General features: G+C 34.8%; 49 protein-coding genes and 3 pseudogenes. 37 read left to right on the forward strand and 15 right to left on the reverse strand.

The features are described 5' to 3' along the window. The 8 genes and pseudogenes from BM121_RS20965 to BM121_RS22510 form a co-directional block, all read left to right on the forward strand. A partial coding sequence (locus tag BM121_RS20965) for a GNAT family N-acetyltransferase (RefSeq protein ID WP_217649333.1) occupies positions 1-563 on the forward strand: 563 nt, incomplete at its 5' end. Between the two features lie 129 nt (positions 564-692). Continuing rightward, positions 693-1,154, forward strand: a complete 462-nt coding sequence (locus tag BM121_RS20970) for a GNAT family N-acetyltransferase (RefSeq protein WP_091486555.1) — start codon at positions 693-695, stop codon at positions 1,152-1,154. A 369-nt stretch (positions 1,155-1,523) separates the two neighbouring features. Next, a complete protein-coding gene (locus BM121_RS20975) occupies positions 1,524-1,847 on the forward strand; it encodes a hypothetical protein (protein WP_245780874.1) in 324 nt (107 codons plus the stop codon). Positions 1,848-2,043: 196 nt separating this feature from the next. Next, positions 2,044-2,532, forward strand: a pseudogene (locus tag BM121_RS20980) (NUDIX hydrolase). 89 nt (positions 2,533-2,621) lie between these two features. Then, complete coding sequence (locus BM121_RS20985) at positions 2,622-3,017, forward strand: NUDIX hydrolase (protein WP_091486557.1); 396 nt, start codon at positions 2,622-2,624, stop codon at positions 3,015-3,017. A gap of 275 nt (positions 3,018-3,292) precedes the next feature. Next, positions 3,293-4,081, forward strand: coding sequence for a class I SAM-dependent methyltransferase (locus tag BM121_RS20990; protein WP_217649334.1), 789 nt, complete (start codon positions 3,293-3,295; stop codon positions 4,079-4,081). 281 nt (positions 4,082-4,362) lie between these two features. Continuing rightward, the gene (locus tag BM121_RS20995; protein ID WP_245780876.1) at positions 4,363-4,887 is read left to right on the forward strand and encodes an HAD family hydrolase; all 525 of its coding nucleotides are present in this window, start codon (positions 4,363-4,365) and stop codon (positions 4,885-4,887) included. 299 nt (positions 4,888-5,186) lie between these two features. Continuing rightward, positions 5,187-5,524, forward strand: a pseudogene (locus BM121_RS22510) (nuclear transport factor 2 family protein). A 351-nt stretch (positions 5,525-5,875) separates the two neighbouring features. On the opposite strand, the gene BM121_RS21005 reads toward BM121_RS22510, so the two are convergent. After that, entirely contained in the window at positions 5,876-6,388 is a 513-nt protein-coding gene (locus BM121_RS21005) for a DinB family protein (protein WP_091486560.1), read from the reverse strand. A gap of 406 nt (positions 6,389-6,794) precedes the next feature. Here BM121_RS21005 and BM121_RS21010 point away from each other — a divergent pair, with 406 nt between their 5' ends. The 5 genes and pseudogenes from BM121_RS21010 to BM121_RS21030 all read left to right on the forward strand — a co-directional run. Beyond that, on the forward strand, positions 6,795-7,349 hold the full coding sequence (locus BM121_RS21010) for a recombinase family protein (RefSeq protein WP_091486562.1): 555 nt from the start codon (positions 6,795-6,797) through the stop codon (positions 7,347-7,349). A gap of 340 nt (positions 7,350-7,689) precedes the next feature. Then, the gene (locus BM121_RS21015) at positions 7,690-8,862 is read left to right on the forward strand and encodes a hypothetical protein (protein ID WP_091486564.1); all 1,173 of its coding nucleotides are present in this window, start codon (positions 7,690-7,692) and stop codon (positions 8,860-8,862) included. Next, positions 8,859-9,287 carry a hypothetical protein gene (locus BM121_RS21020; RefSeq protein ID WP_091486567.1) on the forward strand — a complete coding sequence of 143 codons (429 nt, stop codon included), beginning with the start codon at positions 8,859-8,861 and terminating at the stop codon, positions 9,285-9,287. The genes BM121_RS21015 and BM121_RS21020 overlap by 4 nt, the downstream gene beginning before the upstream one ends. Next, entirely contained in the window at positions 9,280-11,031 is a 1,752-nt protein-coding gene (locus tag BM121_RS21025; RefSeq protein WP_091486570.1) for a V-type ATP synthase subunit I domain-containing protein, read from the forward strand. Before BM121_RS21020 ends, BM121_RS21025 begins: the two co-directional genes overlap by 8 nt. 228 nt (positions 11,032-11,259) lie before the next feature. Further along, positions 11,260-11,403 (forward strand): annotated as a pseudogene (locus tag BM121_RS21030) (HesB/IscA family protein); the annotation flags it as partial. Positions 11,404-11,613: 210 nt separating this feature from the next. Here the strand turns inward: BM121_RS21030 and BM121_RS21035 are convergent. Together BM121_RS21035 and BM121_RS21040 are read right to left on the reverse strand one after the other, a co-directional pair. Continuing rightward, positions 11,614-12,276, reverse strand: coding sequence for a hypothetical protein (locus tag BM121_RS21035; protein WP_091486572.1), 663 nt, complete (start codon positions 12,274-12,276; stop codon positions 11,614-11,616). A gap of 410 nt (positions 12,277-12,686) precedes the next feature. Beyond that, the gene (locus tag BM121_RS21040; protein WP_091486575.1) at positions 12,687-13,940 is read right to left on the reverse strand and encodes a sensor histidine kinase; all 1,254 of its coding nucleotides are present in this window, start codon (positions 13,938-13,940) and stop codon (positions 12,687-12,689) included. Between the two features lie 543 nt (positions 13,941-14,483). Between BM121_RS21040 and BM121_RS21045 the strand changes: the two genes are divergently transcribed. Beyond that, positions 14,484-16,451, forward strand: a complete 1,968-nt coding sequence (locus tag BM121_RS21045) for an ABC1 kinase family protein (protein ID WP_091486577.1) — start codon at positions 14,484-14,486, stop codon at positions 16,449-16,451. A gap of 202 nt (positions 16,452-16,653) precedes the next feature. Here the strand turns inward: BM121_RS21045 and BM121_RS21050 are convergent, their stop codons facing one another. Then, positions 16,654-17,637 (reverse strand): NAD(P)/FAD-dependent oxidoreductase, encoded by a 984-nt coding sequence (locus BM121_RS21050; RefSeq protein ID WP_091486580.1) that lies wholly within the window; start codon positions 17,635-17,637, stop codon positions 16,654-16,656. A 284-nt stretch (positions 17,638-17,921) separates the two neighbouring features. On the opposite strand from BM121_RS21050, the gene BM121_RS21055 reads away from it, so the two are divergent. From BM121_RS21055 to BM121_RS21065, 3 genes are all read left to right on the forward strand, one after another. Continuing rightward, on the forward strand, positions 17,922-19,142 hold the full coding sequence (locus tag BM121_RS21055) for an NAD(P)/FAD-dependent oxidoreductase (RefSeq protein WP_175495520.1): 1,221 nt from the start codon (positions 17,922-17,924) through the stop codon (positions 19,140-19,142). A gap of 355 nt (positions 19,143-19,497) precedes the next feature. Continuing rightward, positions 19,498-19,809 carry a YuiB family protein gene (locus BM121_RS21060; protein WP_091486584.1) on the forward strand — a complete coding sequence of 104 codons (312 nt, stop codon included), beginning with the start codon at positions 19,498-19,500 and terminating at the stop codon, positions 19,807-19,809. Between the two features lie 66 nt (positions 19,810-19,875). After that, positions 19,876-20,559 (forward strand): 3D domain-containing protein, encoded by a 684-nt coding sequence (locus tag BM121_RS21065; RefSeq protein WP_091486587.1) that lies wholly within the window; start codon positions 19,876-19,878, stop codon positions 20,557-20,559. 146 nt (positions 20,560-20,705) lie between these two features. On the opposite strand, the gene BM121_RS21070 is transcribed toward BM121_RS21065, so the two are convergent. Then, on the reverse strand, positions 20,706-21,179 hold the full coding sequence (locus BM121_RS21070; RefSeq protein ID WP_091486589.1) for a divergent PAP2 family protein: 474 nt from the start codon (positions 21,177-21,179) through the stop codon (positions 20,706-20,708). Positions 21,180-21,395: 216 nt separating this feature from the next. Continuing rightward, positions 21,396-22,103: a purine-nucleoside phosphorylase gene (deoD, locus tag BM121_RS21075; protein ID WP_091486592.1), complete on the reverse strand. Its 708-nt coding sequence runs from the start codon at positions 22,101-22,103 to the stop codon at positions 21,396-21,398. Positions 22,104-22,342: 239 nt separating this feature from the next. Between deoD and BM121_RS21080 the strand changes: the two genes are divergently transcribed. From BM121_RS21080 to BM121_RS21085, 3 genes are all read left to right on the forward strand, one after another. Next, a complete protein-coding gene (locus tag BM121_RS21080) occupies positions 22,343-22,606 on the forward strand; it encodes a phosphocarrier protein HPr (RefSeq protein WP_058306856.1) in 264 nt (87 codons plus the stop codon). Between the two features lie 91 nt (positions 22,607-22,697). Beyond that, complete coding sequence (locus BM121_RS22225) at positions 22,698-22,865, forward strand: hypothetical protein (protein ID WP_175495521.1); 168 nt, start codon at positions 22,698-22,700, stop codon at positions 22,863-22,865. A gap of 59 nt (positions 22,866-22,924) precedes the next feature. Beyond that, on the forward strand, positions 22,925-23,503 hold the full coding sequence (locus BM121_RS21085) for a superoxide dismutase family protein (RefSeq protein WP_091486594.1): 579 nt from the start codon (positions 22,925-22,927) through the stop codon (positions 23,501-23,503). A 64-nt stretch (positions 23,504-23,567) separates the two neighbouring features. On the opposite strand, the gene BM121_RS21090 is transcribed toward BM121_RS21085, so the two are convergent. Then, positions 23,568-24,734, reverse strand: coding sequence for a MalY/PatB family protein (locus BM121_RS21090; RefSeq protein WP_091486597.1), 1,167 nt, complete (start codon positions 24,732-24,734; stop codon positions 23,568-23,570). Between the two features lie 82 nt (positions 24,735-24,816). Then, complete coding sequence (locus BM121_RS21095) at positions 24,817-25,641, reverse strand: alpha/beta fold hydrolase (RefSeq protein ID WP_091486599.1); 825 nt, start codon at positions 25,639-25,641, stop codon at positions 24,817-24,819. 585 nt (positions 25,642-26,226) lie between these two features. Between BM121_RS21095 and yugI the strand changes: the two genes are divergently transcribed. The 3 genes from yugI (at position 26,227) to BM121_RS21110 (ending at position 28,968) form a co-directional block, all read left to right on the forward strand. Continuing rightward, a complete protein-coding gene (gene yugI / locus BM121_RS21100) occupies positions 26,227-26,577 on the forward strand; it encodes a S1 domain-containing post-transcriptional regulator GSP13 (RefSeq protein ID WP_091486602.1) in 351 nt (116 codons plus the stop codon). Positions 26,578-26,915: 338 nt separating this feature from the next. After that, on the forward strand, positions 26,916-28,262 hold the full coding sequence (locus BM121_RS21105; RefSeq protein ID WP_091486604.1) for a glucose-6-phosphate isomerase: 1,347 nt from the start codon (positions 26,916-26,918) through the stop codon (positions 28,260-28,262). A gap of 283 nt (positions 28,263-28,545) precedes the next feature. Then, positions 28,546-28,968, forward strand: coding sequence for a YugN family protein (locus tag BM121_RS21110; RefSeq protein WP_245780875.1), 423 nt, complete (start codon positions 28,546-28,548; stop codon positions 28,966-28,968). A gap of 68 nt (positions 28,969-29,036) precedes the next feature. Here BM121_RS21110 and BM121_RS21115 read toward each other — a convergent pair whose 3' ends face one another. Then, positions 29,037-30,056 carry a potassium channel family protein gene (locus BM121_RS21115; protein WP_091486610.1) on the reverse strand — a complete coding sequence of 340 codons (1,020 nt, stop codon included), beginning with the start codon at positions 30,054-30,056 and terminating at the stop codon, positions 29,037-29,039. Positions 30,057-30,131: 75 nt separating this feature from the next. On the opposite strand from BM121_RS21115, the gene BM121_RS21120 reads away from it, so the two are divergent. Together BM121_RS21120 and BM121_RS21125 are read left to right on the forward strand one after the other, a co-directional pair. Further along, the gene (locus tag BM121_RS21120; RefSeq protein WP_091486613.1) at positions 30,132-31,190 is read left to right on the forward strand and encodes a M20/M25/M40 family metallo-hydrolase; all 1,059 of its coding nucleotides are present in this window, start codon (positions 30,132-30,134) and stop codon (positions 31,188-31,190) included. Between the two features lie 67 nt (positions 31,191-31,257). Next, on the forward strand, positions 31,258-31,836 hold the full coding sequence (locus BM121_RS21125) for an ECF transporter S component (RefSeq protein WP_091486615.1): 579 nt from the start codon (positions 31,258-31,260) through the stop codon (positions 31,834-31,836). Positions 31,837-31,874: 38 nt separating this feature from the next. Here BM121_RS21125 and BM121_RS21130 read toward each other — a convergent pair whose 3' ends face one another. Both BM121_RS21130 and BM121_RS21135 read right to left on the reverse strand, forming a co-directional pair. Beyond that, positions 31,875-32,249, reverse strand: coding sequence for a PaaI family thioesterase (locus BM121_RS21130; RefSeq protein WP_091486618.1), 375 nt, complete (start codon positions 32,247-32,249; stop codon positions 31,875-31,877). Between the two features lie 15 nt (positions 32,250-32,264). Further along, on the reverse strand, positions 32,265-33,197 hold the full coding sequence (locus tag BM121_RS21135; protein ID WP_091486620.1) for a 1,4-dihydroxy-2-naphthoate polyprenyltransferase: 933 nt from the start codon (positions 33,195-33,197) through the stop codon (positions 32,265-32,267). 229 nt (positions 33,198-33,426) lie between these two features. Between BM121_RS21135 and BM121_RS21140 the strand changes: the two genes are divergently transcribed. The 5 genes from BM121_RS21140 (at position 33,427) to BM121_RS21160 (ending at position 40,196) form a co-directional block, all read left to right on the forward strand. Continuing rightward, a complete protein-coding gene (locus BM121_RS21140; RefSeq protein ID WP_091486623.1) occupies positions 33,427-34,812 on the forward strand; it encodes an isochorismate synthase in 1,386 nt (461 codons plus the stop codon). A gap of 2 nt (positions 34,813-34,814) precedes the next feature. Next, the gene (gene menD, locus BM121_RS21145; protein WP_091486625.1) at positions 34,815-36,557 is read left to right on the forward strand and encodes a 2-succinyl-5-enolpyruvyl-6-hydroxy-3-cyclohexene-1-carboxylic-acid synthase; all 1,743 of its coding nucleotides are present in this window, start codon (positions 34,815-34,817) and stop codon (positions 36,555-36,557) included. Further along, positions 36,547-37,323 carry a 2-succinyl-6-hydroxy-2,4-cyclohexadiene-1-carboxylate synthase gene (gene menH / locus BM121_RS21150; RefSeq protein ID WP_091486627.1) on the forward strand — a complete coding sequence of 259 codons (777 nt, stop codon included), beginning with the start codon at positions 36,547-36,549 and terminating at the stop codon, positions 37,321-37,323. The genes menD and menH overlap by 11 nt, the downstream gene beginning before the upstream one ends. A gap of 14 nt (positions 37,324-37,337) precedes the next feature. Continuing rightward, a complete protein-coding gene (gene menB, locus BM121_RS21155; protein ID WP_091486629.1) occupies positions 37,338-38,156 on the forward strand; it encodes a 1,4-dihydroxy-2-naphthoyl-CoA synthase in 819 nt (272 codons plus the stop codon). 597 nt (positions 38,157-38,753) lie between these two features. Continuing rightward, entirely contained in the window at positions 38,754-40,196 is a 1,443-nt protein-coding gene (locus tag BM121_RS21160; protein ID WP_139220300.1) for an o-succinylbenzoate--CoA ligase, read from the forward strand. Positions 40,197-40,261: 65 nt separating this feature from the next. Here the strand turns inward: BM121_RS21160 and BM121_RS21165 are convergent, their stop codons facing one another. Then, positions 40,262-41,512, reverse strand: a complete 1,251-nt coding sequence (locus tag BM121_RS21165; RefSeq protein WP_091486635.1) for a DNA polymerase IV — start codon at positions 41,510-41,512, stop codon at positions 40,262-40,264. A gap of 240 nt (positions 41,513-41,752) precedes the next feature. Here BM121_RS21165 and BM121_RS21170 point away from each other — a divergent pair, with 240 nt between their 5' ends. The 7 genes from BM121_RS21170 (at position 41,753) to asnB (ending at position 48,574) form a co-directional block, all read left to right on the forward strand. After that, positions 41,753-42,325 (forward strand): YdhK family protein, encoded by a 573-nt coding sequence (locus tag BM121_RS21170; RefSeq protein WP_091486637.1) that lies wholly within the window; start codon positions 41,753-41,755, stop codon positions 42,323-42,325. Positions 42,326-42,591: 266 nt separating this feature from the next. Then, positions 42,592-43,434, forward strand: coding sequence for an ABC transporter ATP-binding protein (locus BM121_RS21175; RefSeq protein ID WP_091486640.1), 843 nt, complete (start codon positions 42,592-42,594; stop codon positions 43,432-43,434). A 94-nt stretch (positions 43,435-43,528) separates the two neighbouring features. Then, entirely contained in the window at positions 43,529-43,852 is a 324-nt protein-coding gene (locus BM121_RS21180; protein WP_091486643.1) for a hydrolase, read from the forward strand. A gap of 99 nt (positions 43,853-43,951) precedes the next feature. Further along, on the forward strand, positions 43,952-44,509 hold the full coding sequence (locus BM121_RS21185) for a hypothetical protein (protein ID WP_091486645.1): 558 nt from the start codon (positions 43,952-43,954) through the stop codon (positions 44,507-44,509). Positions 44,510-44,531: 22 nt separating this feature from the next. Next, a complete protein-coding gene (ytkD, locus tag BM121_RS21190; protein WP_091486648.1) occupies positions 44,532-45,014 on the forward strand; it encodes an RNA deprotection pyrophosphohydrolase in 483 nt (160 codons plus the stop codon). Between the two features lie 327 nt (positions 45,015-45,341). Then, positions 45,342-46,544 (forward strand): methionine adenosyltransferase, encoded by a 1,203-nt coding sequence (gene metK / locus BM121_RS21195; protein WP_091486650.1) that lies wholly within the window; start codon positions 45,342-45,344, stop codon positions 46,542-46,544. 131 nt (positions 46,545-46,675) lie between these two features. Then, positions 46,676-48,574 (forward strand): asparagine synthase (glutamine-hydrolyzing), encoded by a 1,899-nt coding sequence (asnB, locus tag BM121_RS21200; protein WP_091486653.1) that lies wholly within the window; start codon positions 46,676-46,678, stop codon positions 48,572-48,574. Positions 48,575-48,596: 22 nt separating this feature from the next. Here asnB and BM121_RS21205 read toward each other — a convergent pair whose 3' ends face one another. From BM121_RS21205 to BM121_RS21215, 3 genes are all read right to left on the reverse strand, one after another. After that, positions 48,597-49,103 carry a gamma carbonic anhydrase gene (locus tag BM121_RS21205; protein ID WP_091486656.1) on the reverse strand — a complete coding sequence of 169 codons (507 nt, stop codon included), beginning with the start codon at positions 49,101-49,103 and terminating at the stop codon, positions 48,597-48,599. A 292-nt stretch (positions 49,104-49,395) separates the two neighbouring features. Beyond that, entirely contained in the window at positions 49,396-50,295 is a 900-nt protein-coding gene (locus tag BM121_RS21210) for a nucleoside hydrolase (RefSeq protein ID WP_091486658.1), read from the reverse strand. 403 nt (positions 50,296-50,698) lie between these two features. Beyond that, the gene (locus BM121_RS21215; protein WP_091486661.1) at positions 50,699-51,202 is read right to left on the reverse strand and encodes a CotY/CotZ family spore coat protein; all 504 of its coding nucleotides are present in this window, start codon (positions 51,200-51,202) and stop codon (positions 50,699-50,701) included. Positions 51,203-51,690 lie beyond the last annotated feature (488 nt).

Consider the following 51,690-nt stretch of genomic DNA (forward strand, 5'->3'; position numbering starts at 1 on the left):
AACGATTCAAACAGATTTATTTAAATGAAGGACATCTAGTGGATGCAATTTTTAGAAACAATGACTATTCAACAAGTGCAATATTTGATGGATTGGATGTTTCACGTATCCTTGAAATAGTGTCACATCCGAGAGATATGATTGTTTCTTTAAAGGATTATTCATTCCCAAATATACCGACATCCAATATGACTTTTAGAAAAGCAGAGCAAATTGATGCTACATCGTTAAAAAAATTTGTAGAAAAGGAATTTGGAAATGGATGGTTAGACTCTATTGAAAACGGATTTTCAAAAGAAAATATTCCTCTTTTTATTGCTTTAGATGATGAGGAAATTATTGGTTTTGCTTGCTTTGATGTTGTGCGAAATAAAAAAGGGTTATTTGGTCCGATGGGAACAACTTATTCAAAACGGGTACAAGGTATAGGGTATACTTTGCTTCATTTGTGTTTAAGTGAAATGAATGAAATAGGTTATGAATATGCTGTTATTGGAGAAGCAGGACCAATTGAATTTTATGAAAAAGCTTGCAATGCGGTGGTAATTCCAAAACCTTTGTAAAATCATACAATATTTGTGAAATGGTACACTTAAATTAACGGGTGCGATTCTTCAATAAGGATAATGCTTATTGTGTTAACTGGTGGTTTAACAGTAGAAGAAATAAATGGTTAAGGAGAGGAAATAAGAGTGAATTTAAGACTTGCCGAAACAAAAGACATTAAGCAATTAATAAGAATGAGATGGGATTTTACTATTGAATATGATGAAAGTAAGAGGATTCAATCATTTGCTGATTTTGAAAAGGAATGTCAATCTTTTTTAGAGAATGCAATTGAAAGTGATCAATGGTTTATTTGGATTGCTGAGGAAAATGGAAAAGTTGTATCACACATATACATAGAATTAATACAAAAAGTACCACGACCTGGTAAAGTAACATATCCATTTGCTTATATGACTAATGTATATACAGTTCCAGAATACCGAAATATGGGCGTCGGAAGTAAAATACTTAAAACAATAAATAAATGGATTAAAGAAAACCATTATGAATTTGTTATTGTATGGCCGAGTGATGAGTCTATTAATTATTATAAGAAAAATGGTTACGTACATTGTACAGAACCTATGGAATATTTCCCTTCTTGAACCAGATCAGCTAATAGATGCTCAGTGCTTATTGCGCTAACGGGTAGCGATTGTTTAATAAAGCAGTCGCTTTCTTGTACTAACGAAGCAGTATAGTTGAAGAAGGAATTTTAATATAAATATAGAACTATTATAATTAGAAAAAAGTGTGCAACAGTAAAAAGATTTTTTAAAGGAGTGAAATCATATTAACTACGTTTATCATATGGTTCCGAAAAACATGATAGGTAATGAGCTTTATCCATTAAATCAAATGAAATTTATTAAAAAAATTTATATTTAGAATATGTAAAAAAGTATAATGACCATCCATCAAGAGTAAAGCTACTTGAAAGAAAGATACCTAAGCTTAATTGTTTATGGAATGATGTGATTCATTTTTTACCATTGCACCCAACATTAGTTTACAGAGCTTTAAATGAAGTTAAAGGTAACATTAACCAAGATACAAAGTTCTATAAGATACCTATTACTAATCTAATAAATAATAAGAATGCAATCTATATATACGGAAAAGATGATTATCTTGGTCCAGATGCTGAGATGAATGAACAAACTATTCAATTACTAGATATGAATAATTATGAGGAACTATCTGAGATACCATTAGATACTATTTCATATTTTAAGGAAAAGCATAAAAAAGGAGAAAGATTTGGAATATTTCAATTTATACCTCACGTTTTTAGTTGAGGTAAAGTAAATATTTCAAATGCTGAGATAATCCGTTGGGATGAAAAGGTTAACTAACTAGTAAGTCATTAATCCAAATATAGCCTTTAACAAACGTGGCGTTAATTCAGGAAGGATTAACGCTATTTTTGTAGAATTTATTATATTAAAGAAGCAGGTTACTTGAAGTAGCTAAAAGAAGGAATGGGGGAAGTTAATAATGTCTGATAAAAAATATCATAGAGCTTTTGGAGTATATGGTATTTGTGTAGAAGATGGCAAACTTTTAGTGATAAATAAAAGTGGAGGCCCATAGATTAATCGTTATGACCTTCCTGGAGGAAGTTTAGAAGAAGGAGAAGCTTTGTTCCAAGCAATGAAAAGAGAATTTCTTGAAGAAACGGGGCTTGAAATCGAAATTGAAGAAAATATTGGAGTCATCGATTTCAAGCTTCCTTGGTTGTGGAGAGAGTTTACAGATGTACATCATATAGCAGTTTATTATTCTATTAAAGCAATTGGTGGAGAGCTAAATGTTTCAGAACAATTTGATGGACAAGATTCACTGGGGGCATTATGGGTCTCGGAGAAAGATGTATCCTTGGAAAATGCTTCTCCATTGGTTCTTGAAGCTTTTGAATGGGTAAGAACAAATAATTTAGGTATTGATGCTAAGACATACGAAGATTGGATAGTCTTAAAATAAATTGTTGTTATTGTGCTACGAAGCAGTTTTGTTGAATAATAATTTAAAAATAAAAGTATATTTTATCGGAAAAACTTAGGAGGTGCGTTTTGAGAAAGAGAGGGTCAGCTATTCTTTTAGAAAATAACAAAGTTGTTTTGATTAAAAGAAACAGAGATGGTCAGATTTATTATGTATTTCCTGGGGGCGGAATTGAAAAAGGTGAGACTCCTGATCTGGCAGCTAAAAGAGAAGCGTTTGAAGAGTTAGGTGTGAATATTAATGTTAATGAGTGCTTTGGAAAAGTTGAATATAACGGTACACAATATTTCTTCTTAGCTGATATTGTTGAAGGTGAAATAGGCACTGGTATGGGCGAAGAATTTACCGACACAAATAGAAATAGAGGCACTTATGAACCAATGTGGGTGGAAATAGACAAGTTATCTATAATAGATATAAGACCAAAAGAAGTTGCTGAAAAAATACAATTCTTATTAAGCTAACGGATGCAAAACTTTAACAAGAGGGTCCAATCCAAGGCGATTTTTTCTTTTGATCCAACTATCAAAAAATTACGATATTTTAAGAAGGTTGTATGGGGATTTATGTTAAATCGCTCATATATGTGTGATCATTAACTCTTCAACTAACTAAGCATTTAAACTGGAAGAAGAACATTTTCAAATATAATCTTTTTATTGAACAAAAGAAATTATCATTTAAGTACATAGAATTTTTAATGGCTACAACATTTTTAGATATGAAAGGGGAACGTAAATTGAGTCAATGGAAGGAACTTATACAGGATTCGAAATCTAGATGGGAACAGAATGCTGAATATTGGGATGATTATATGGGTGAAGAAAGTAATCGGTTTCACCGAGAATTGATAAGACCATATACTGAAAAATTATTAAGTATTAAGGAGGGACAAACTATACTAGATATTGCTTGTGGTAATGGGAATTTTTCAAGAAGACTGGCAGAGTTAGGAGCAAATGTTGTTGCTTTTGATTATAGTTCTAAGATGGTCGAACGAGCAATAAAACGGTCTAAGGACTACCTAAATCAAATTGAATATAAAGTTATTGATGCTACTAATAATTATGATTTGCTTGAACTTGGAAATGAAAAATATGATAATGCAGTATCTAATATGGGGTTAATGGATATTGCTGATATAACCCCATTAATAAATTCACTACATAAGATATTAAAACCAAATGGCACATTTGTTTACTCTATTACACATCCTTGCTTTCAAACTCCTGGTGTCAGGAAAATAAATGAATCAGAGGATGATAACGGAAATTTGATTTTTAAAAACAGCATTCAAATATCAAAGTACCTAACCTCTGAATCATATAAAGCTATTGGTATAAAAGGTCAAACAATTCCACATTTTATGTTCCATAGGTCATTGTCGTATTATATGAACTTATTTTTTGAATCAGGTTTTGTACTTGATGGTGTAGAAGAACCTAGTTTCAAAAAAGAAAAAGATGACAATAAATTTGATTGGTATGAGATTCCTCCTGTTATCATTTTTCGTTTTAGAAAGTTATAAGGGTATTATTAAAGTCACCATAAGATATTTTTTTATGATATGTGAAGAAATGTACTTAAAGTAACGGGGGCATTAATTCAAGAAGGATTAACGCTATTTTTGTAGAACTTATTATATTAATGAAGCAGTTTAGTTGACAGAAGGAGTTACATAAAAAAGGTGATTTAGGTTGAAAAGTCGAAATTATTATTACCAAGATAAAGGCGGGAGGGAACACTATCTCTATTAAAGCTATATTTTTAGATTTTTATGGAACTGTTGTAAATGAAGATGAAGAAGTTATAACCAATATATGTGAACAGATAAAGGAAAACTCTCAAACAGATGCAACATTATCAGAAATTGGGGGAGTTTGGTGGAAAGAACTTTCAGCTCTATTTATTGAAAGTCATGGTGCAAATTTCACACATCAAAGGACCTTAGAAGAAATTTCATTAAAAAGTACACTTGCGTATTTTCAATCAAACTTAGATGAAACAAAACTGGTAGAGCTGATGTTTAATCATTGGATGAATCCAGCTATATTTCAAGATTCAGTCGAATTTTTAAACCAGAGTACAATTCCCGTTTACATACTCTCTAATATTGACCGTGCAGATATTTTGGAAGCTATTAAACTACATCAGTTATCGGTTAAGGATATAATTACAAGTGAGGACGTGAAATCATATAAGCCTCGTCCAGAGATGTTTGAACACGCTTTAAAGATTAGTGGGTTGGCTTCAAATGAGGTCATTCACGTTGGTGACTCACTATCCAGCGACATTGCTGGTGCAAATAAAATGGGATTAAAAGTGCATGGATAAATAGAAATAATATAGAAATAAAGAGCAACATTAAACCAGATTATGAAATCAAAAATTTAAATGAGCTATTAAAAATTCAAGACCTAGTTAATAATTAAGCGCCATATTATGTATTGCAAACAGGAGCTAACAAAAAAACTTCTGTTTTTTACTAAAGGGTACCCTGAACAAAGAGTTGTCGATACGGCAGGACCTATTTTGCTAAAGAAGCAGGTTTCTACAAGAAGGGTATATGATTTTTATCGAGAAATTTTTTGAAATGTTATAAATATTAGTCTCAGAAAGTAGGTGTTGAAAAATTGTCAATTGATAAAGCGACTCTTAAAGAACTTCTGAAAGAATTGGAGAAAAGTCATTTGAAACCAGATAACCGAGTATCTAGTGATTTTTTTGAGAAGTTGTTAGCAGATGATTTCTTTGAATTCGGATGTTCTGAGGGTTTTCCTATGTTGGAGTTCGAGAAATGTCCCTTTATGACTTTGATATTCATCCCCTATCTTCTGATTGCGTTTTAGCTACATACCGTGTTAAAGATAAAACACGCAAACAAGATCCATTACGAAGTACAATTTGGAAATTTATAGATGGTAGGTGGCAAATGTTCTTTCATCAGGGGACGATAATTAAACCTTCTTAAATTTGGTTTATATTTTATATTGTCCTTTTTTGAGGAAGTATTAGCTTATTGTGTTAACGGGTAGCTTTAGAATAAAGTTTGATCAAAAGTACCTCGCAAAGCCACATTTTTGGGCAAATAAAAAGAATCCGTTTTGAAAAAAGATTGATCAAAACGGATTCTTTTCTTGTAAACGGGTGTGAAATTTTTATAAAAAAATTTGATCATTTTCTACCTGTGTTGCTCAACAATCGCGCCCTATTATGGAATAACTGAGTAGCTTCTATTAGCTGGTTTTGAGAAATAAGAAAAGCATATTTCTATTTCTGTATATTTAACATAAGTAAGGATTATCGGCAGTTAGGAAAAAAGCTATTTTTTCGTATTCGTTGCATACAAATAAACAACATAATCAGTCATAACCCCAGGATACCCTAACTGTCGCAACATAGCTGTTATGTTCCCACGATGATACGTTCCATGGTTGACAACATGCTGTACCAATTCGAAAAGATTGGTTTCCAACCGACCAAAATGAGGATGTTCTGGAAAAATTGCTTGATTAAGATTCCCTTGGTGATCGAAAAATTCCTCAAATTGCTCAGATAAGTTAAAAAACATCGTTTCCATCTCTTCAACACTTTTTCCTTTTGTTTTCTCTCGCAGTTGTGCTCTCATTTCTGCTTTATCAAAACTGTTGCCTGACATGACATTCAACCATATAGTATCGGCAATGTAAATATGCACAAATACCTCTGAAATGGAAGAGAAAACACTTTGAATCTCCTTGCGATAAATGTCCTGTGGCAGTTCTTTTAAGTGCTCAAAAACTCTTTGATTTGCCCATACATGATAGTTATATAGATTTTCTACATGATTAACCATACAATCGCCTCCTTATCATCACATTTTTTAATATTCTTTATCAGAATGAATTATTCCTTTAAATATTATTACTTATCTGATGAGATCTTCAACTAAATGGCCCGTTTGTTGAATTGTCACAATCCAACTATCAATATAATTGTATCAAACTTTTTTATAAATTATCGGACTTTATTTAAATGATCAATCTTTATTATAAATTATCAAACTTTATTTCAAAGCCACATTAGTTGAATAAGGAAAAGATAAAAGTCGATCTAATATGTCGACTTTTTTGGTTTCGTAAAAAGGTACAGTGTCATAACTCTTAAGTATTGACACAGTTTTTATGATGTACTATTATCAGTATACAGGAAGGTGTCACAACTTAGTGTCATAAATATATACTGATCGGAGTTGCTATATTATGAAATATGGGTATGCAAGGGTTAGTACAGTACACCAAGATTTAGAGTCGCAATTACAACAATTGAATGGTGAAGGGTGCGATAAGATTTATTCAGAAAAGTTTACTGGTACTAAATCAGATAGATCACAATTCAATGAGTTGTTACAGATATTACAAGAAGGAGACACTTTAGTAATAACTAAGTTGGATCGTTTTGCTAGGTCTGCTGACAATGCTATCAGAACAATTAAAGAGTTATTTAAGAATGGTGTAAGAGTTCATATACTTAATATGGGTATAGTTGAAGATACACCAACAGGAAGACTAATATTCAACATACTTAGTTCCTTTGCTGAATTTGAAAGGGATATGATTGTTGAACGTACACAAGAAGGTAAGGCAATAGCTAAGCAGTGTGAAGACTTTAGAGAAGGCAGACCAAATAAGTATAGTAAGAAACAAATTGATCATGCTTTAGGCTTGCTTAGAACTAATTCATATAAAGAAGTAGAAGAAAGAACAGGAATAAGTAAGAGTACATTAATAAGAGCAAAAAGAAAATTAAATGACTAAATTATAGACAACCGTGCAGAAATCGGTTGTCTTTTTAACAATAAAAATTTCCAGGAAATTAATTCCCCACTAAAAAAGAGTGTTTAATTAACTTGCTAGAATTTTAAACAAATATCTAAAGTTTTCCAGCTTGGGTTACAATAACGAACAAAATAATATATAATCTTACATAAATGAGTAAATATACTTAAATTTTATGACGTAGGCATATTATATAAAAATAAGGTAATGCACAATAGACTATTAGATGACCAAAATAATACATTTAATAGATAATCTATCTTAAAGTGCATTCTTGTTTTATATTAGTATTCTTAAATTTTTGTAAGGAGGCGATATTTTGGCGGATCAAGATTTAACAGATAATGGTAGTGGGATCAGAAGTTTAAGTGGCTTTGCCTATCAAATTCGTGTTTTTGTGTATTATATGTCTAAGATGAGTGAAAATGGACAAATAGAATTTGAGACAATAGAGGATGTTGCTGTAAGAGATAAAAAAATAGACGCCGATTCTTTGGATAAAAAATCTGATTCATTTAGAAATTTAGTTGAAGATAAAGATAGAAATGGGTATTATTTTGCTATTCAAGTAAAACGAACAAAAATAGATAATACAAGTAAACTGAAAATATTATATAATTGGCTTTTACTTGAATCCTCCACAACAAAAATTAGTAAGTACATTTTGTTCACAGAAGATAAATATGGTAATACTGGTAAGTTATTCGATATTTCGTGTGAAAAACTGTTTGAATTTGTCATGAAATCTAACAGTAAATCAAATGCTTTAATTAGTAAGGTAAAATTACAATATAAGAATAATTATGGAAAATTTAAGAAAGCTTATGATAAATTAAGTACCGATTATGAGTTCATTTCGGATGGAAAACTTGATGATAGAATATTAGATGGATTTGCATTTCATTTTACAAGAAGTGGTGTAAGTCACTTAATATACAGTTTGAGAGTTAAGGAACTTATTCAATATATTAACGGTGAAATCATCTCTGCTGTTTATAATGGAGATTCGTATAAATGCACCTTTGAGGATATGATGAAGAAGGTTGAGGAAATAAGTGGAAGGGTAAAGGACAGTCATTATGATCCAGATTATATTGCTTTTAGAAAGAGTAGACAAATAAATTTAACTGATCAAGCCATACTACAATCACGTGAATACTTGCAATTGGCAAAATGTAAACTTTCTCAACAAAGAATTGAAGAGCATCTAATTTATCAACAATATTATGAAAGTATAAAAGATAGATTCCTAGAAGATAACAAATTAAATTTTGTTGATAATATTGAGCGAACTACCTATGATAACTTTTGTAGTGTAAAAGAAGATTTGGAAGAAGAGAATAAAGATACACCATTAAAAAGATTAAACGAAACCAAGAAAATGAATAATAATTATACTCAATTAGACCAAACAAGATTCGGTTCATGTATAAGCCTAACAAAAAAAAATGTAGAAGAAGATATTAAAATTTCTTGGGAGGATGAGAAGTGAAAAAAAATCATTATGAATTGGAAATTATATTACTTAGTACTTATTGTGATATAGTTTTAGACATTTTAGAAGAACACAAGAATCTAAGTGTTATAAAGTTAATTACATTTTCCTATTTATTAAAAAAGAAAAAGTTCATGAAGTCAAATATATATAATGCATCAAATAAAAATGATTTGGTGCTTAAATGCTTATCACAGTTAACTGGGTTATTTGACGATTACTGCGAGAATATAAAATATATAATTAGTGCTATTCACTTATTAATTGAAAACAGAAAAATATTAGAGCATTCAGGAGAAGTGATGATTTCAGAGGAAAATCATATTGTAGCGGAACAGAAATCATTTATTAACCTCGCTATAAAAGAAAGTAAGAATTATTCTGACATACAATTTTTGAAAGAGGTGGTAAGAAATGTATAAAATCAAAAAAATAAGTATGGTAGATAATGGGGAAGTTATATATGATTATAAATTTGATTATGGAATAAATTATTTTAAAGGAAAGAATAGCTCTGGTAAAACAGAGTTTTATAATTTTATTGATTTTATGTTTGGAGATTCCCAAAACATTAAAAATAAGGTATGGTATAGGGATTCGCTAAATTATGCCATAATAGAATTTGAGTATAATAAAATAACATACTTATTTAAACGAACACTTGAGAAAGATATAAATTATTTTAAGTATAAAGGTGAAGAGTGGGGAGAGCCAATTAGTTTAGCCGAATATAAAGATAAATTGCATTCCATTTTTACCATTGATCACACAACTTTAAATCGAATTAGAGATTTTACAGAAGAAAATTTAACATACAGAACTTTTACAATATTTAACTTTTTGGGTGAAAAATCATTTGGAAATATTACTGACTTTTTTACGAAGAGTAAAAATATAAAATATTCTACAAAATTACCAGCATTATTAAATTATGTTTTTAATAATAATTTGGAAAAGATATTTGAACTTAAAAAAAATTTACACGAACTCCAACAAGATGTAAACTTACTTAAACGTTCAATACAACGATTTGATTTTGTGAAAAATAATATTAATGTTAATTTGAAAAAGCTTAATATACCAATGATTTATAATGGTAAAAATAATAAAGAAATTTTCAATGAAATATATAAAGTTAAATCTTTGGAGGAATCAAAAAAAAGCTATAAGAAACCAAAAACAATTTCTGAACTCGAATCAATACATAATAATCTAAACGAACAAATTAAAATATATGAAAATACTATTGAAGATAACAAAAACTTCGAAATTGAAAATCTAAATAGAAAGAAACTTGTAGATAACTTATCGTCACTCATATCAGATAAGAGTGAATATAAATATTTGGCTGAACCAATCATTACTATGGCAGACGATTTGGATAAAAGAATCTCATTTAATAAATATGTTATAACAAATCATTCAATAAATGATCTAAAGAAACAGAGAAAAGAAATTAAAGAAGAGATTTTTGCAAATGAATCTCGTTTTTCCTCCTTTAATATCTCAGAAAAATCTCGTTCTATTGCTTTAGTTGAAGAATATCTAAGTATTGATGTGTCTTATGATGCAATCGAACTTGAAACTAAGCAAAAGCAGATCAAAAAGTTAAAAGAAGAAATTAAAATATTACAGAATAACGATGACAATGAGAAAATTAACCATTTATCTGATTTTATAACTGAATTATATAAATCTGCAATCAATGTTTCAGATATAGTTAGAAATGATGAAGATTTAGAGGGATTCTATATACAATATCATAAAAAAGGAAATATATTACAGCCGAAAATTGTGAGCTCTAAGTCAAATAAAATTGAAAATTATTATGTAGGTAGTATGGCGAGGCACACACTAATGCAATTTTGTGGCTATCTAGGTTTTTTGCGTATGTTGATTAAAGAAAATAAATATCCATTGGTACCTATATTAGTAATTGATCATATATCAAAACCATTTGATATTGATAATAGAAGAGCGATAGGAGAAATTTTAAAAAAGTTCTATCAATATATGGATGAAAAAGATTTGCAAATTTTTATCTTTGATGAAAAAGATTATAAAGACTTATTTGTCACCCCTAATCATAGTGAAAATCTTGTGGATGAAACTAAGACGGGCTTCAATCCTTTTTTTAATGAAGTGTCAAACACAAAAGATTCTTAGGTAAAGTAATGGGGGGAGGTATTAATAGCCGTTCTAGCAAAAAAACAAAGCTAAGTTTGGAAAGAATTAAATGAAAAACTCACATATATTGAAATCGAATAATATCATTTAATTGTAAATATAATGAAATTAGGGTAGTATTAAAATAACAACATTTACAATCATATAGGTAAGTGATTAACAACCTTGATTGTAATTCATAATCATGAGCGGTGCTGCGAAACGCTGATCATCGAAGGAACAACCGTCGATTTCAAACAAAACATGATGGGTGGGGGATTCACGATTGATAATCCGAATGCCGTTGTATCATGTGGCTGTGGCTCTTCCTTTAAAGCGAAGGAAAGAGAAGGAACACCTGGAAATTGCTAATTTTAAATAGCATTAATTGAGTGTTATACCACTTGTAAATTAAACATAAACAATCCTAAATCAAGAAAATAAGGGTTGATAATGACGCCTCTCTTAGTGAATGGTTATTAAAATTCACTGAGAGAGGTTTTTTTGTCCTTAAAAAAGCGTCAAAAACGTGTTGCTAATGTAAAGAGTTATTTTAAATGACTTTCACGTGTCTTAGCCACATTATTTATTGGCTTTTTCTTTTTCCTCCTTATTTTTCCCGGGCATCATAAAAGATAGTGGTTTCCAACTGTTTTCTATTTTTTCTACAATATGATAAGTTCGCTCATATAAAATCGAACGAAGATTATCTAGCTTTCTTACTGTTTTTTCCATCAATGCTTCTTGATTTTCAAAACTGTCTAGAACTTTATCATGTTTTTCATCTTGTTTAGACATTTGCTCTGCCATTTGTTGATGTAACATATACATTTCATTCATCTGAGAAGTGAGCTGCTCCGAAAATGACTGATAGTCTGAAAGCTGACTTATGATTTCTTGATTTGACTGGCTAACTTGATTTAATTTGTTTTCTATATATTCCTGCTTTATATCATTTTCATCTTCCATTAAACGTTTAAGTTCCTGATTTTTATCATCTAGCATTTGTAACCACTTCCTTATTTCTTGTTCAAATTTCTCATATTTTGCAGTTTTTCCATATAAATGTTCTAATCTACTACTCAGTTCATTCCATTTTCTCACTCCTGTATATTCATTTTGCTGATGCCTTTTTTTAATGTCTTTCACTTCTTTAGTTAAGGATTCATTGAAATTTTTCTGCGCTTGAATTATTTCAGCAAAATAATCCGTTTTAAAATAACTTTGATTTGGGATATCCTTCAATTCCTCCTTTATGTTGGAATACACCTGGATGTTCGGATTTATTAATAAATACTCCCATAAATTTCATCACCTTTAGCATTTTTTATCATTGTATGCTTCTACCTTAGAAATAGATAATTAACCTAGATGGTAAAGGAAGCTAGAAAAGAATTCTTTGATTGCATAGCTGAGTTTACACAAATCATAATTTATAGAGCGATGGCTTAAACAAACGTATTAGATGCATTATATTATAAGTAAGAAACTCGGTTTATCTGATTGTTGAAAACTTATGCTTTTTTATTAGTGAAATTTGGGATTTACAAAAGTATTTAGGTACACCTTATGATAGTCCTCAGTTGTCCGTCTATGATTTTTGAAGAAATGAAATGAAGGAACCGTCATGAGAAATCTTTGCGATCCGGTTTTTCCTATTGCGAAGAGTTTTTGGTAATATTAAAGGCAATCACAGTACCCACTTTTATTCTACTTTTAATTTGTATTCCTGTTCCAAAGCCTTCGATTAGTCTTCTATCTGTATTTTTGAGCCCTATCCCTGTATCCATGCGTTTAATAGAGCGAATGATGTCATTGCTCATTCCAACTCCATCATCTTTAATGATGACTCGTAAATAATCATATTTCTTAATAGTTTTAATTTCAATTGTTCCACCAGAAGCCTGTTGCATAATCCCATGTTTTATTGCATTTTCAACAATTGGTTGAATGGTCAGCGTTGGTAGATAAAATCCTTCTACATCTTCTACATTCCAATGAACTTTTAATTTGTCGCCAAACCTTATTTTCTCTATATACAGATAGGATTCTACGACGGAAATTTCCTCTTCAACAAGTGTCCATTTATTAAAGGAGTTTGAGTCAAATTTACTCCGTAGAAATTCGCTAAATTCTTCTACCAATCGACGCATTTTTTTAATGTCTACAATGCTTAGTGCACTGATGGAGTTTAAAGTATTAAAAATAAAATGCGGTTGTATTTGTGCTTGTAACCATTTTGCTTCCATTGCGGATTTTAATTCCTGTCTCATTTGATAGGATAAAGCAAGTCCTAACCCTAAAGGCCATCCAATGAAAAAAGGGATAATAAATAGAACTAAAAAAATTTGGAATGAATGTTGTGTCGGTCCAATTAGCTGACCTTCGATTTGACCGCTAAATGCTAAATACCATCTATAAGAAAAAACTGGGATGATCAAAGCAGCTGAAACAGCTACATATAAATGCACCCAAAATTGAACTTTATTTGTTTTATAAAGCATAGCCACTATCGAAATCACAGCAACCAATACGACCATAAAATCATGGTAAAGATATCTCGCAGTAGGATTTGTTTGGTTTATAAACGACATGATAACGGATAACAGAATGAAGGCTATTATTAGTTTTTGTCTTTTTCTATCATTACCAAAATCGCGAAATCTAAGGATTCCTTCCATTAATAGAATTGCACCGATCAATGTACAGCAATTATTTAAGAACGTGATCAAACTTCCATCAAAAAAATATATACTAATAAAGCTCACAATCCAACTAACAGAGGACCAAGTCCAGAAAGCAGGCCCCTTTACCATAGGGTTAATTCTCCATAAAACAATCATTAATATTAATCCCATAAAATTAATGATACCAACAACTAGTAGAAGTGTTACTAGATCAAGTGCCATATAAGCCTCCAATTATCCTGATGAATTCTTTGTTTATCGTTCTTTCATTATATAAATAAAAACTTCTGATTTCCATTTATAAAATGAATCCTATAGAGTAGACACTTTACAAAAAGTCTACCTATAGGGTACTTTGGTTATAATTTAAAAAATAGTAAAGAGGGAAAGAAAAATGAGTAAGAAATTGTTTACCGAAAAGGAAATAAAAATATTATCAAAAAATCCTAATGTGAAATCTGTTAGTGATAAAGGAATCACTTACACTGATGAATTCAAGAGAATATTATAAAGGATGACAAAACAGAGTCCCATCGTTCACGCCATCTTTTGCCTGAAGATTCTATACGCTTTTTTCCGATCATATCTATATCGAATCCATGTTCCTTGAAAATTTGTCTTGGAAATTTTTCTTCCTATAACCCTAACATAGTAACAATGTGATGAGGCCTGTGTCGTTTTGTTTTAAGTGGAAAACTCCCCGTTTACAAAACACACTTTATAACTTAGACTATAATCAACCAAAGTGGCTAGGTGGAATGAGATATGTTCTTTTTAAGTGTATTAATTGTGTGTTTCATAATATTCATATTGCTTGCTTCTTTATTTAACTCGAATCATAAAGTAATCGTATCGTTAGTCGGTGCACTAGTTGTTAGTGTACTGGTTCAAGTTCTAGAGCAATTTTACTTGAGCAGTATCATTATCGCTGCTTTCATTTTTTATTTTATTATAGCGAATATCAAGGTATTTAAAAATGAACAGCTTAAACTAATGGTTGCTGTGCTATTTAGTACGTCCACCGTGACGCTCGTGCTAACTTTTACATACTTCAATCAAATTTCTAATATATCTGATCGTGATGAGATCTTGAGAGTTATGTTTATCTATTACCCGCTGTCCATTATATTTATCGCTTGCTATACATATATGCTTCTTTGTCTCTTCAATTTTAAAGTATTACAAACACCTAACCCACTCCTATATATCGTTAATAAAATTCGTGGTTTCATGCGTATGGTTCAACTCTTGTGGATTGCTTCACGAAAAGGTTTAAATCATTTGATTCAACAAGATCATGCGAAACTGCCAAATGTAATTGCTGAAATTCTTGATGACATGGGTGGAATTTTTGTTAAGTTTGCGCAAGTGTTATCGACAAAAAAAGATATTTTACCTAGTAATTACATCGATGCGTTTTCCAGTTTACATGACCAAGTACAACCTCTCAGAACAAATGAACTTAAAACAATCATTGATAACAAAATTGGTAACATTGATGATATCTATAAATCATTTGATATGCGACCGATCGCAGCAGCTTCTATTGGACAAGTTCATCTAGCGACACTTAAGTTGACTGGAGAGAAAGTGGTAGTTAAGATTTTAAGACCTAATGTCAAACAGAAGATGACAGTAGATTTAGATTTATTAATTCAATTTGTGTCATGGCTATCAGAACGCTCGTCTAAAATTAAAAGACTCGGTTTAATAGAACTTGCAAAAGGATTTAAAAAGAATCTTGTGGAAGAAACTGACTTTGATATCGAAGCACTTAATACAAACTTGTTAAAAAAGGCATTTAAGGAACACGATATTAATATAAGAGTGCCTAAAATCTATTCTGAGTATTCGAATAAGCATGTATTAACGATGGAATATATGGAAGGAGATAGTTTTACAAAAGAAGTGACTGCCGACGTTTCAGAAATGATCATGCACGCATTTTTAGAGCAAATACTGATGATTGGTATCTTTCATGCTGATCCACATCCTGGGAACATCATGTTAACAAAAGGTGGAGAAATTGCGCTAATTGATTTCGGCTCAGTTGGTTATTTAACTGATGATGAACGAGATGGTATGTTAAGTTTCCTAGTTGGTTATAGCAATAATGATACGAAAGAGATGGTGCATGGTTTGAGGAAGGTTTGTGAAGGAGGAGGTTTACTCGATGAAGTTATGGTAGAACGACGTCTCAATAGACTTTTATCAGAAGCATCTTTTTCACATGATCCAACTAGTGTGATGATGAAACGACTGATGTCGATGATAACCGAGATGGGACTATCATTAAAACCAACTGTTGCTGGTGCTTTTAGAGCAATCGTTACTTTAGATGGGACATTGTCATCTGTAGATGAAGAATACTCATTAACAACAGCGAGTGAATCATATGCAAGCCATATTGATAAAGGACAGTTAGCCGAAAAGCGTATAAGTAAAATCCAGGGACAACTAGAGGACTACATCCCGAAATTATTAGAGTTACCTATTCTTAAAGATGATAAGATTACGATAGTTCATGAGAAGGATCATCAGTTAAATGATTTAATAGGAATTTTAACAGTCAGTATATTTACTGTGATATGTATGGTTGTCATGCTTACAAGTTTTTTTGTACAAGGTGAGTTAATACGATTTTTACTTGCTCCCTTATCCATGTCAGGCTTTGGCGTTGGTATGATAATACTTATCATGTCAGTGATTAAGCATCTGAAACCAAAAATATAAGTGTGATGATAATCTTACCTAGTTGTGACTAAACTCATTGAAGTACATAATTAAAGCACCTACCAAATAAGTAGGTGCTTTTTCGTGATACTATAAATGATACACTTTTAATCAAAATATTGTATTATTATACTCCGCATGTAAATGCAAGGATGCTATTGTGTAAGTGTTTTGTTGTATTTTAAAAAACATATTTTTACTACTAAAACATACTAGTTGAATGTTTTGGTTGAATTCTCGCTTTTGGATCCATATATGCTTTAGCATTGTTAACTGCAGTTGGTCCTTCTCCAAATCCGGCAGCAATCAAATTAACTTTACCCGGATATGTACAAATATCACCTGAAGCATAGATACCAGGGACATTTGTTTCCATTTTTGAATTTACTACAATGCTATTCTTGTCAATTTCTAACCCCCAATTTTTAATGGGACCTAAAGATGAAATAAACCCATAATTCACTAGGACATGGTCTACATCTAATACGACTTCCTTGTCGCCTTTCACTTCTTTTAATCGGACTTGATCAATTTGGTCTTGTCCAATCAGACTTTCAGGTACATACGGTGTTAAAATATTCACATTAGAATTCATTAAGTTCTCAACACTAGCCTCATGTGCCCGGAAATTATCTCTGCGGTGGACTAATGTTACTTCTTTTGCAATTGGTTCTAACATTAAAGCCCAATCAACGGCAGAATCACCACCACCGAATAACACGACACGTTGATCACGAAATTTATCCATATTATCCACGAAATAGTGAAGATTTTTATCTTCAAACTGTTCTGCATTATTTATCGCTAATTTTCTGGGTTGAAAAGCACCATTTCCACCAGTAATAATGATTACTTTAGAGTAATGTTCTTCTGTTGGTGTTGTAATTCTGAGTGTTTCATCATCTAAACGCTCTACACGTTCAACGGATTGATCTAAGACTATTTCGGGTTTAAATAAATCCGTTTGCTCTTTCAAGTTATCGACGAGTTCTTGTGCACGAACCTTTGGAAAGCCAGCAATATCATAAATATATTTTTCTGGATATAATGCGCTGAGCTGTCCCCCGATTTGAGGTAAACTCTCGATGATTTTTACAGAAGATTGTCTTAAGCCACCATAAAACGCTGTAAACAATCCAACAGGCCCCGCCCCTATTATAGTTATATCATAAACTTCCTGTGACATATTAGATTCCCCCTAATACTTACATCAATGCCTTATATTTTAACATAACAGCATCAATTATGTCATTTTTACAAGCCTGTAATTGAATATTTGTAAATTTCACCAAGTATAGAAAGAGAGTTTAAAAAAATTCACAAAAATAAAATCAAGGGTTGAAAAATGTCGTAAAAAGGTCTAACATAAACTAGGGACTAATTATTTAGACTTATGTATCATGACGTGATTGTACGTGAAATATATCACGAATTGTTACACAAAAAAATACTTAAATGGATGTGAGAAAGATGCATAAACCAAAAATTGTTGTTTTGGGAGCGGGCTATGGTGGGCTTACGACAGTAGCCAAGCTACAAAAAAAATTAGGTGTCAATGATGCACACATTACACTTGTAAACAAAAATGATTATCACTATGAATCAACTTGGTTACACGAAGCAGCAGCGGGTACATTACATCATGACCGTAGCCGTGTCAGAATATCTGACCTTATTAATTCAGCGAAGGTTAATTTTGTGCAAGATACGGTAACAGCGATTAAACCTGATGAGAAAAAAGTTGAATTACAAGATAGTGACGTTCTTGAATATGACCATCTAGTAGTTGCTTTAGGTTTTGAAGCTGCAACATTTGGAATTCCTGGTTTATTAGAGAATGCACTTACGATTGGAAGTATTAATAAAGCGCGTCAGATTCGTGAACACATTGATTATCAATTTGCTGTGTATAATAATGAAGCTGAAGCTAAGCAAGAACGATTAAATATTGTTGTTGGCGGTGGTGGCTTCACAGGCATTGAATTTGTCGGTGAACTAGCAAACCGTATTCCGGAACTGTGTGAAGAGTATGATGTTGATCGCAGTAAAGTACGTGTTATCGTAGTTGAGGCAATGAATTCGATCATGCCAGGATTTGATCCAGAGTTAATTGAATATGCAATGAACTCACTAGAAGCACGTGGAGTGGAATTCAAACTTGGTGCATTCTTAAAAGAAGTACGTGCTGACGGAATTACTGTAGAACAAAATGGTGAAAAAGAAGATATTCCAACCATGACTACAGTATGGGCTGCAGGTGTACGTGCTAACCACTTAGTAGAAGAATCTACGTTAGAAGATAATCGTGGTAAAGTGGAAGTAACACCAGAATTACGTGCATCATCACATGAAGATGTGTTTGTAGTTGGTGATTGTGCATTAGTTTGGAATAAAGAAATTGATCGTCCATATCCACCAACTGCACAAATTGCCATGCAAGAAGCAGAGATTTGTGCCCATAATTTAATCGCACTTATAAAAGGTGGCGAATTAGAGCATTTCGAATTTATCAATCGAGGAACGGTATGTTCACTTGGTGATAAAGATGCAATGGGATCTATCTTTGGAGGTAAGAAAATCTTTGGATGGACTGCTTCTTTCATGAAGAAAGTCATCGATAACCGCGCACTACTCAAAATCGGTGGAGTAGGATTAGTATTGAAAAAAGGGAAATTTAACATCTTTTCATAATCATTAGTAAAAGCAGAGGATTAATCTTTAATCCTCTGCTTTTTAAATCCTAATCCTATATAGCAATAGATACAAACTGCGAAATATTGAAAATTCATTTTGATTAAGATATTCTTCCATTCTTCCTTGAAGGAAGTGGTGATATAACAATCTCTACAAGAAAAAATGGAAGGAAACAAATCCTTTATAGAGTTACTGCGCAGTTTATGTGTACTGGGGTGGTTGTTGTTGCAATAAAGTTTGCGAATGTGATTTATTTTTATTACAAAAAAATGAACTTTATTGCACAAGTTTCCTTTGCAGTATAGAATAAGGAGAGTTATTGATTTTGATATGATCGAAGAGGAGTATTTGAATGATTCAACTTTTTATCTCTGTTCTTTTATTTTTTGTATTATTTTTTGGAATTAGCTTTATTCTTAACATGATCTTACGTCAAACATGGTTAATGGCATTTGTTTTTCCGATTATTGTTATGTTTATTGTCGATACTTTTCCTTTTACCACGTACTTCACTGACCCAGGTTATGCATTCTTGACACTGTGGAATGAATTAATCGCATTAAGTGTACAAGATACGATTATTTTATCATCTGGATTTATCGGCACTATAGTTTCTGGAATCGTAATTAAGTTTCTTAGAAAAAATGGCTATCAAATGTTCTAATACGAAGTAAATGTATATTTCCTGTTGTTAGTGGAAAAGATTACACCTAGAGAGGTGTGATCTTTTATGTTTATATGGAAAATTTCAAAAACTCTATTAATGATTACTCTGTTGTTGGGGGCACTTTTGTCTAGTTTTACCATGGTATCTAATGTATCAGCACAAGAAGTGTTTAATAGCTTAGCAGATGAAACAGATGATTCACTTGATATAGGTAATCAGCCAGATCGGGAAATTCTATCCAAAAAGAAGTTTGTCAAGCATCGTGATAGTCGTGTCACATACATTTCAAGTGAAGAAATAACAGCGCCATCCACTTTGGAAGAAACGTTAGATTTAAGTCAATATGAGGAACATAATGTCGTAGCTACAGGTTATACAGCAGGTGTGGAATCTACTGGCAAAACACCAGATCATCCTGCTTATGGTGTGACATATTCAGGGGTGAAAGTTACCAGAGATTTGTATTCCACCATTGCCGCAGATTTAAATGTTTATCCTATTGGTACGATATTATATATTCCTGATTATGGGTATGGTATTGTAGCTGATAAGGGTGGTGCAATTAAAGGAAATAAGATTGACTTATACTATCCGACGGTGAATGATGTCTATGAAAAATGGGGAAAAAAAGAAGTAGATGTATATGTGATTGAATATGGAACTGGACAATTAACAGAAGACGTAGTGGCCTCTTTAAATAATACAGAATCATTACAAGTATTCAGACATCAATACAAAGCAGAATAAAAATTGAAGGGTGAGCTAATTAGCTCACCCTTTTGTTTATATATCTTTTTTTGGGAATTTGGTTCTTTATCGAAAAGAGTATAATAAGAACAGTCATTGGAACTGTTTTTTGATTGTTATACGAGCTATTTAGCATAAAGCGATTTTTAAAATAGCGGATATAGTAATACAGCTAAAAGGACTCCAGTTAATCCACCGAAGAAGACTTCAATCGGCTGATGTCCAAGAAGTTCTTTTAATTCTTTTTGTTTCTCATATTCCCCTTTTTTAGACCAGCCTTTTGCTTCGGAGACAAAACGATGAAAATCTTTTACTAGCATGTTTAACAAAATCGCTTGTTCTCCTGCTTGTCTGCGAATGCCAGTTGCATCAAACATAATAATAATGGCTAGCACACAAGATACAGCAAATAGACCTGATGATACGCCGTGTTCCATTCCAATTCCAGTGGTAACAGCTGTAACAGCAGCAGAATGACTACTCGGCATCCCGCCTGTACTAAATGTTAAGCCAGGTCTGAATTCTTTTGTAGCGATAAAATGTAAGGGAACTTTAATGGTTTGGGCAAAAGTAATCGCAATTAAAGCTGCCCAAAGTGGAAAATTCTCGAAAAGCTCCAAGTAGAACATCCTCTCTGTTTCTTAGGTGGATAACTTGGTATCCCATGATGCCATGATAAATGAGTAGTATACGACTTTTATATGTATCTACCGTCCATTTTCTTTACCATTATAGCATAGCATTTACGTCTTTAGTATTGATTAACCATCAATTAACATGCTTTTAATAATAAAAAGATGAGAACGAACATATGATCTCATCTCATCTTTTTGTTCTTATTTTATTGCCGCATCCAGTGATACTTCAATCATGTCGTTAAATGTCGTTTGACGTTCCTCTGCAGTAGTTTCTTCGCCGGTAATAATATGATCGGAAACAGTCAGAACGGATAATGCATTACGGTTGAATTTAGCTGCCAATGTATATAATGCAGTAGACTCCATTTCAATTGCTAACACATTATATTGGTCAAGCAATTCTAACAATTCTTTCATATTATCACGGTAAAAACTATCACTAGTGAATACGTTTCCGACTCTTAGAGAAAGTCCTTTTTCTACACCTGTATCATATGCTTGTTTCAGTAATTCAAAATTAGCTGTTGGTGCGTAATCAATACCACCAAATACCATTCTGTTCATTTGTGAATCTGTTGAAGATGTGCTAGCAAGTATGACATCTCTTACCTTCACGTCTTTTTGAATTGCCCCGCATGTTCCGACGCGTATTAAATTCTGCACATCATAGCTTTGAATTAACTCGTTCACATAGATTGAAATAGATGGTACGCCCATTCCTGTACCTTGAACAGAGATGTCTTTTCCTTTATATGTACCAGTATAGCCAAACATTCCGCGAACTTCATTATAGCAAGTCACATTTTCTAAGAAATTTTCTGCTATATATTTAGCGCGTAATGGATCTCCTGGCAGTAAGACGGTATCTGCAATATCACCTTTTTTTGCTCCTATATGTACACTCATGTATAAGCCCTCCTTTTAGGCAAGATGGTATAATTAGAAAATATCATAATGAAAATCGAAATACAAATGGAACCCATTCGAGATAAAATGGTATCCTTTTCATGGATTGCGGAATTTTTTCTTTTTTTAGTTTCTTAATTAGCTTTTATCGTATATAATAGGTTTAGTTAGTCATTTCACAAGTTTAGGCAATAAGTTGACTCATGAAAGATGACCGAGTGATGAGGAGGGTTATGGTTATGAAAGAACAATCTTTTACTATTCAAAGTGACACGGGTATTCACGCACGGCCAGCTACTTTATTAGTAAATAAAGCTGGGCAATATGAATCACATGTGGAATTACATTATAATGGTAAGACAGTAAATTTAAAATCCATCATGGGTGTTATGTCACTAGGTGTTCCAAAAGGAGCAGAAATTCGTATCACAGTTGATGGTAACGATGAAGATCAAGCTCTAGAAGGAATCGCAGAAACTATTGAAGAACATTTAGGAAAATAAAGTAAAAAAAGCTAGTTGTTAATAACTAGCTTTTTTTATGTTATAATAAGACCCTATTATTAATTATTTGTAAAAAGGGAAGTGATGCAAGATGATGGAATTTCTTTATTTCCCAGAAGATAAAACATTATATATACCAGCTGTAATTAGTTTGCTGATATTTGTAATAGGTGCTTTTGTTGCCATGCATTTTATTAAGAAAGCATCCAAAAAAGAAGAAGAGAAATGGAATCAAAAATACGACAATTTAAAAGATTGATTAAGTTTACTTCTCCTTGTCCATAATAGTTAATGGATAATTGTAGAGGAGTAGATGATATGAAAAGGTATGTACTTTTTTTCTGTTTAGCCATACTTATGGTCCTTACTAGCTGTCAGGCAGAGGAGCGCTCTCCATTAGAAGTCCGTTTGTATAATATAGATCAAGATGCTGTGGGAACTGCTACATTCAAGGAACAGAAAGATAAGGTAACAGTTCAAATTAAGGTGGAAGCTCTGGAGCCAGGAATGCATGGCGTACATATTCACGAATATGCTAAATGTGAAGGACCGGATTTTCAATCTGCCGGCAATCACTTTAATCCAGAAGGAAATGAGCATGGTCTCATGCATCCGGATGGTTCTCACCTAGGCGATATGCCCAATTTAGAAATTGAGGCGGATGGAACGGCAGATGTAGAGCTTGAGCTTCCAGGTGCGACATTAACGGATGGGAATAAGTCATTATTAAGAGAAGATGGTACTTCGATCGTTATTCATGGAGGCCAGGATGATGGCGTTTCACAACCAGCAGGGGATGCAGGTGACCGTGTCGTATGTGGTGTTATATCATTAAAAGAAGCAACAGAGGATGAAAAACCAACTGATCCAACTGAATCTAATAAAGAGGAAGAGTAAGCATTAATTCGCTTACTCTTTTTGTTTTTTAGCAAGTATAAAATTTATTATCTGTGTGGGATACTTACTTTTTCAACGCATCTATAATACGGGTAGTGCCTTCTTTTACTATTTCTAAAGGACATGCAATATTCATCCGCATAAAACCGGAGCCTTCTTCGCCAAATGAGGCGCCATCATTTAATCCAACTTTGGCTTCTTTTTGTAAAAACTCTTTAAGTTCATCTTGTGAAAGCTCAAGTTCACGGAAATCAAGCCATATTAAATAGGTACCTTCCGGACGGAATACGTTAACTTTTGGATGATTAGCAAATGCGTTATCAACATAATCGATATTTGTTTGTAATTGGCCAATTAAATGTTCGAGCCATTCTCGACCACTATTATAGGCAGCATCCAATGCAGTAATTCCCATTGTATTTAAAATGTGCATTCCTTGTTTATGGAAGGTCTTTTCCAATGCGTCTCTTTTTTGTTTATCTGGTACGATAGCATAGGAAACTTGTAGTCCTGCCAAATTAAATGTTTTTGTTGGTGACATGCAAGTAATAATCTGATCTTCCATATCTTCGTCGATTTTAGCGATTGGTATATGTTTGTTTGGTTGATATACAAGATCAGCATGAATTTCATCCGCAAGAATCAAGACATGATATTTTTTGCAAAGTGCTACGATTTTCTCTAATTCTGCTTGGGTCCACACCCGGCCAACCGGATTATGCGGGTTACAGAGAATAAATGCCCGAACTCCTTGTTGTAATTTAGATTCAAAATCCTCAAAATCAATCTCATATTTGTTTTCTTTCACAATAAGTTGACTTTTCACTAGTTCCCGGTCATGACTTTTTACGATCTCATAAAAAGGAGGGTATACAGGTGTCTGAATCAATACTTTATCCCCTTTTTCTGTGAAGGTTTGGATAGCCATATGTAAAGTAGCGATCACACCTGGGCTGTACTGAATGGAAGCACTTTTCACTTTCCAATCATGTTTATATTCCAACCAGTCGGTAATCGTATCTTGAAGCGCATTATCGGTAAAGGTATAGCCAAATACACCGTGTTTAGCACGTTCTGTTAACGCATCTTTTACAGCAGGTGGTACTTCAAAGTCCATATCTGCTACCCACATTGGTAAGACATCTTCCGATCCGTAAAGCGCTTTGACTAGATCCCATTTAACGGCTCTCGTATTTCGTCGCTCAATTTGTTTATCAAAAGAAAAAGTCATATGTTTTTGCACCCCTTAATAACATTTCTTGTAAGTTCTATTCAATCATACCGCCCACTTGCAAAAAAGTCTAATACTCGATTTATGAAAGTGTGACATTGCCCTTGTTCCATTGATAAACAACTTTGGCAATTTGGTGCGGGGCTTCTTCCATGAGGAGATGGCCAGCTTGGTCTAGAGTTGTTAGTGTTGCTTTTGGCAGGTATTTAATAATTTCGTATCCGATTTCGTATGGGATAATTTCGTCGTTTTTCCCCCAGATAATATGAACTGGGATGTTAATGGTTGTAAGTGCTTTTTCAGACAAGTCGCCTTGGTGGTCATTTAATATTTTTATGATACATGGGTATATTTTTTTGTCTAAAAAAGGTTTTTTATAGTGTTCCAGCATTTCATCCGTGATGATGTTATCGTGATAAATGGAATGTCTGAGCATTTCATAAACACCCTTTCGCTTTAACAACTTTCTTGCAATAAAAGGAGATAGTGGATTATGACAGATTGCCTTAGCAAACATTGGTGAATGTCTCATAAAGCTACATGGTGCTATTAAATATAACAGATCGATATAATCAGGATATTTGTAGGCAAATCTCAAGGATATTTGACCACCCATTGAATGACCGAGAAAAATGGCTTTATCGATGGATTGATCGTCCATTATATATTTGGTGGCATCAGCCATGTGATCATAGGAAAATAAACAAGTGTTGGATTTTTCACTTTCACCGAATGGTGGGATATCGATGGAAACAATTTGGAAATTTTTTTGTAATAATGGAATTAACTTTCGAAAGCAGTATGTTGAAGCTAAAAAACCATGCAGCATGATAATAGTCGGCTTTAGTGAATTTTTATAAAAAGTGAAGCTGATAATGTGTCCTTTATATGTTATTGTCCTTTTCATATGATGTAACCTCACTTAGATATGGTAAGAAAAAACGGACAAAACCCGCGATTCTGCTCAATTCAAGCTTAGTAATGAGTGCTATGGATACGCTACGGCAGAATAGTTCGTTTGTAAGCATCTACTGATAATTTTCATTTCACGGTTTGCTTCCTTATTTAATTAAACAACTATACTAAGTAGCGGAAAAAATGCGAGACTCCTGGGTGAAAACGAGTATTTTTCTACAGTGACAATTTAGCACTTAACATAAATTCAGAATGAGAGGAAGCAAATCCGTGAAAATTACGTCGCAATTTATTTTATTGTGTGCAAAAAGTTATATTTTCATTAATATAAAAAAATAAGCAAAGCGACGAATCGCTTTGCTTCCAGGGGGAATACGAGAAAGTCTTACATAATTATAAATTGCCCGTTTATATAATCTTTAAACCTTTTTTTGATAAATTTTGATATTTTTTTTAAAAGCAGTATGAAAATTGGGAGAATTCAACTTTTTTTGCTATTCTTATCCTATGTATGCTAACATTATCTAATGTTTAAAGAGTAATTAATTGGTAGAAATTGTTTAGAGGAGTTGGAAGTATGTCATATAAATATCAAATAGGAGACGTGGTGGAAGGAGTAATCACAGGGGTTCAACCTTATGGGGCTTTCGTGTCACTCGGCGAGGATGTACAAGGTTTAGTTCATATATCTGAAGTTACAAATGGCTTTGTCAAAGATATTGCAGATCATGTCAAAGAGGGAGACAAAGTAGCCGTTAAAATAATTGAAGTTGATGAAAATGAAAACAAGTATGCATTATCAATTCGTGCATTACAGCCTGAAAGACAAGCAGATCGCAATACAAATCCAATTTCAGAAAAAGAAGGAGAACACGGATTTAACACACTCAAGGACAAGCTTAACGAATGGATTAAACAATCTGAGTAAACGAAATAAAACCAACAACCTGAGGTGTTGTTGGTTTTATTTATATGGAATTTCAATTCTCGCAAATCAACTAAGAAATTAATCTATGCTCTTTCTTATCTACCACTAAATCATATTGAAAAAATCCAATAATTCCCGATTGATTGCCTTTATAATAATCGACATTAAAGCAAAGCTTCTTTTCTTCTTCAGTCTGTAGTGAAAAGACACAAATTTTATAGTTGAAGCTTCTCTAAATTCAGAAGACTTTTAAGAATCTATTAATTGAGTTGCTTGATTTAAGACGCAGGATTCGGTACATTTAAATAGTGAGAATAATTATTGGAGGTTACAAAAACATGACACATGTACGCTTTGATTACAAGAAAGCATTAGCCTTTTTTGGGGAACATGAATTAGAGTACCTGAAAGAACCGGTAAAATTAGCACATGAAATGGTACATAACAAGACAGGTGCAGGAAGTGACTTTTTAGGTTGGGTAGACCTTCCAACTGACTATGACAAAGAAGAATTTGCTCGGATTAAGAAAGCAGCCGAAAAAATCAAATCAGATTCTGAGGTACTTTTAGTTGTAGGTATTGGTGGTTCTTACTTAGGGGCACGCGCAGCAATCGAAATGCTTAATCATTCTTTTTATAATGAATTAGCAAATGAACAACGCGACACACCACAAGTTTTCTTTGTTGGTAATAGCATTAGTGCTCCTTATATCAATGATCTATTTGATGTATTAAAGGATAAAGATGTATCCGTAAATGTTATTTCTAAAAGTGGTACAACAACAGAACCGGCAATTGCTTTCCGTATTTTCCGTAAGTTTCTTGAAGAGAAATATGGTGTGGAAGAAGCGAAAAACCGCATTTACGCTACAACTGACAAAGCAAAAGGTGCACTAAAAACATTAGCGAAAGAAGAGGGTTACGAAAGCTTCGTTATTCCAGATGATGTTGGTGGACGATATTCTGTTCTAACAGCGGTAGGTTTATTACCAATTGCAGTGAGTGGAGTAGATATTGATGAAATGATGCAAGGTGCACAAAAAGCACAAGAAGAATTAAGTGAAGCAGATCTTGCGAAGAATCCTGCTTACCAATATGCAGCGGTACGTAATGTCCTTTACAATAAAGGAAAAACTATTGAAATGCTTATTAATTATGAACCAGCACTTCAATATTTTTCTGAATGGTGGAAGCAGCTTTTCGGTGAAAGTGAAGGGAAAGATTTCAAAGGTATTTATCCATCTTCTGCTAACTTCTCAACTGATCTTCACTCATTAGGTCAGTATGTACAAGAAGGACGCCGTGATATTTTCGAAACAGTACTTCAAGTTGACGAACCAAAATCAAATATCACGATTGAAAAAGAAGATCAGGATTTAGATGGATTAAATTATTTAGCTGGTGAAACACTGGACTTTGTTAATAAAAAAGCATTCCAAGGGACATTACTAGCACATACTGATGGGGAAGTACCTAACTTGCTTGTACACCTTCCTAAATTAGATGCGTACACATTTGGGTATGTAGTTTACTTCTTCGAAAAAGCTTGTGCAATCAGTGGATACTTATTAGGAGTCAATCCATTTGATCAGCCAGGTGTTGAAGCGTACAAGAAAAATATGTTTGCTTTACTTGGTAAACCAGGTTTTGAAGAAGAAAAAGAAAAATTAGAAAAACGTCTGTAATAAACAAAAGGGCTGTCCTTAAAGTTTACACACTTTAGGACAGTCCTTTTTAGTATGTAATGGCACGGACCAAAGCAAATTTGTGTACAAAAAACATAAACTGCTGCGAAGTGATTTACTTTCTTTCATTCTGGATCTTCATCGCGTGAGTTTCCACAGAAGCCTCACTATATAGAAAATTTTTAATTAGTGCGTAATTTTTATTTATTTTGAGTCTAATAATCAAGGGTGGAGGTTTTTTTACATATTTTCTTCGTGGGAGGGCATTCTATGTAAAAAAGGGGTGAATGCGTTGTACGAATTAGATTCGAAAATTGAGAATAGTGTATATTCCTATCAGCAAGTGAAAGAAGTACTAGAACAAGAAGGCTATGCGCTGGGTGGAGCGTGGGATTATGATCATGGTTATTTTGATTATAAATTAGCAAATGATGGTGGCTATCATTTTCTTCGTATCCCTTTTCATTCTGTAAGAGGGGAGATAGAACAAGATGCGGCAGTAATTAGAATAGATAAGCCATATATATTGACCCATCGCTATCAAAATGAGGTCGATGCCTATGCAGAAAGTAGTGTAATACAAGCTGCTTTCAATCAATTTCAAAATCCGGTAGAAAAAGACGCTGATATCCCATCTAATTATATTGAAAAAGGGAAAGTCGTATTGCAAAACTTAGAAGTATTACTTGCACAAATTTCGAATTAAAAAATAGTATAATGAAATTATTTAACCCATTTCGATTACAGAGGAAATGGGTTTTTAAGTTTTATTACCTATTTAACCCTGTTTTGAGCATGGTCCAATGGCCTTAAGAATATTAGTGAATCCCCCTTTTTCATAGGTGATGTGAAATCAGGATGTAAGATTATCTCATTTTCTCGAACTAATCCTATTAACCATTTTCTCTCCACTAAAAACTGTTGAGCACAAAAATAAAAATCTTTGTGAATTAAATCTTCACCGATTAATTCGGAGCAATATTGTTGTTCCTCCAGTGTCTCTGCTATAATATCAGTAGCTTGGGGGTCTTTTTGAAACAGTGATTGATAAAATAAGGAACTCATAAAATTATTGGAACGAAGAACGACATCGGTACCAGCTCGAGTTGCGTTTTTTTTCTGCATTTCCGTTAAAATTTCTGAAATGATATGTATGGAAGGATTATTTCCGCGTGCTGCAATAATGTTCAATATCGTTTGCCGGTCCGCTTCTTCTTCTGTTAAGGTTGGATCCGAAGTAATGACCACATTCTTTGCTTGTTCAATATTGGCTTTTTTTAATGTTTTATCTGAGGTAGGTTCCCCATTGATAAAATGTATCTGATGATCCTGATAGGATAGCTTATTTAATGTATGATCAATCAATACAGTGTCTGTATCGAGGTTATGGTCTTTAAACATTTCAATTAATTGTTTAGTTCGCTCATTCCAACCAATAATAATAGTGTGATTCGTTCCTTTATAAGTAATTTTTCCTTTTGATAAATCTTGTTCGAGTTTAATTGTCCCTGCAGATAAGGTAGCCATGTAAAATGTAACGAAACCACCTCCTGCTAAAATTAGAAGGATAGCTATTATCTTTCCGAGAGAACTAAGTGGAACATAATCACCATACCCAACTGTCGATCCGGTGACAAAAGCCCACCAAATCCCATCAAAAGTGGAAGGGAAATGATCTGGTTCGATTAAATGGATAAGATACCCGAAGGATAACATTAGGAACGTAACACTTAATAATAGCCGTATAATAATTGGAAGGTGGAAGTAAAACTGTACCCATCTATTCCAAAGCATATGATCACCTTTTTTTACTCATAGTGTTATACAAGTTATATCACCTTATTCTTACTCATAGGAGGAATGTTTATTATGGAAAAGGAAAGAACGATGTTTTTACAAGAATTATTACATACACCCTCACCATCAAGTATGGAAATGAAGATCCAGAAAAAGTGGATGAAATATGTGGAGCCGTTTGTCGATGAAATACGTACCGATCATGCTGGTAATGTAATTGCGGTAAAAAATGAAGATGCAGATTTTCATTTGCTATTGGCTGGACATAGTGATGAGGTTGCCTTTGTAGTAAATCGTATTGATGACAATGGTTTTGTTTTTGTGGATAAAATGGGTGGGATTAATCCGACGTCAGCAATTGGCATGAAAGTTGAAATATTAGGTCAAGAGAAACAAGTACCTGGTGTGATCGGTGTTAATGCCCAGCATCATGGAGGAATGAAAGGTGACTTTGGTGTGGAAGATCTTTTTATAGATTGTGGGGCAAAAGACCAGTCAGAAATAGAAGCTGACATACAAATCGGGGATTTAGTCGTATACCGCCGACAATCAGAAATCTTAAAAAATCGCTATGTTTCGGGCAGAGGTCTTGATAATCGTACAGGTGCTTTTATTGTTGCAGAAGTGATGAGAAGACTAGCTGACAAAGATATTCGTATCGGAGTTTATGGTGTGAGTACTGTAAACGAAGAAACGAACATGGGCGGTGCCTATTTTGCAGCGGCAGGTCTTCAACCAGATGCAGCCTTAGCATTAGATGTGACATTCGCTACAGATTACCCATCTGTTGATAAACGGAAACATGGGGATATTCGCTTAGACGGCGGTCCTGTACTGGCAAAAGGCGCGCCGATTAATCGCAAATTAAATCAACTATTAGAAAAGAGCGCCAAAAAATTAGCTATTGATGTACAATATGAATTAACGTCAAGACTTACAGGCACAGATGCTGATAGGATGCGTTTAACCGGTAAAGGTGTACCAATTAGTTTAGTATCACTTCCATTACGATACATGCATTCACCGGTAGAAACGGCCAGTATTCAAGATATCGAAGAGGAAATTTCTTTATTAATAGAAATGATCACAAATATGACCGGAAAAGAAAGTTTAAACCCATTAGATGATTAAAAAACATTGACATAATATGTTAAAAAACATACGATTAAATTATTACCTCGATGGGGAGGCGAACATTTTGAATTCATCATCTGTCCAAACAAGTAATCTCTATCGTTTAATCGTTATTTCGATTATGGGAACGATATCGGTATTATTAATGTTTTTAAATTTTCCTTTACCATTTCCATTTATTCCAGCCTATTTAAGAATAGATGTAAGTGATATTCCAGCTTTGATTGCTGGAATTATTTTCTCACCAGTTGCCGGAGTAGTTGTTGTAGCCATTAAAAATATTTTATATGTTCTGATAACAGCCATTTCTGATCCGATCGGTGCACTAGCCAATTTCTTTGCCGGGATGTTCTATGTCGTACCAGTCAGCTTCATGTATATGAAATACCGATCGATGAAAAGCGTGCTAATCGGTTTAGGAATCGGAACACTACTCATGACCATTGGCTTAACTGTCTTAAACTATTTCTTATTTATCCCAGCATACAGTTTGTTTATGGGCTGGGAAGAAATGTCTGAAAGTGTCAAGCGAACCACTGTACTAGTTGGTATCCTTCCGTTTAACTTGATAAAAGGGATAATAGTAGGTATCATTTTTGCACTAATCTTCACCAAACTTAAAAACTGGATACAAAAAAAATAAAAAAATCGAGCCATCAAGCTCGATTTTTTTACTATAACTTATTGATTTATAACTCCTAACGTGCAACGAGAAATTGCAACTAGTTCTCCGTGCTCATCCTCGACATGAATATTCCACACCATTGTCCTTTTTCCAATATGAACAGGAGTTGCCTTGGCAACAATAACTCCATCTTTCTTTGCCTTTAAGTGATTACAATTAATTTCCATACCAACAATCGCCTGAGAGCGAGTATCTACATGTTCCATACCACCGATGCTTGCTGCCGTTTCCGCAAGAGCTACCGTTGCACCTCCATGCAGAAAACCGACAGGCTGTTTGACATTGCCGGTAACCGGCATGGCGATTGTGACAAGATCTTTTGATTTTTCCTTTACTTCCATTTGCAGTGCTTCCATTAAGGTGTTATGCATAGATCTACCTCCTATTTACAATGGTAGTGGAATGAAAATTTGTAATAATAATGATAATCCGATCAGTGCACCATAGATAGTATTGGTTTTAGCAGTAGCAACCATGGCGGGAATCATACCAACATTTGTCGTATTGGTCTGGAATGTACGAACAGCCTGTCGAGCTTTCGGTATACTTAAAAAACTAATGACACTATAAATTGGTAATAGCCCGGCAATAATAAAAGCGGCAGTTAATGCATAACTAAGTAACATTAAGCTGGATAAAAGAAAGATAGCTCGATCTCTACCAATTAAAATAGCGATTGTTTTTCGGCCGTTTTCTTTGTCACCATCCAAATCACGAATATTGTTGGATAACAGAATACAACCAATTAAAATAGCGATCGGAATAGAAATAACAATTGCCTGCCATGTGATCGTTAATGTTTGGATATAATAACTGATGCCAATAATAACAGTTCCCATTAACAGTCCTGAAAAACTTTCTCCAAATGGTGTATAGGCAATTGGAATTGGTCCGCCCGTATATAAATAGCCGATCAACATGCATAGGCTACCTATAACGGCTATCCACCAGCTGGATACCATACAAATATATACACCTAGTAAGATTGCCACTCCAAAAAAGATAAATGCTAATCTTTTTATGACAAGCGGTTTTATACCATCTCTGACAATGGTTCCACCGATGCCAACAGACTTTTCGTTGTCCAGTCCTCTTACATAATCATAATATTCGTTAAACATATTGGTTGCTGCCTGGATCAACATCGCTGCAATTAACATTGCAACAAATAATAATGGTCGAAAGCTACCATCCAATACCGCTAACATTGTGCCAACAAAAACAGGGATAAAGGAGGCGGTCAATGTGTGTGGTCTTAGTAATCTCCACCATATATGGAATCCAGGCTTCTCGTTTAAATGGTTTAATTTTGTTTCCATTGTAAGAAATCTCCTTGATAAAATTTAAGTAACATTATAAGTTTAGTGAATACTTATATATGTGTCAAACTATTGTTATAAACAATATTCATCACCAAAGATAAGTTTTTTGTTATACTGATAAAGGGTATATTATAAAGAATATATTATTATCTTTAAAAATAGTGCAAATTATACTATAATGAATAGCGTTTATGAAAAATGCCCTATTATACTGGAGGGTTTATCAATGATTGAAACAAAGGAAATAAAGATAGACGGTGTTTTACAATCAGCTCAAAAACAATCTATAGACAAATCGGCACCAACCTTTGTTAGTGTTACGGAACAAATAGAATGGATCGACCCGATTGATTTCTTTCAGGCTGGGAAAGCAATAGAAGAAAATCGTCTTTATTGGTCTAGTGCAGATCAAAAAACACAATTTGTCGGTATTGGAGATGCATTGCTTTTTCATGATGAGGATGCTTCTTACCAAGATTTAAAGGAGAAATGGAAACAGACGTTGGAAAATAGTTGGATTGCTAATCCATTTAGTCAATATAAGACAGGCCCAATTGCTTTTGGCGGTTTTCCATTTGATGCAAAAGAGAAAGTTGAAGAATTATGGGAAGGATTTAGTGGCAGTCAATTTCGGGTTCCGACTTTTCTATTAACAAGTGAAAATGATAAATCATTCCTGACTATGACTGTTTATGTAGAGCAGGGAAGTAATGTCGATCAATTAGCGGCAGAACTTATAACAAGAAAGAACCAACTATTACATGCACCAAAACCTGAGTACCAGGAAAATCATACTGTGTTAAAGCATGAAGTAGATCCTGTTGAGTGGAAAAAACTTGTGAATAAGGCGACAACTACCATCTATTCAAAAAATGTAGATAAAATTGTGTTGGCGCGGGAATTACAAATTGAATTTGATGAGATTTGTGATATTGGACAAGTTCTCGACCGCTTACAGAAAACTCAGAAGAATAGTTTTATTTTTGCTTGGGAAAAGGATGATGTTTGTTTCGTAGGAGCAACTCCTGAGCGACTGGTGAAAGTAGATAATCAACAGTTATTTTCTGCCTGTCTTGCTGGAACAGCTCCCAGGGGTAAGACAAAGGAAGAAGACAACGACTTTGGACAGCAATTACTGCATGATCAGAAAAACCGTAATGAACATAAAATTGTGGTAGATATGATCAAAGAAGCGGTTTGTTCCTTTGCTAAGTATGTCGAAATACCGGAACAACCCACTTTATATCCATTAAAAAACCTGCAGCATTTATTTACGCCTGTACAAGCGGAATTAGATCAAGGTTATACATTGTTGGATGTTGTCGAAAAACTACATCCAACACCAGCGTTATGTGGTTTTCCACGAGAAAGTTCGTTGGACTTTATTCGTGAATTTGAACAGTTGGAGCGTGGCTGGTACGGAGCTCCAATCGGCTGGTTTGATCAGTATTTTGATGGGGAATTTGCTGTAGCGATTCGATCTGCGCTCGTTTCTGGAGACAAAGCAACATTATTTGCTGGTTGTGGAGTTGTCGAGGATTCAGATCCTGAAATAGAGTATCAGGAAACAAATATTAAATTCACCCCAATGTTACAAGCTCTGGGAGGATAATTATGAATCATGTTGAGTCTTTAACAAAATATGTTGGTCATTTTACTGATCAGCTTTATAAAAGTGGTGTGCGTGATATTGTCATTTCTCCAGGTTCACGGTCAACACCATTATCTCTCGCCTTTGCAGAATACAATCAATTTAATATTTGGGTTGATATAGATGAACGTTCTGCAGGATTCTTTGCAACAGGCATCGCAAAGCAAACAAAAAAAGCAGTCGTACTGGTTTGTTCTTCTGGTACGGCTTCTGCTAATTATTATCCAGCAATTATTGAAGCGTCATATGGTCGTATTCCTTTAATTGTATTAACAGCAGATCGTCCACATGAATTACGTGATGTTGGTGCACCACAAGCCATTGATCAAATGAAGATTTATGGAGACTATGTTAAATGGTTTCATGAAATGGCTTTGCCAGATGCAACACCGAACATGTTGCAGTATGCACGAAATCATGCTGATAGGTCTGTCCATACTTCGTTATTTCAAGTGAAAGGACCGGTACATCTAAATTTTCCTTTTCGTGAACCACTTATTCCGGATTTCAGCTTAGATGATGTATGGGGAGAAGAAGCATTAATTACACACCATTTTAAATTTGAAAATACGCAGGTTTCTTCACAGGTATTAGCGGATATCCAACAGCAATTGAAGAAAAACAAACGTGGTATTATTATTTGTGGACCACATGACTATCATGATTTAGCTAGTGCTGTTCTAGATTTAGCGGAAAAATGGCAATTGCCGGTATTTGCAGATCCACTTTCCGCTTTAAGGCATTTGAATGGAGAACAAGTTGTAGTGGAAAGCTATGATAGTATCTTAAAATCGAAAAAAATAAGAGAACTCCTTCGTGTAGATTTTATCGTTCGCTTTGGTGCAATGCCTGTTTCAAAGCCTGTACTGCAACTTTTACAGCAAAATGACATGGAACAATTTATTATCGATGAAGATGTTACATTCCGGAATCCTTCTATAAAGAGTGCACATTATTTGTACGGGAATCCAGCTGATGTAGCGAATCAGTTAGCAACTCTATCCCTTTCGTTTGACCGTAATTGGTTTCTAATGTGGCAAAAACTAAATGAGTCTGCTAAAAAAGTATTGACCCAAGAGCAACGTATTTTAACAGAAGGTTTGGCTGTTCGTGGTATTCAAACAGTAATCCCTGATGAAAGCACTTTGTTTGTTGGTAATAGCATGCCAATTCGAGATGTTGATGCCTTCTGGTTGGCGACGGATAAAACGATAAGTATTCACGCGAATCGTGGTGCCAATGGTATTGATGGTATCATTTCAACCGCACTTGGCATGGCAAGCAGTGGAAAACGTGTGACTTTATTGATCGGTGATATTTCGTTTTTGCATAGCATGAATGGATTATTATTGACAAAAAATTATCAGCTCCATCTGACAATTGTGTTGATTAACAATCAAGGAGGGGGGATCTTTTCCTTTTTACCGCAAGCGAAAGAAGGAAGTCCTCATTATGAAATGTTGTTCGGTACACCACAGTCAGTTGCATTCGAAAAGGTAGCAGCGCTTTATGACTTTGATTTCCGTTCTGTTGATGAATGGTCAGACTATCTAAATGCACTAGAAGCTAGCTATCAACAGCAAGGTGTCTCATTAATAGAAGTAAAAACCGATCGAAGTGAAAATGTAACATGGCATCAAACGAAATGGCAGGAGATTGAAAAACATACATTGGCTATTTTAGAGGAGAATAGGGATGTACGTTGATAACTATTGGGTAGAGATTTATGGTGAAGGCAAGCCTGTTGTGCTCTTGCATGGTTTCACTGGTTCTGTACAAACTTGGCAATCAATGCGTCCTTTTTTTCCTGATCATCAATTGATCGTGATTGATTTGCCGGGGCATGGCCATACAAGCACTAAAGTGAAGTCGATGGCTGACTGCTGCAACGATTTATATAAGATTTTTAGCCAATTGGCTTTGCGACAGGTTGATCTTGTTGGATACTCGATGGGAGGAAGGACCGCTTTATCATTTGCTTGCCATTATCCTGCAGTGGTGAGAACATTAACGCTGGAAAGTGCGTCTCCTGGCTTAGTAAGTGAGGCAGATCGGAAAGCTAGAAAACAAAAAGATCAGGAACTTGCCGATTATATATGTGGTCATTCGCTTGAAGCATTTGTTGAAAAATGGGAGAACATACCATTATTCGCTTCGCAAAAACAATTATCACTGGAAATACAAGAAAAAGTTCGTCAAGAGCGATTATCACAATCTAAAGAAGGATTGTCACATTCGTTATTAACGATGGGGACAGGTATGATGCCGTCATGCTGGAATCAGCTTGACCAGTTAAAAATGCCTGTTTTACTAGTTGTTGGTGAATGGGACGGGAAGTTTGTCAAGATCAACGAACAAATGGAAAAATCGATATCAAATTGCCAACTAGAAATAATTGATCAAGCTGGACATGCAATTCATGTGGAACAAACGCAAATTTTTGGTACAATAGTAGAGAAATTTATTTCTTAGAGGAGGTCATTAAAATGACAGTTGAGTGGGTAAATGAACGCACTTATGAAGATATTTTATATGAAACATATAATGGAATAGCCAAAATAACGATTAATCGCCCGGAGGTACGTAATGCATTTCGTCCTCAAACGGTCAATGAATTAATTGAGGCTTTTACATATGCACGTGATGATTCTAATATTGGTGTAATCGTACTTGCAGGTGCAGGAGATAAAGCATTCTGTTCCGGAGGAGACCAAAAAGTTCGTGGTCACGGCGGTTACGTAGGTGAAGATGAAGTTCCTCGTCTGAATGTGTTAGATTTACAACGTTTAATCCGTGTGATTCCAAAACCAGTTGTTGCAATGGTTTCCGGTTATGCAATCGGAGGCGGTCACGTACTGCATATTGTATGTGACTTAACAATTGCGGCAGATAATGCAATTTTTGGACAAACCGGACCGAAAGTTGGAAGCTTTGATGCAGGGTATGGTGCTGGTTTATTAGCACGTATTGTTGGTCACAAGAAAGCACGAGAAATCTGGTTTTTATGTCGTCAATATAATGCACAAGAAGCAAAGGATATGGGATTGGTTAATACTGTAGTACCGATTGAACAATTAGAGGAAGAAATGATTCAATGGTGTGAAGAAATGCTGGAGAAGTCACCAACTGCTCTTCGTTTCTTGAAAGCATCATTTAACGCAGATACAGATGGACTAGCTGGTCTGCAGCAAATGGGTGGAGATGCAACATTGCTTTATTATACAACGGATGAAGCAAAAGAAGGACGAGATGCGTTTAAAGAAAAACGCAAGCCGGACTTTAAACAATTCCCGCGATTCCCATAAGAATGAGACAGACCAATACGTTAGGTGTTGGTCTGTTCTTTTACATAAAGTAACAAATGTAAAGCATGAACACTTAAAACATAAACTGCGAAGTTATACTTTTTAGATTTGCCTTCTTTCATTCTTTCTATAGGGAATGCTAGGTCGTCGCTGCGGAAAAATACTCCCTTTCCGAGGGCACGGCTTCAGCTAACTTGGTAAAGAAAATCACTTTACCAAGTTAGCTGAAGCACGCGCTGTTCCCTCAGGAGTGTCGCATTTTTCCGCAGCTTAGAATAGTGTTCTGTTAAAAAGACAGGAAATCCAAAATTAAAAGTTCCGTGAGTTCTATATTTTCCATAATCAGGACACTAAAATGAGCTGAGGCAGAATACGGAGACTCCTATGGGAAGACCCCGCAAGAAAAGGTGCTTGGTTTTCTGAGAAGGCTGAGGCCTTGTCCATGGAAAGTGAAGTATTCTGCCGAAGCGTTTTCCAAGCACTCATCATAATCAGATGAGAGGAAGTAATACTAAGACAATTTTTCATTACTTCGTAGTTTTTATCTAATACGAGTCAGAATAGAGAGCATGGATGGGGTTAGAATTCAAAAAAGGTGTGAGAAGGATGGAACATTGGCTGACGAAACGAGCTTATTTAACACCAGACAACATTGCGATCGAGTTAAGTAATGGTGAGACGGTGACGTTCGCTAAATTATATGAGAAAGCATGTGAATTTGCTTCAAAAATATATACGGTTCATCAAGACGGCCATGTTGCGATGTTATCGAATAATTCAATCGATATGGCGGTTGCATTTTGGGCTTGTACATATTTGAATGTTCCAGTAGTTTTTCTCAATACACGATTAACTGCTGTAGAATGGCAGACACAATGTGAAGATGCAGACGTGAAGACGGTTATTTGTTCTGATCAGTATAAGGAGGATACACAGCAGCTAACTTTAAAGGCTTATGCTTTTTCAGAAATTCATTCCTTCCGTCCTACTGAGTGTACGCTCATTACAGACATGGATCTTGATCTGGTTTGTTCGATGATGTTTACTTCGGGGACAACAGGTCGGGCAAAGCCTGTGATTCAGACCTATAACAACCATTGGTCAAGTGCAATAGCGTCTGCATTAAACCTGGGACTGATGTCAAATGATAAATGGCTCGCATGTCTTCCGTTATTCCATATTGGTGGCTTATCAATTTTATTCAAAAGTGTGATATATGGTATGCCGGTTTATTTATTAGAGCGATTTGATGAAGAAAAGGTACACAATGCGCTGATGGATCGGAATGTTACCATTGTCTCGGTTGTAGCGGTGACTTGTTCTCGATTGTTGGAACGGTTAGCTGATGGTTATTATCCTAGTTCGTTTCGTTGTATGTTGTTAGGTGGTGGGCCAGCACCTAAGCCATTATTAGAGAAGGCAAAAGAAAAACATGTACCAATAGTGCAAACTTATGGTATGACCGAGACTTGTTCACAAATTGCGACACTAAATGAGGCAGATGCTTTACGTAAATTAGGTTCTGCCGGAAAACCACTTTTCTCGGCATCCTTACAAATTCAAGTTAATAATACGAGAGCTAAGCCTAACCAAGTTGGTGAAATTGTTGTAAAGGGGCCAATGGTAACAACAGGCTACTATCGTCGGGAACAAGCCAATAAAGAATCTTTTCAAAATGGATGGTTTCATACTGGTGACTTAGGTTATCTGGATGAAGAAGGATTCCTGTTTGTGGTTGATCGCCGAAGTGACTTAATCATTTCTGGTGGTGAAAATATCTATCCTGCTGAAGTCGAAGAGGTGCTCTTATCATTTGAAGGTGTACAAGAAGCAGGAGTGACAGCAGTAGAAGATAGTAAGTGGGGCCAAGTCCCTGTTGCCTATGTAGTAACAGTGAATGAAATGGTGACTGCTAATCAATTGCTGGCACATTGTCGAGAGAAACTTGCTTCATTTAAGGTACCAAAGCAGCTTTATTTTCGTGATCAGCTGCCACGTAACGCCACTAATAAATTGCAAAGGCATCGATTGAGAAGTTAATAGCAAAGTGGATAGGATTTGATAGGAAAATGAAAAAGACAGCATTGCTCCAATCGCTGTCTTTTCTATGCATAATGTCCACCGATTTTTTTGCTTCTTTCCCGTGTAATACCAGCTTCAGTATAGCTTGTGGCACGTAAAATAGCAGTGGATCCATATTTGGCTCGAATTGCATCCATCACATAACCGATATCCTTTTTTTTCGGTTGATCTTCAAATAAATTCAGCTGTGTTTCCATATCATCATACAGGTTGTTTAATGATACGGTGACGCGACGGATGCTACTATGTTGATTATGAAATTCATGGAATAGTTGCAAGCATATATGATAAATATCCATGGTTACATTAGTAGGAATGTGAATGGAACGTGAGCGATGAAACCCACCACTGTTATCGGCATAACCTACCCCTAAATGAATGGTTCTGCCTGCTCTTTGATGTGTGCGGGCACGTCTAGATACTTCCTCACATAAATCGAGAATACACGTTAATGTCTCTTCCGCAGTATAATCTCGTAATAAGGTAATGCCATGTCCGAAACCTTTTTGTTCTTCTTTTTTACTGAAAGAATCATAAACAGGACTTAAATCGACTCCCCACGCGTGCCAGTATAATTGTTCACCGATCACACCGAACCGTTTTTGTAATCTGTCCAAGCGATACTTAGCCAGTTGTCCTAAATAGACAATTCCCATGCGATTCAGGTGTACGGTTAGCCGTCTGCCGATTCCCCATATTTTTTCAATTGGAACTGGCCATAGTAAACGTTCGACATCTTGATAATGGCATGTAGCAATACCGGTTTTTTTTGCATATAAATCCATGACTACTTTTGCTAAAAATTTATTATCGCCAATTCCAATTGCACATGTTAGTCCCATTGTTTCATATATTTCGTCTTTAATCATTTGGGCAACATGGTGTGCATTTCCGTATAAATGTTCTAATCCATCGACGGTAATCCACATTTCATCAACGGAATAGGGATGGATCGCTTCTTTGGGAACATATTGGTGTAGCAGTTTGGTGATTGCCATAGACATATTAACGTAATCCCCCATTTTTGCCTCGACGACATAGATATCAGGGTCTTTAGGTAACTCAAAGTACCGACTCACATTTTTGACTCCATGTCGTTGTTTTAGGGCAGGGGAAGCAGCAAGAATAATACTGCCAGAACGCCTTATATCGCCAACAACAGCAAGCATGGTTGTCATTGGATCTAGTCCGTGTTTGACACATTCAATACTTGCATAAAAGGATCGCATATCGATACAAAGTACATTATGTTTAGGAAAAGAGCTATAATCCATTATCCAACACCTCTAACGAACGTTTGTTCTAATTATATTAGTATAGCCTATGTATTTTAAAAAATATAGTGTTAAAATATAGTAATTAAGCTAAGACTATTCAAGGAATTCAGTTAGAACTAAATCTGCCACTATAGCGATAGGAATCTCAGGTGCAAGGAAGCATGATCCTACATTAATCGTTGGACACTTATTAACTGATATGCTACCTTTACTAAAAAATACAATGAGGTGAGTAAAATGAAAAAAATATTATTTAATTTATCATTAGCCGTAGCTGTCCTTTTATCGGCTTGTGGTGTTCAAGAAGAAACACCAGATGAAGATCCAGTTGAAGAATCCAATCAAAATGAGGATAACGAGATGGACCATACTGGCATGGATCATTCCAGTTCAGGAGAAGTACCGGAAGGATTAGAAGAAGCTGAAAGTCCTGTTTATGAAGTAGGAAGCAAGGCAATTATCACAGAGGCTCACATGCCAGGGATGAAAGATGCAGAAACTACTGTTGTTGGAGCATATAACACAGTTGTATATATTGTTTCTTATACACCTACAGATGGTGGCGAAAGAGTAGAAGATCATAAATGGGTGATACATGAGGAAATCGACGAAGCAGGAGATGAACCTTTTCAACCTGGAGATGAAGTGACATTAAACGCCTCACATATGGAAGGAATGGAAGGTGCTACTGCTGAAATTGAGTCTGTAGAGCAAACAACGGTGTACATGGTTGATTTCACTACTGAAAATGGGGAAGAAGTAAAAAATCACAAATGGGTAGTAGAAAGTGAGCTATCACCAATTCAGTAAAATAAAAGGAACATTTCAAAAATGGTTCTTTTTCACACGGTTAGAAAGCATAAAATTTTAGCTTTTATGACTAATCAATGTAGAGTGAAAAGCTAGCTGTGCTTATAAATCCGCCATGAAATTGTAAAAAATCAGAATTTTTATTGAAAACGATTCTCAAACTCATTGACTTCCTTATCAAAAGCTAATAAACTAGACACAGAATAAAAGTTTGAATCGAAGATATTAAAAAGGCCCGAACAGTGTGAATAAGGGAGATGTTCTGCATGGAATCACTAGTAACGAAGGATTTGACGCTTGGTTATGGCGATGAAATTATTATAGATGAATTAGATATTACCATCCCTAAAGGAGAAATATCAGTCTTTATTGGTGGAAATGGCTGTGGCAAATCAACATTATTACGTTCATTAGCTCGACTATTGAAGCCAAAACAAGGTGATGTTGTTTTAAATGGGGAAGACATTGCGAAAGTTCCAACAAAGGAAGTTGCAAAACAAATAGCTATTTTGCCACAGAGTCCTATCAGTCCGGAAGGTTTAACGGTAGAAGATCTAGTGAAACAAGGGAGACATCCATATAAAACGATGTTTAAGCGTTGGTCTGAAGAAGACGAAAAGGCTGTCGTTGAAGCGCTAGATGCGACAAATATGAGGGACTTGAAACACCGTGCTGTTGATTCCTTATCAGGTGGTCAGCGTCAGCGTGCATGGATTGCGATGACACTTGCTCAAGGTACTGATACCATATTATTAGATGAGCCCACTACTTATTTAGACATGACACATCAAATCGAAATTCTAGATTTGCTCTTTGAATTAAATGAGCGTCGCGGAAGCACGATTGTCATGGTATTACATGATTTGAACTTAGCTTGTCGTTATGCGCATCACATTATTGCTATTAAAGATAAGCAAGTATATGCGCAAGGAAAACCAGAAGAAATTATTAATTGTGGTCTGGTTCACGATGTATTTCAAATGAAAGCTGATGTAATGTATGACCCGATGTTTGGTACACCAATGTGTATTCCACATGGTCGTGGTCGTTGTCTTATTAAAGAAGCTGTCGAAGAATCTAAAGAACAAATGCAATCTGTCGGTAATTAAGAAAAGCCCTGTATTCTCTTGAGAATACAGGGCTTTTTGTATATGCATGTTTCTCATTAATTTACATACAATATCTGTGAAGAGGTGATAAAACATGGAAAAGAAAACATACTACGTCAATATTGCTTCACAGGAAATCTCCCAAATCCCATATGGCAACAATGCAGAATACATCATTCAAGCAACAGATGAAGAAGTATTTCTACTCAGAGAAAAGTTTAATGAAATACACGAAGATGATATTGGTACCTTTGTCCGTGCACATATCCCGTTTGTTCAGTATCACCAGGATCCTGAAAATGATGAATATGATACTGATTTACAGGACGTCATGCAAAAGATCTATCAATTAGCAACACCCGAAACAAAGCAAGCAATGGACGAATCCGGAATAAGTCCCAAAAATGAAAATAATTGAAACAGATCAGTAATTGCGTACGTCTAATTATATAAATAGATGTTTACAATAGATAATAAGAGGAATAGATATATATAAGGACACTAGGAGGGAGAAACCATGAAAAAAATCAGCACGATCTTAACAATTGTAGTCCTTTTTGCATTTGCAATTGTCATGGTCAACCAACCAGATAGTGGGCAAGCGTATGCAAAACAGAATCAAATCCATGTAGAGAAAAACACTGGACTCAAGCAAATCCAAGTTGAAAATATCAAGCGTGAAGCAGAGACGAATGATATTACACATGAAGAAATAGTAAAACTAACAGATACATTTATGGATCTGCTAGTACAGGAAATTGATGATCATTATAAAGTGGTACGATTCGATACAAAAGAGGAACTTATCAATGCTTTTGAGCCGTATATTGTAAAAGAAGCCGTGCAACCTTATATTGATTACTACTATAAAGAAAAAGAAGACGGGTTATATATAGTGCCAACAGAAACCCCACCATGGTTCGAAAAGGACGAAGATTACGAGAAAAAATCAGAAGGTAACAAGGTAACCATTACACAATCCAATGAAAGTGCGTTATATGGCATGTATACGATTGAAATTGTATTTAAAAAAATGGATGGTACATGGAAAATAGCAAACATTAGCCATAAGTAAAAATTAAAGGTAGTATAGAGTTATGAAAACTTTTTATGATTACTATAATAACAAAATACAATTATCATTCGAAGATCAGCCGTTTGATTTAGATCCGAAGCATGTCTGGGTGATTTGCCGTTTCGAAAAGAAGTGGCTGTTAACGAAACATAAAAATCGCGGACTGGAATTCCCAGGTGGCAAAGTAGAGCAAAATGAACAGCCAAAGCAAGCAGCAGTAAGAGAAGTATTGGAGGAGACGGGAGGCGAAGTAGACCAAATTAAGTATATTGGACAATATTTCGTGTCTGGAAAAAGAGAAAAATTGGCGAAGAATATCTACTTTGCAATAGTGAAGAAATTGAAAGAACAAGATTCTTACTATGAAACAGAAGGACCAGTTTTATTAGAAAAGCTTCCTGATAATATTAAATCGAATGAAAGATATAGTTTTATTATGAAAGATGATGTGTTATCACATAGTTTGGACTATATCGAAAAAATAATTGAACCGACGTATAGCTAACTGATAGCTATACGTCTTTTGGTAAGTCATGTAAATGGCCATAGGTTGACTTTATCACAGGAATCCGATACGATATATGCTATGATTATTAAGGATAGATAAACTCTAGACTCAAATAAACCAATGTCTGGAGTCATATATTGTTTTTATAACCAAGTATTTTTATCGGAATGATATAATTAATTTGGCTCGTGCATTTTTAAAGGAAAAGTTGTATAGTTGAAGATGTAGATTTTTTAAAAATAACATGCACTCTTTAAATAGACTTTTATATAAAAGTAAATGATGAAAGTCTTGGTGGAAACTAAGGGGGAGGAAACAAGAGATATGGTGAAAAATAGACGCTTATTCACATCAGAATCAGTTACAGAAGGTCATCCGGATAAAATTTGTGATCAGATTTCTGATGCAATCTTAGATGAAATTTTATCAAAGGATCCAAATGCAAGGGTAGCTTGCGAAACAACGGTGACCACTGGATTGATATTAGTCTCAGGCGAGATTACTACGTCCACGTATGTAGATATCCCAAAAATTGTTCGTAATACAATTAAAGAAATAGGTTATACAAGAGCGAAGTATGGCTTTGATGCAGAAACATGTGGTGTATTAACAGCCATCGATGAACAATCCGCTGATATTGCTGGTGGTGTTGATAAGGCACTTGAAGCAAGAGAAGGTCAGATGACAGATAATGAAATTGAAGCAATTGGTGCTGGTGACCAAGGGCTTATGTTTGGTTATGCAAATAATGAAACACCAGAATTAATGCCATTGCCAATCGGTTTGGCGCACCGGTTAGCGAAACAATTGTCGGAAGTTCGAAAAAATAAGACATTAGACTATCTGCGACCTGATGGAAAAACACAAGTAACAGTAGAATATGATGAAAATGACAAACCTCAACGTGTCGATACCATTGTTATTTCAACACAACATCATCAGGACATTACCTTAGAACAAATTCAACAAGATGTAAAAGAACATGTCATTAAACCAGTTGTACCTGCTGAATTATTAGATGAAGATACACAATACTTTATCAATCCAACTGGGCGTTTTGTTATCGGAGGTCCTCAAGGTGATGCTGGTTTAACAGGACGTAAAATCATCGTTGATACGTATGGTGGTTACGCTCGTCACGGTGGCGGTGCTTTCAGTGGTAAGGATGCGACAAAAGTTGACCGTTCTGCTGCATATGCTGCTCGTTATGTAGCGAAAAATATTGTAGCTGCAGGGTTAGCAGAAAATTGTGAAGTACAATTAGCCTACGCGATCGGAGTAGCACAGCCTGTATCTATTTCGATCAATACATTTGGTACTGGAAAATATACAGAAGAAGAATTGGTTGCAGCGGTACGTGAAAACTTCGATCTTCGACCTGCTGGCATTATTAAAATGTTAGACTTAAGAAGACCGATTTACCGTAATACTGCTGCGTATGGTCACTTTGGACGGACAGATGGGGATTTTCCATGGGAAAACATAGACAAAGTGGACGAATTAAAATTATACTTGTCAAAAGTGTAAAAAATAGAGATAATATAATGAACAAATGGTCAAGGTATCAATACTTGGCCTTTTTAATTGTTTGTGTAACATCAAGGAACAATTCATCGTCAAATAAATGAGGTGAAAATTGTTAGAAAGAGGGAAACAAGATGTGTGGTTTTATTGGCCTATTAAAAGCAGAACCAAAGTGGTTAGACACTACAGAACGCGAAGAATTTGAAAAACGTAATAATATCATCCAGCATAGAGGACCTGATGATGATGGATATTATGAAGATGAGCATATTATATTAGGTTTTAGAAGATTAAGTATTATCGATGTTGAATGCGGACATCAACCAATTACATATGATGACGATCGATATTGGATGGTATTCAATGGCGAAATATATAATTACCTGGAATTGAAAGAATCCCTAAAAGAACAAGGAATGACCTTTTCGACAGATTCTGATACCGAGGTCATTATTGCCATGTTTGCTAAAAAAGGTGTGGACACGTTTAGTGAACTTCGGGGGATGTTTTCATTATTAATTTGGGATAAAGAAGAGCAATGTTTATATGGAGCAAGAGATATGTTCGGAATCAAGCCGTTTTTTTATAAAGATTCGGATGAGGGGTTATATTTTGCTTCTGAGAAGAAAAGTTTACTTGCTGAAACAGAGCAAATGGACCAGGAAGCAATGCAACATTATTTCACCTATCAATATGTACCTGAGCCGATGTCAATGAACAAAAATATTAGTAAGTTAGAGCCAGGCAGTTATTTTATCAAAGAAAAAGATAGACCATTAGCAAGCTATCATTATTTCCAACCGGGATTTAATGTGCAACATTATGAAAATAAAGATTGGATAGAACGTATTCAATCTACATTAGATCAATCTGTTGCTATGCATATGCGGAGTGATGTTCCGGTAGGGTCCTTCTTATCTGGTGGTATAGACTCTTCGATTATCGTCGCATTAGCCAAAAGATATCATCCGAACATCAAGACGTTTTCTGTTGGGTTTGAGCAAAATGGTTATTCTGAAGTGGATATCGCAAAAGAAACCGCGGATCGGTTAGGAGTTGAAAACTATTCGTATATTATTTCACCAGAGGAATATGTAGCGAAACTTCCTAAGATTATTTGGCATTTGGATGATCCTTTAGCAGACCCAGCGTGCGTACCTTTATATTTTGTGGCAAGAGAAGCAAAAACACATGTGAAGGTAGTGTTATCAGGTGAAGGAGCGGACGAATTGTTTGGTGGTTACAATATATACCGTGAATCTGAATCACTGCGTATTTTTGAATCGATTCCAGCACCAGTCAAAGGTTTATTAGCACGAGTTGCTAATGTTCTACCAGAGGGTGTGAAAGGGAAGAGCTTTTTAGAGAGAGGTACAACCCCGCTAAGGAAACGATATATCGGAAATGCCAAGATGTTTGAGGAAGCAGAAAAACAGAAGTTATTAAGAAATTATCTGGAAGAGAACTATTATCAAAAAGTGACAGCACCATTTTATGATCAAATTGAACATGATCATCCTGTACATCAAATGCAATATATTGATATGCAAACATGGTTGCGTGGAGATATTTTACTTAAAGCTGATAAAATGACGATGGCACATTCATTGGAATTACGGGTTCCATTTTTAGATAAAGAAGTATTTAAAGTAGCCAGTGAGATACCCGTATCAAAGAAAATAGCGAATGGTACAACGAAACATATTTTGCGAGAAGCTGCTAGCGGAATCGTACCGGATCATGTTTTGAATCGTAAGAAGCTAGGTTTCCCAGTTCCAATTCGTCATTGGTTAAAAAATGAATTGTATGAATGGGCGAAGAACCTTATTCAGGAGAGTGTAACAGATCATCTCTTAGAAAAGAATGTCATTTTCAATCTTCTCGATGAACATTGCAAAGGTAAAAAAGATAATAGCAGGAAACTTTGGACTGTGTTAATGTTTATGTTATGGCACCAAATTTACATCGAGAAAAAATATGATATATCAGAATTACAAGAAGATAAAACAGAAAGCAAGCTTGTTCATAATTAATGAGCAAGCTTGCTTTTTCATTTTAACCTTGTTTATAGGTTTGGCCTTTTTTTACATAATCTTGTTGAATGCGTTCCATTTCTTTGATATCTTCTTTCGTTAATTCACGGACGACTTTAGCAGGACTTCCAAAAGCAAGAGTGTGAGGTGGGATTTTTTTGCCGGGAGGTACTAAACTGCCTGCACCAACAAATGCCCCTTCGCCAACTTCTGCCCCATCTAAAATAATCGATCCCATGCCGACCAATGCCTTTTTGCGAATGACAGCTGAGTGTAAGGTGACCTGATGCCCGACTGTGACATGATCCTCCACAATCAAGGGTAAGTCAGGACTTTGATGTAGTAAAGATAAGTCCTGAATATTGGAATAGGCTCCGATTTTAACCGGTGCTACATCACCTCGAATCACCGTTTTAAACCAAACGCTTGAATAAGCTCCAATTTCAACCTCTCCGGTAATAACACAATCTGGTGCGATGAAAGCTGTTTGATCAATGGAAGGGGTTTTTCCTTTATAATCATATATCATCTATGTTAACCTCCTATTATTTAGCTTAGTTAAATATATGAACGGTTCAGAAACCGCAGTATTACCAGTGTTTGGAGGTTCCATTTTAAAAAGTACTCCTAGAAGTTTTCTCATTTTGTTTTAAACTATCTTTCGATGAGGTGACTGCTTCTAATTTTTTAAATGTGTCACCATAAATATCATAAATCATTAGTGGTGTATTTCCTAATTTTTCAGCTATTACTTATACTGGGATTCGCTGACTAATTAAAAGAGTAGCATGTGATGGCTTTCCGTGTACTGTTTTGCTTATTTATTCATGACTAACATATTTTCTACAATATTGTCTTAACTTTGCAAAGAAATCCTCAAGAATAAAACGAGAGTCAATTGATTCATACACTTTGATCGGACGGTATTTACCGGAATGGACATAATTCATATTTTGATCAAAGACTGGAGCAGGCTTCCATCTCCATTTTCCACAATCAGCAAATAATATTACACCAATAGCGGGTGAATCACCTAGTATACGGTATTCCGACGGTCTTGATACGCTTTGGTTGTTAAAACTAATAACTTGCTCTATTAGATATTTTCCAATTTTTCCATGTGGATATACTTTTTCAATAAGTTCTGCATAGCCAACAGGCATCATACGATAAACATTTCTGGGAATCTGCCATACTTCCAAATTAGATTTAAATATAACATTTGCTGCATAGATATCGTTTGATAAATTATACTCGCGTCCCCCAGAAGGCCAATCTCTTCCTCCGATCCAGATTACCTTAATGTCTTTTTCTGCAATTCTAGGTTCTATTAATAATGCAGATGCCATATCAGTTAGTGGACCCAAAAATGCTATACATAGAGGTCTACTATCCTCTTTCATTGCTTCTTCGATAATCAACCTAGCCCCAGATGAGTCAATAGGTGTTTCTTCATCCGGCATAGCGGATTCTGCACCATTCTCGACACGAAATTTATTTTCCATTCCCATTAGACTTAGAAGTAACATTGTTTCGTCATAACTGTCTTGTAAGCTTGTTTTTGATTTTTGATCACCAAAGTGGGCAGGTATTATTCCATGGAGTTCAAAGGAAGGAGATAGGATCGTATGTACAATCGCGAACTGATCATCTACTTCATTCTTAGCATCAGTATTGATAATTACTCTGTGTTTTTTCTCCTTAGGTATAACATATTCCATTTTTATAAAGCCTCCATTACTATCGTTTTTTAGTCACAACAAAAATAAGAGTCAATTATTCTATATCCTTCTTTACTCTTTATATTTCTACATTACCCAACAAACTTCCTGCAAAAAACATTATAAATTTTATAATTCTACCATACTAACATACTAAAAAAGCAGGGCTCCATATGTGATCACTGCATTACTCCACGCCCATTACAATTAATAGGAGGTGATGTGATTGAACATCTGTGGATGAAATAGCAGAACTAATTTTAGAACATTTACATCTTTATTGTACAATTCAACTAAAGCGCCAGTTAATTCAATCTTTGTCTATTTCTGTGTGCAAAAGTAAAATATTAAGTAAAAAAAAGACTCTCCCAGCTTGTTATCGACGGGAGAGTAAAATGGATCATTAGAGTACAGAAACAGCAGGTAAGCAAGTAATAGCACAGAAGCAATTTAAGTCTACTGTAATACAAATACCAGTACGCTCTAATTCATCAACTTTCTCATTATCCAATTGCTCACAAGGATCGCCGCAAGTTTTCTCATCGTTGTCAAACACTAATAGTTCCAATACTGCACAGCACTCATCATCATCCACTTCTGTTACGCGGAAAATAAAACTGCTGAAGCAATCGAATCGAGCAGGTCCACCGTTTGCATCAACTTCAGCTCCAAATCCTTTGAACGGCTTACCTTTTTTATCATATAAAATAAATGGTACTGTATCTAAGCCGTTACCTCCCACAGGTGATACTAAATCTTGAATAGAACGTAAACAGCTTACATCACATTGTTGGCCTACAGCGTTATCTTGTGCATCAGCAATCGCGCGAACAACATCGCAGACACAGCCATCTCCATTACTGATTACACCGCCGACATTATCATTGTTTTCTCTCTTTTTTCCCATTGCATTACACTCCTTTTCAGAACAATATTTTGTTGACAATAATAATCTATGTAGGAATTGTACTTTGGTATGGATCTAAGTCTTGCTTTCCGTAAATTAGGTATCTCTATATGTCATTTTTACAGTGATAACATTGATTAAATTATACTGTGGTAAAATTGTATAAAAGTTTTAAGTTCTGTCTATAATGATAATGCATTGTGTTTTTCCAGAGGTAGAGAAAGACCAAACTTAGCCTGAAACATCTGTTTCAGGCTATCAGATAAATAAGGGTTATAGTTTTTAAATTTCGATACTAAAAAAACAGTGCCTCACATCCAAACACCGCCATTGCTCCACGCCCATCACTAATAAGTGGTGGGTTTTTCTTTGAAATAAAAATGGACCGGTGTAGAACAACCGGCCCTAACAAATGACCTGATATAATGAATAACAAACGTCAAAATAATTGATTATTTATCTTTATCATTGTTAAAATCAGTCGGGTC

Source organism: Gracilibacillus orientalis (genome assembly GCF_900114645.1).
In the GTDB taxonomy this organism is placed as follows: Bacteria; Bacillota; Bacilli; order Bacillales; family Amphibacillaceae; genus Gracilibacillus; species Gracilibacillus orientalis.

Excerpts from the sequence above, each read along its gene's own strand:
- BM121_RS21005 (WP_091486560.1), bottom strand. The coding sequence starts at position 6,388 with ATGGTTAATCATGTAGAAAATCTATATAACTATCATGTATGGGCAAAT.
- BM121_RS21010 (WP_091486562.1), top strand. The coding sequence starts at position 6,795 with ATGAAATATGGGTATGCAAGGGTTAGTACAGTACACCAAGATTTAGAG.
- BM121_RS21025 (WP_091486570.1), top strand. The coding sequence starts at position 9,280 with ATGTATAAAATCAAAAAAATAAGTATGGTAGATAATGGGGAAGTTATA.
- BM121_RS21040 (WP_091486575.1), bottom strand. The coding sequence starts at position 13,940 with ATGGCACTTGATCTAGTAACACTTCTACTAGTTGTTGGTATCATTAAT.
- BM121_RS21045 (WP_091486577.1), top strand. The coding sequence starts at position 14,484 with ATGTTCTTTTTAAGTGTATTAATTGTGTGTTTCATAATATTCATATTG.
- BM121_RS21050 (WP_091486580.1), bottom strand. The coding sequence starts at position 17,637 with ATGTCACAGGAAGTTTATGATATAACTATAATAGGGGCGGGGCCTGTT.
- BM121_RS21055 (WP_175495520.1), top strand. The coding sequence starts at position 17,922 with ATGCATAAACCAAAAATTGTTGTTTTGGGAGCGGGCTATGGTGGGCTT.
- BM121_RS21060 (WP_091486584.1), top strand. The coding sequence starts at position 19,498 with ATGATTCAACTTTTTATCTCTGTTCTTTTATTTTTTGTATTATTTTTT.
- BM121_RS21065 (WP_091486587.1), top strand. The coding sequence starts at position 19,876 with ATGTTTATATGGAAAATTTCAAAAACTCTATTAATGATTACTCTGTTG.
- deoD (WP_091486592.1), bottom strand. The coding sequence starts at position 22,103 with ATGAGTGTACATATAGGAGCAAAAAAAGGTGATATTGCAGATACCGTC.
- BM121_RS21080 (WP_058306856.1), top strand. The coding sequence starts at position 22,343 with ATGAAAGAACAATCTTTTACTATTCAAAGTGACACGGGTATTCACGCA.
- BM121_RS22225 (WP_175495521.1), top strand. The coding sequence starts at position 22,698 with ATGATGGAATTTCTTTATTTCCCAGAAGATAAAACATTATATATACCA.
- BM121_RS21085 (WP_091486594.1), top strand. The coding sequence starts at position 22,925 with ATGAAAAGGTATGTACTTTTTTTCTGTTTAGCCATACTTATGGTCCTT.
- BM121_RS21090 (WP_091486597.1), bottom strand. The coding sequence starts at position 24,734 with ATGACTTTTTCTTTTGATAAACAAATTGAGCGACGAAATACGAGAGCC.
- BM121_RS21095 (WP_091486599.1), bottom strand. The coding sequence starts at position 25,641 with ATGAAAAGGACAATAACATATAAAGGACACATTATCAGCTTCACTTTT.
- yugI (WP_091486602.1), top strand. The coding sequence starts at position 26,227 with ATGTCATATAAATATCAAATAGGAGACGTGGTGGAAGGAGTAATCACA.
- BM121_RS21105 (WP_091486604.1), top strand. The coding sequence starts at position 26,916 with ATGACACATGTACGCTTTGATTACAAGAAAGCATTAGCCTTTTTTGGG.
- BM121_RS21115 (WP_091486610.1), bottom strand. The coding sequence starts at position 30,056 with ATGCTTTGGAATAGATGGGTACAGTTTTACTTCCACCTTCCAATTATT.
- BM121_RS21120 (WP_091486613.1), top strand. The coding sequence starts at position 30,132 with ATGGAAAAGGAAAGAACGATGTTTTTACAAGAATTATTACATACACCC.
- BM121_RS21130 (WP_091486618.1), bottom strand. The coding sequence starts at position 32,249 with ATGCATAACACCTTAATGGAAGCACTGCAAATGGAAGTAAAGGAAAAA.
- BM121_RS21135 (WP_091486620.1), bottom strand. The coding sequence starts at position 33,197 with ATGGAAACAAAATTAAACCATTTAAACGAGAAGCCTGGATTCCATATA.
- BM121_RS21140 (WP_091486623.1), top strand. The coding sequence starts at position 33,427 with ATGATTGAAACAAAGGAAATAAAGATAGACGGTGTTTTACAATCAGCT.
- menD (WP_091486625.1), top strand. The coding sequence starts at position 34,815 with ATGAATCATGTTGAGTCTTTAACAAAATATGTTGGTCATTTTACTGAT.
- menH (WP_091486627.1), top strand. The coding sequence starts at position 36,547 with ATGTACGTTGATAACTATTGGGTAGAGATTTATGGTGAAGGCAAGCCT.
- menB (WP_091486629.1), top strand. The coding sequence starts at position 37,338 with ATGACAGTTGAGTGGGTAAATGAACGCACTTATGAAGATATTTTATAT.
- BM121_RS21165 (WP_091486635.1), bottom strand. The coding sequence starts at position 41,512 with ATGGATTATAGCTCTTTTCCTAAACATAATGTACTTTGTATCGATATG.
- BM121_RS21170 (WP_091486637.1), top strand. The coding sequence starts at position 41,753 with ATGAAAAAAATATTATTTAATTTATCATTAGCCGTAGCTGTCCTTTTA.
- BM121_RS21175 (WP_091486640.1), top strand. The coding sequence starts at position 42,592 with ATGGAATCACTAGTAACGAAGGATTTGACGCTTGGTTATGGCGATGAA.
- BM121_RS21180 (WP_091486643.1), top strand. The coding sequence starts at position 43,529 with ATGGAAAAGAAAACATACTACGTCAATATTGCTTCACAGGAAATCTCC.
- BM121_RS21185 (WP_091486645.1), top strand. The coding sequence starts at position 43,952 with ATGAAAAAAATCAGCACGATCTTAACAATTGTAGTCCTTTTTGCATTT.
- ytkD (WP_091486648.1), top strand. The coding sequence starts at position 44,532 with ATGAAAACTTTTTATGATTACTATAATAACAAAATACAATTATCATTC.
- metK (WP_091486650.1), top strand. The coding sequence starts at position 45,342 with ATGGTGAAAAATAGACGCTTATTCACATCAGAATCAGTTACAGAAGGT.
- asnB (WP_091486653.1), top strand. The coding sequence starts at position 46,676 with ATGTGTGGTTTTATTGGCCTATTAAAAGCAGAACCAAAGTGGTTAGAC.
- BM121_RS21205 (WP_091486656.1), bottom strand. The coding sequence starts at position 49,103 with ATGATATATGATTATAAAGGAAAAACCCCTTCCATTGATCAAACAGCT.
- BM121_RS21210 (WP_091486658.1), bottom strand. The coding sequence starts at position 50,295 with ATGGAATATGTTATACCTAAGGAGAAAAAACACAGAGTAATTATCAAT.
- BM121_RS21215 (WP_091486661.1), bottom strand. The coding sequence starts at position 51,202 with ATGGGAAAAAAGAGAGAAAACAATGATAATGTCGGCGGTGTAATCAGT.